We start from the raw sequence: 57,671 nt of genomic DNA on the forward strand, positions 1-57,671 counted from the left end.
GCCCAGGCCGCGCAGTTCCTCGGGGATGTCCGCGCCGGAGGTCCGGCCGAGGTAGTTGAACCCGATCTGCGGTTCCCGTTCCGCGGCCAGTGCGGCGGCGGTCCTGGGGTTGAGATGGCGCAGCAGGCCGAAGCCCAGGCCGTCGGCCGGAACCGCCCGCAACTGCTCCTTGACCGTCTTGAGCGCCCGGCCGGCGGCCGGGCCGCCGGCCAGCGCGGCGGCCACGTCGATGCCGGCCAGGTCGAGGCGCACCGGATACATCGCGGTGAACCATCCGATCGTGCGCGACAGGTCCGCGCCGGGCACCACCTGCTCCTCTCGGCCGTGCCCCTCCAGGCGGACGAGCGCCGAGGAGGCGGGCACGCCCCGCGTCTGACGCCAGCGGGCCAGTGCCAGAGCCAGAGCGGCCAGCAGTCCGTCGTCGACGCTGCCGCTGAACACCGTGGGCACCGTGTCCAGCACGGCCCTGGTGACGTCGGCGGGCACCTGGACGCGCACCGTGTCCACGGTGGCGGCGACATCCAGCGCCGGGTCCAGCTCCCGTGCTCCGAGCACCGGCTCGTCCTCGTGCAGGATCCGCTGCCACACGGGCAGTTCGGCCACCCGCCGCGCGTCGGCCGCCTCGTCGACCAGGGCATGCGCCCACCGGCGCAACGAGGTGCCCGACTCCTGCGGTTCGGGGGTGCGCCCGTCGCGGACCTGCTGCCAGGCGGCGACCAGGTCGGGTACGAGGATCCGCCAGGACACCCCGTCGACGACCAGGTGGTGCAGCACGATCAGCAGCCGGCCCGCGCCCGTGTCGGAGGTGAACCACACGAACTGCGCCATCACGCCCGCGTCCGGGTCCAGCCGGCCCGCGGCCGCGTTCAGTTCGGCGTGCACATCGGCGTCGTCGTAGGGGACCTCCCTCAGCAGGGTGTTGGCGCGCACGCTGCCGACGGGCTCGATCCGCAGGCCGGGCTCGACCCGGACCAGGCGGGAACGCAGCACGTCGTGCCGGTCCAGGACGCTCTGCAGTGTGGCGGTCAGTCCCGCACGGTCGATGCTCCGGGGAAGGGTCAGCAGTGCGGACATGCAGAACCGGCCGAAGCCGCCGCCGAGGGCGAGCACCTGCTTCGCCGTCGGCATCAGCGGGGCCCATCCGGTGCCGCCGCCCGGCAGCTCCGCCAGGGTGAGGCGTTCCTCCTTGCGTCCTGCGACCAGTTCCGCGAGCCGGGCGACCGTGGGGTTCTCGAAGATCTCCCGTGTGCTGATCTCTATGCCCCGCGTCCTGGCCCGCGCGACGATCTGGATGGAGCGGATGCTGTCCCCGCCGGTGGCGAAGAAGTCGTTGTCGATGCCGACGCCGTCCACGCCGAGCACTTCGGCGAACAGCGCGCTGAGGGTCTCCTCGACCTGATTGCGCGGTGCCCGGCCGATCGCCCCCCGCGCGTCGTCCGGCGGCGGCAGCACCCGGTGGTTCAGTTTCCCGCTCGACGTCAGCGGCAGCTCCGAAAGCGGCACGAACGCGGGAGGGACCATGTAGTCGGGCAGGCGTGCGCGCAGGTACCCGGGCAGCTCGGCGAGCAGCGGAGCGAGCGACCTGGCCAGCGCGGGGGTGTTCGCCCGGACCCGGCCGCCCGCGCTGCCGGGAACGAACGAGGCCGCGACGGGCAGCTGCCCGGTCCGCCGTCCGGGCAGCAGCACCGCTTCGAAGTACCGCTCGTCCTCACCCGACCAGGTGAGGACCGCGTCCCGGCCGTGCTCGCGTGCCCACTGGAGCAGTTCCTGCGGATCGACCGGCCTGCCGGGCAGGGGCGCCGGGTCGAGGAGGCCTGTCGCAACGGTCAGGGCGACCTCCTCGAGCAGCCGCGCGTTGGGTATCCCGGTCACCCGCACCGGGCCGCCCGTCCGGTCCGCGCAGTGCTCGAGGTCGTCCAGGGCGGACACCTCCCGGCCCCACGGCACCGACGGCACGCCGGCCAGGTCGAGCACGTCGGCCGGCTGCTTGTGCAGGACGACCTCGTAGCGGTGGCGGGTCGGCTCGTCGTGCGCCGGTCCGGGCTTCAGCCGGATGTCGACCGCGGCGAAGGCGTCCTTCGCCCACGCGGTGAACCACTCCGGGGCGATCACCAGCTCCTGCTCGGCGAGCAGCGCCTTCTCCGCCAGCGTCCGCAGTTCCTCGTGCGAGGCGTGGGGGTGCTCCGCATGCTGTGCCGCGGTCCAAAAGAGGCGGCGTGTCGCGGCGTTGCGGACGTCGGCGACGATGATCCGGCCGCCGGGCGCGAGGAGGTCCATCGCCTGGCGCAGCACCTGGTCCAGGTACTCGGCGCTCGGGAAGTGGCGCACCGCCGAGTCGAGGAGCACGGTGTCGAACCGGCCACGCGGCAGTCCGGACACATCGTGGGCCGGCTGGGCGCTCAGATGGACCCGGTCGCCGTGTCCGGCCTGTTCGGCCCGGGCCCGGAACCGGTCGGCCACCGGGACCGGGATGCCGGTACCCCAGTACTCCTCGACGTCGCCGACGAGTTCGCCGAGGAGCGGACCGGAACCTGTACCGATCTCCAGCACCCGCCGCGGCGCGAACCTCCGTACCTGTGCCACCGCGGCGGCCTGCCGCTCCAGCAGCTGCTCACGCGGGATCGGTTCGCCGGGGTTCCGGCCCGGCCCGTCGCCGGACGCGGCATGGTGGTCGTGGATCTCGTGCCCCTGGTCCGCCTGGACAGCGCCGTCGGCCACCGCGGCATAGGGCCTGGGCACCAGGTAGCCCACGAGCTGCTTGTCGCCCTGCGGGTTCTCGCGCACCACGACCGCCGCCTGCGCCACACCGGGATGCGTCGTCAGCGCGTGCTCGATCTCGCCCAGTTCGATCCGGAAGCCGCGGATCTTGACCTGGAAGTCGGTCCGTCCGATGTACTCGATCTGACCGTTCTTGTTCCACCGCACCAGGTCCCCGGTGCGGTACATCCGGGTTCCCGGCGCGCCGAAGGGGCAGGCGACGAACCGGTTCGCGGTCAGCCCCGGCTGTCCGAGATAGCCCCTGGCCAGGCCGGTGCCGGCGAGGTACAGCTCGCCGGCGACCCCGGGCGCGACCGGACGCAGCGCCGGATCCAGCACATACACCTGGGTGTTCCAGACCGGGGCGCCGATGGGCAGCCGGTCCGCGCCCGGTGTGTGCTGCCGTGCGGTGACCTCGACCGACGCCTCGGTGGGGCCGTAGAGGTTGTGCGCGGCGCATCCCGGCAGCAGGTCGACGACCTTGTCGGCCAGTTCGGCCGGGAACGCCTCGCCTCCCGCCTCGATCCAGCGCAGACCGGTGCACTCCTTAGCCGCCGGTTCGGCGACGAACACCTCCAGCAGGGAGGGGACGAAGAAGGCTCCGGTCACCCCTTCCCGCCGGATCAGGCCGGCCAGGTACGCCGGGTCCCGCTGCCCGTCCGGTCGCGCGATCACCACGGCCGCGCCGGCCTGCAGCGGTGTGAACGACTCCGGCACCGAGGCGTCGAAGCTCGTGGAGGAGCTCACCAGCACCCGGTCCTCGGCGCCGATCCCGAAGTACGCCCGCCGCCACGCCAGCATGTTCATGACGGACCGGTGCGCGACCTGCACGCCCTTGGGGGCCCCGGTCGAGCCCGAGGTGTAGATGACGTAGGCGGCGTTGTCCGGCGACAGGGTGCGTTCGGGGTTCGTCTCGGGGTATCCGGAGACGTCGGGGAGCCGGTCGTCGAGCACCAGCAGCGGCTTCGCGTCGTCCAGCAGGTACCGCACCCGGTCCTCGGGCAGCTCGGTGCCCACCGGCAGGTAGGCCGCACCCGTCTTGAGGACGGCGTAGATCGCCACCAGCAGATCCACGGAGCGGGGGATCCGCACCGCGACCAGCCGTTCGGGGCCCGCGCCCTGTTCGGCCAGCCAGTGCGCCAGCCGGTTGGCACGCCGGTTGAACTCCCCGTACGTCAGCCTCTCCTGCTCGCCGATCAGAGCGAGCCGGTGGGGGTCGCGCCCGGCCTGGGCCTCGAACGCGCCCGGCAGCGTGTCCGGTGCCACCGGATGCGCCGTGTCGTTGAGCCGGCGCACCAGCCAGTCCCGCTCGTCCCGTGCCAGCACCTCGACGGCGCCGACCGGCACCGACGGGTCTTCGAGCACCTGCTCCAGGATGCGCACGAACCGGTCGACGACGGCGACGGCCGTGCTGTGGTCGAACAGGTCGGTGGCGTACTCCAGCCGTCCGTGGGCGCCCCCGGACGCCTTGGGAACGATGTTGAAGAACAGGTCGAAGTTCGCGGTGCCGGTGACCGCCGGGACGGGGGTGACCCGCAGCCCCGGCATCTCGATCTCCGGCCACACGAACTGCCAGCCCAGCACCGTCTGGAACAGTGGCTGGTGTGCGCTGGAGCGCTGCGGGTTGAGCTGTTCCACCAGCCGCTCGAACGGTATGTCCTGGTTGTCGTAGGCGGCGAGGGCTTTGTCCCGCACCTGTTCCAGCAGGTCGCCGAACGAGGGGTTCCTCGTCAGATCGGCGCGCAGCACCCAGGTGTTGACGAAGAACCCGATCAGGTCGTCGAGCTGCTCGTCGGCACGTCCCTCGATCGGGCTGCCGATCGGCAGGTCCGCCCCCGCGCCCAGCTTGTTCAGCAGGACCGCCAGCGCGGCCTGGGCCACCATCGGTGCGGTGGCACCGTGGTCCACGGCCAGCTTCTGCATCCGGGACAGCAGCTCGGGTGCCAGCGCGAAGTGGACCTCGCCGCCGCGGTAGCTGGCCGTTGTCGGCCGGGGCCTGTCCAGCGGCAGTTGCAGCGGCTGCGGTATGTCGGCCAGCTCCGCCTTCCAGTAGGCGAGCTGCGCCGCGGTGACGCTCTGCGGGTCGTCCTCGTCGCCCAGGACCTGCTGCTGCCACAGCGTGTAGTCCTTGTACTGCACCGCGAGCGGCTCCCACTGCGGCGCGTTCCCCTGGTGGCGGGCCGCGTACGCCGACATGAGATCCCGCAGGAACGGTCCCATCGACGCCCCGTCCGCGGCGATGTGGTGGAACACGAACACCAGGACGTGCTCTTGCGGAGCGACCCGGAACACGGTCGTGCGCAGGGGAAGTTCCGTGACCACGTCGAACGTCTCGCGCACGGCCTCGTGCACCGCGGCGTCCACCGCGTCCGCGGCGACCTCGACGACCCGGAAGGGCGGGACGGCCTCCTCGGGAGGCAGGATCCGCTGCTCCCCCGTGCCGTCCGCGTTCTCGGCGACCAGGGTGCGCAGGCTCTCGTGCCGGGTCGCGACGTCCGTCACCGCCGCGGCCAGGGCCGTCGTGTCCAGGGTCCCTTCGAGGCGCAGCGCGAAGGGGACGTTGTAGGTCGCGGAGGGGCCTTCCAGCTTGTGGAGAAACCACATCCGCCTCTGGGCGAAGGACAACGGGATCATCGACGGTTCTCCTGTACGGTCATCGGTCGCAGCCGGGGGCGTTTCGACGGGGCCAGGTTCTTGATCTGCTCGGCCAGTTGGGCGACGGTCGGATTGCGGAACACCGTCGTGACCTTCACGTCGGCGTCGAGTTCGCCGCGTATGCGGCCGATCAGCCGGGTGGCCAGCAGGGAATGCCCGCCGTGGTCGAAGAAGTCGATGTCGATGCCGACCTCCTCCACGCCGAGCAGCTCGGCGAACAGCCGGCACAGGACTTCTTCCTTGGGGTTGCGCGGCCCTCGTCCGGTCGCGGCCCGGGTGTGCCCGGGTGCGGGGAGCGCGTTGCGGTCGAGCTTCCCGCTCGGTGTCGTGGGGAGGGCGGCGAGCGGCACGATCGCCGACGGGACCATGTACTCCGGCAGGTGTTCCCGGGCCAGGTCCGTCAGGGCCGTGACGTCCGGCCCGGCCGGGTCCGCGGTGCGCTCGCCCGGCACCACGTAGGCGACCAGCCGCTGGTCGCCGGGGCGGTCCTCCCGCACCACGGCCACCGCGCTGTCGACGTCCGGGTGCGCGGCCAGGACCTGTTCGATCTCGCCGAGCTCGATGCGGAAGCCGCGGACCTTGACCTGGAAGTCGGAGCGGCCGATGTACTCGACCTGGCCGTCCTCGCTCCAGCGCACGACGTCGCCGGTGCGGTACATGCGGGCGCCGGGCGGGCCGAAGGGGCAGGCCACGAAGCGGCCCGCGGTCAGCGCGCTCTGTCCGAGGTAGCCGCGGGCGAGCTGGTGGCCGGCGAGGTACAGCTCGCCGGTGACTCCGGCCGCGACGGGGCGCAGGGCCGCGTCCAGGACGTAGACCTGGGTGTTCCACACCGGTGTGCCGATCGGCAGCCGGTCGCTGCCGGGTACGTACCGGTGGGCGGTGACCTCGACGGCCGCCTCGGTGGGCCCGTAGAGGTTGTTGGCGGTGCAGTTCGGCAGCAGTTCGGTGAACCGCTGGGCCAGCGCGGGCGGGAACGCCTCGCCGGCGACCTCGATCCAGCGCAGGCCGGTGCAGTCCTTGGCGGCGGGTTCGGCGACGAACGCCTCCAGCAGGGAGGGCACGAAGTCGGCGCCGGTGACGTGTTCGCGGCGTATCAGTTCCGCCAGGTAGGCGGGGTCGCGGCGGCCGTCGGGGCGGGCGATGACGACGGCGGCGCCGGCCTGCAGGGGGGCGAACAGTTCCGGTACCGACACGTCGAAGCTTGCCGTGGTGCTCAGCAGCACCCGGTCCTCGGGCGTGACGTCGAAGTGCGCGAGCCCCCAGCGGAGCCGGTTCATGATGGCCCGGTGGGCCACGGGGACGCCCTTGGGGCCGCCGGTGGAGCCGGAGGTGAAGATGGCGTAGGCGGCGTTGTCCGGCGACAGGGTGCGTTCGGGGTTCGTGTCGGGGTGGACGGAGACGTCCGGGAGCCTGTCGTCGAGGACCAGCAGCGGCTGTGCGCTGTCCAGGACGTGCTGCACCCGGTCCTGGGGCAGTTCGGTGTCGATGGGCACGTAGGCGGCGCCGGCCTTGACGACGGCGTAGATCGCCACCAGCAGGTCCACCGAGCGGGGGATCCGGACGGCGACGAGCTGTTCGGGGCCGGCGCCCTGTTCGATCAGCCAGTGGGCGAGGCGGTTGGCGCGGGCGTTGAACTCGGCGTAGGTCAGCCGCTCGTCCTCGCCGATCAGGGCGAGGCGGTCGGGGTCGCGGGCGGCCCGGGCCTCGAACGCGTCCGGCAGGGTGGTCGCGGTGACGGGGTGCGCGGTGTCGTTGATCTGCCGCACCAGGCGGTCGTGTTCCTCCTCGCCCAGCACGTCCACGGCGCCGACCGGCACCGACGGGTCCGTGAGCACCTGCTCCAGCACGCGCACGAGCCGGGCGGCGATGGTCTCGGCCGCCTGGTGGTCGTAGAGGTTCCTCTGGTAGTCGAGGGACAGGCGCAGGTAGGGGTCGGAGGAGTTGAGGGTGAGGGGGTAGTGCGAGCCCGCGAACGGGCGGATGGCGTCGATCGTGAGACCGGCCGAGGCGTTCGCGTCGACGATGCCCTCACGGTCGATCGGGTAGTTCTCGAACACGACGATCGTGTCGAACAGGGTGGGCAGTCCGACGCCGCGCTGGATGTCGGCCAGTCCGTAGTAGTGGTGGTCGAGCAGGCTGATCTGCCGGTTCTGCAGATCGGTGATGACCTCGCCCAGGCTGCGGCCGGGCCCGCACAGCGCCCTGGTCGGCAGGGTGTTGATGAACAGGCCGACCATTTCGTCCGAGCCGATCAGGTCCGCCGGGCGGCCGTTGACGGCGGCGCCGAACACCACGTCCTGCTGCCCGGTCAGCTTCGAGAGCAGGATCGCCCACGCCCCCTGCAGGAGCGTGTTCAGGGTGACCCCGAGTTCCGCGGCGCGCCGGGCGAGTTCGCGCCCCTGGTCGATCGACAGGGGTACCTCGACCCGTCCCAGGGAGGACGCCTCCCCCCTGAGCGCGATGTCCGCGGCCACGAGGGTCGGCTGGTCGAAGCCGTCGAGCTCGGTCTTCCACCGGGCGGCCGAGGCTTCGCGGTCCTGCTGGGACAGCCAGGCCAGGTAGTCGCCGTAGCTGCGGACCGGGGAGAGCTCGCCGGTGCCCGCGTACAGCCGGACCAGATCGGTGATCACCAGGGGCGAGGACCAGCCGTCGAAGAGGGTGTGATGCGCGGTGATGATGAGCTTCGCCTGCCGCGGCCCGCAGGTGAGCAGGGCCAGGCGGAGCAACGGCGGGCGGGTGGGGTCGAGTTGGTCGGCCCGGTCGTCGGCGAGGGCCGCCTTGAGGGCCGCGTCCTGCCCGGCCTCGCCGTGACCGGTCAGGTCGATGTGCCGCCAGGGCAGGGTGACGTGCTCGGCCACGATCTGCACCGGGTCGCCGTCGGCGGTGGTGAGGAACGCGGAGCGCAGGTTCGGATACCGCTCGAGCAGGGCCTGTCCGGCGGCCCGCAGGCGCGCCGGGTCCACGGGTCCGGACAGGTGCAGGACGAACTGCATGTGGTAGACGTCGAAGGTGCCGTCGGCGAGCGCCGCCTGGAACTGGATGCCGGACTGCCCCGGGGCCTGCGGCCACACCTCGGCCAGCCGGCCGTAGCGCTCCTCCCACGCCTCGATGTCGTCCTGGCGCACCGTGACCAGCGGGGCGTCCGAGGGCGTGAGCCCGCCGGTCCCCGGACGGGCGGCGTGCGCGGCCATGCCGTGCAGCACCTCGACCCACAGCTCGGCCAGCTCCGCGGTCCGCTCGCGGGAGAGCAGCCCGGTGGGGAACAGGAAGGCGGCCCGCAGCCGGGGGCCGTCGGGGGTGTCCGTGACGACCGAGTTGACCTCCAGCGCGGACAGCGCGGGCAGGTCCGGGTCGGGTTCGGCGATCAGCTCGGCGGACCAGGACGCCGGTCCCCATCCGTGCGCGCGCAGGTGCTCGGGCACGTCCGCCTCGGAGATCCGGCCGAGGTAGTTGAACCCGATCTGCGGCACCGGGTACTCGGCGAGCTGTTCCGCGCTCTCCGGGTTCAGGTGGCGCAGCAGTGCGTACCCCATGCCCTTGTCCGGGACCGCGCGCAACTGCTCCTTGACCAGCTTGACCGCCTGCCCGGCCGCGGGGCCGCCGGCCAGCACGTCGGCCAGGTCCACCCCCCGCACGTCGACGCGGGCCGGGTACATGCTGGTGAACCATCCGACGGTCCGGGACAGGTCGGCCCCGGGGGCGATGTCCTCCTCGCGGCCGTGCCCCTCCATGCGGACCAGGGTCGAGCGGTCCGCGCCGCGCCACCGGTTCACCGCCAGGGCGAGGGCGGCGAGCAGCACGTCGGTCCCGGTGCCCTTGAACGCCGCGGGGAGCTTGGTCAGCACCGCCTCGGTGACCTCGGCGGGCAGGTCCACCCGCACGGTGTCGAGCGTGGACCACACGTCCACCGCCGGGTCGAACGCGCGCGTGCCCAGCGGGGGGTCGGTCGCCTCGAGCAGGTCCCGCCAGTACGCCAGTTCCGCTTCCCGTCGCGGCGAGAGCGCCTCGTCCGCCAGCGCCGATGCCCAGCGGCGGGCCGATGTGCCGACCGCGGGCAGTTCCGGCGTCCTGCCGGAGCGGACCTGCTGCCAGGCCTCGGCGAGGTCCGACATGAGGATGCGCCAGGAGACGCCGTCCACGACCAGGTGGTGCAGCACCACGAGCAGTCTGCCCGCGCCCGAGGGCGGGGCGAACCAGACGAAGTCCGCCATGGTCCCGGCCTCCGGGTCGAGCCGGCCGGCCGCGTCGTGCAGCTCCGCCTTCGCCGCCGCCAGCGAGGACGGCTCCTCCCAGCGGCCGTCGCAGCCGACCTCGCGGATCAGGTCCGCCGCCCGCACGGTGCCCCTCTCCCGGACGAGGAGGGACGGCTCGTCGCCGTGCACCAGCGTCGCGCGCAGGAGGTCGTGCCGGTCGAGCACCGCGTCCAGTGTCGCGGCGAGGCCGTCCGCGTCGATGCCCGCGGGCAGTTCGAGGACCATCGACATGGCGAACCGCCGGGTGCCGCCGCCGTGCTCGAACACGTGCCGCGCCACCGGCTGCAGCGGCATCGGGCCGACGCCGCCGCTCTCGTCCTCCTCCAGCGCGGGCACCCGGTCCCGGCGGGCGGAGGCCACCTCGGCGAGGCGGGCCGCCGTGCGGTGTTCGAAGATCTCCCGGGTGGAGAGTTCCAGGTCCCGGGCCCGGGCCCGGGCCACCACCTGGATCGACCGCAGGCTGTCGCCGCCGGCCGCGAAGAAGTCGTCGTCGATGCCGACCCGGTCCACCCCGAGCACGTCCGCGTACGCCGCCGTGATGATCGTCTCGGCCTCGGTGCGCGGCTCCCGGTAGACCTCGCCGAGGAACTCCGGTTCGGGCAGGGCCGAGCGGTCCAGCTTGCCGGTCGCGCCGAGCGGCAGCCGGCCAAGAGCCACGAAGGCGGAGGGCACCATGTAGTCGGGCAGCCGTGCGGCGACGAACTTGCGCAGTTCGGCGGCCGAGGCTCCGGCCAGCACGTCCACGTCGCCGATGCCGCCGGCGCCGTCGTCACCGACGCCTCCCTGGCCGGTGTGCACCACGTACGCGACGAGCCGCCGGCCGCCCGAGGGCACCTCCCGGCTGATCACCACCGCCTCGCTGATGCCGGGGTGCCGCGTGATCGCCGCTTCGACCTCGGCCGTCTCGATGCGGAAGCCGCGTACCTTCACCTGGCCGTCGCCGCGCCCGACGCACTCCAGGTGCCCCTCGGCGTTCCAGCGGGCCAGGTCGCCGGTGCGGTACATCCGCTCGCCGGCGGGGCCGAACGGGCTGGCGAGGTAGCGTTCGGCGGTCAGGCCCGGGCGGCCGTGGTAGCCGCGGCCCAGGCACGTCCCGGCCACGTACAGCTCGCCGATCACGCCCTGCGGCACCGGGGCGAGTCCCGGGCCGAGCACGTAGGCGCGCATGCCGGCCAGCGGGGTGCCGATGGGTGCGACGTCGGCGTCGGCCCACTCCTGGGCCGCCGCCAGGGAGAACGTGGTGGCGTAGAAACTCTCGCTCTGCCCGTAGGAGTTCACGATCCGCACGCCGGGCAGGGCCTCGCGCACCTGCCGCACCAGCCGGCCCGGGAGCATGTCGCCCGCGAACACGACCGTGCGCACGTTCGGCGTCTTGTCCAGGTGGCCCACCAGTTCCCCGAGCACCGAGGGGACCCCGCTGATCACGTGGCCGTCCCAGTGGTCGCGCTCGCCGAGCGCCAGCGCGTTCGCCACCACCTCGGCCGTGCCGCCGGTGGTCAGGGTGGTCAGCAGCTCGAAGACCGAGACGTCGAAGTTGACCGAGGTGCCGGCCAGCATCCGCCACCCGGGCGGCGTGTCCAGGACGCGCACCAGTTCCCGCACGCCGCCCACGACATTGCGGTGGGTGATCGCCGCGCCCTTCGGCTCGCCCGTGGAGCCGGAGGTGTACATCACGTACGCCAGGTTGTCCGGGCCCAGCGGCGAGAGGCGGGTCGTGTCGTCCGGCGCCCCCGCGGGCGTCTCCCATCGGCCGCGGTCGTCGAGGTTGACGGTCGCGAGGTCGTCGCCGGGCAGGTCCCGTGCTGTCGCGGTGTCGGTGACCGCGAACCGCGGGGCCGCCTGGGACAGCACACGGTGCGCCCGCCCGCCGAGGTACTGCGGGTCCAACGGCACGTACCCGGCACCGGACTTGAGGATCCCGAGCAGGCCGGCCACCAGGTCCTCGGTGCGCGGCAGCGCGAGGAGCACCAGGTCCTCCGGCCCGGCGCCGCGCCGGATCAGCTCCCAGGCGACACCGTTCGCCCTCTCCTCGAGCTCCCGGTAGGTCAGCGTCCGGTCGTCGCACACGATCGCCGGGGCGTCGGGCGTCCGGGCGGCCTGGCTCTCGAACAGCTCCGGGACCGTCAGCCCGGACGCCGCCGCGCCGTTGCCGTCGAACCGGGTGAGCAACAGGTCCCGCTCGGTGGCGTCGAGCACGTCGAGGGTGCCGATCGCGCGCCGCGGGTCGGCCACGAGCCGGCCCAGCACGCGGACGAACCGCTGCGCGATGCTGTCGGCCGTGTCCTGGTCGAACAGGGCGGTGGCGTACTCAAGACGGCACTGTGCCCCGCCCGAGCCGTCCGGGAGCAGGTCGAAGAACAGGTCGAACTTGGCGGTCCCGGTCTCGAGGCGCTCGGCCCGGACGTCGAGGCCGGGCAGTTCCATGGGCGGCACGGGCGGCTGCCAGGAGAGCATGACCTGGAAGAACGGGTTGTAGGCGGTGGACCGGTCCGGGTTGAGCCGCTCCACCAGCCGCTCGAACGGCAGGTCCTGGTTGTCGTACGCGGCCAGGGACTGCTCCCGCACCCGCTGGAGCAGGGTGCGGAAGGTCGGGTTGCCGGAGAGGTCGACGCGCAGCACCCAGGTGTTGACGAAGAACCCGACGAGGTCGCGCAGTTCCTCGTCGGTGCGGTCGGTGATCGGCGCGCCGATGGACACGTCGTCGCCGCACCCGAGGTGGTGCAGGAGCACCGCCAGGGCCGCGTGCATGACCATCGACACCGTGGTGTCCAGTTCCGCGGCCAGCTTCTCCACGGCCCCGAGCAGGCCCGGGTCGATCGAGAACGGGATCCGGTCGCCCTCGGGGCTGATCACCCTGGGGCGCGGGCGGTCGGTCGGGATGGCCAGCGGCTGCGGCAGATCGGCCAGCGTCTCACGCCAGTAAGCCAGTTGCCGGGCCGAGACGCTCTGCGGGTCGGACTCGTCACCGAGCACGTCCACCTGCCACAGCGCGTAGTCCGCGTACTGCACCGGGAGCGGTTCCCACGCCGGGGCGCCGCCCTGGCGGCGGGCGGCGTACGCCTCGGTGAGATCGCGGAACAGCGGCCCGAACGACTCCCCGTCCACGGCGATGTGGTGCGCCACCACGACGAGGGTGTGCTCGCGCGCGCCGCTGCGCACCAGCGTGGCGCGGATCGGCGTGTCGGCGGCCAGGTCGAAGGTCTCGGTGGCCGCCTTCGCGACCTCCGTCTCCCGCTCCTGTTCCCCCGCGGCCGTCACGACCGGCAGGACGAACGGCTGGTGACCGGACGTCAGCACCTGCTGATGCGGGATGCCGTCGTCGCCCTCGACGATCACCGTGCGGAGGATCTCGTGCCGGTCGATGACGTCGCGGAGCGCCGCCCGCAGCGCGTCCACGTCCAGCTCACCGGTCAGCCGCAGGGCGAACGCGCCGTTGTAGGTCGGCGAAGGGCCTTCGAACCGGTCCACGAACCACAGCCGGCGCTGCGCGAACGACAACGGGATCATTGTGTCTCCAAAATCGGCGGAACCAGGGAGCAGGTCGTCACTCAGTTCTGGTCGAGCAGGGTCAAGAGTTCTTCGTTGTAGAAGTCGTCGATGGAGCACGCTCCCGACAGCGTCGAGAAGTAGCGGTCGATGTGCTCCTGGTGACCGACCAGCTTCCGCAGCATCTCCGTGCGCCCCTCGGGCTTGAGCTCGGCGACGTTGAGGGCGCCCTGGTACTGGCTGAGGGCTTCGTCGCCCAGCTCGTTCTCGTAGCGCCTGAGCGCCCGCTTGAGCGCGGCGTCGTCGTGCAGTGCCTCGCCGATGCGGTCGGTGAGGGACTGGGCCTGGACGAAGGCCTCGGTGATGCCGCGGGCGGTGATGGAGTCCTTGTGGGTCACCGCGTCACCGACCAGCACCCATCCGGGTCCGTAGGCCTTGCGGAAGAAGTTCTCCTGGTGCCCGGTGCCGTACATCTGCTCCACGCGCTCGCCGGCCGACATCCGCTCGTACAGATCGGGGGCCGTCGTGCGGACGGCTTCGAGGTAGGCGGGTTCCACCGCCTTGCGGACCTCGTTGTAGTCGTCCTGCGGGAAGTAGGTCATGATCAGCTTGAGGTCGTCGTTGGTGGGGATGGCGGCGACCCAGCGTCCGGGCCGCTCGTACAGTTCGAAGCTCGAAGGGACCCCGGACCAGTAGCTGTAGTAGACGCAGGTCGCCCGCGCGTGCTCGATGACCTTCGGCGCACCGACCTTGCGGGCCACCAGCGAGCGCATGCCGTCCGCGCCGACGACAAGGCGTGCCCGGTCGGTCGCCTCGGCGCCGCCGGGCGTCGTGTACCGCACCCCGACGACCCGGTCGTCCTCGAACAGCAGATCGTTGACGGCGCAGGACTCGCGGAACTCCACGCCGGCGGCCACGGCGCCCTGCGCGAGGACCGGGTCGAGCGCGTACCGCCTCGGCGCGTACGTGGTCGTCAGGCCGTCGATCGGCAGGGAGAAGCCGTCGATGCGGACACCGGGCCCCTCGTAGCTCTCGTGGGTGATCGGCCGGCAGCCCGTGTCGCGGACCTTGTCGAGCAGCCCCCACCGGTTGAGCAGCGCCACGCCCTGCATGTGGATGTAGTGCGAGGACAGGGTGTCCTGCGGGAACCGCGCCTTCTCCAGGAGCAGCACGCGATAACCCTGCTGGGCGAACAGCATGGCCGTCGGCGAACCCGCGCAACGGGCACCTATGACAATCACGTCGTACATGGCACCTCTCTAACCAGGTAGATTTTTCGATCCAATGCGGCCGCAGCCGAAAATCTATTGCCATTGCTCGCACTGTCGGCACGGCGGACGAAAACAATCGTCATAGGGCACGAATTCGATGCTATCGATCCGGGCAGGCGGAAGAAACAGAACTCCCGAGAGAAATGCCCGTCACCGTTCCGCCGTGTCTCGCCGGCGAGACACGGCAAAGGACTGTCCGCGTCGGACGCTACGGGGTCGCGGCCTTGGCCTGGGATTCGATGTACGCGGAGATGGAGGCGACCGTCGGGTTGAGGAACATCTGGTCCATCGGGACCTCGACGCCCAGTTCCTCCATGAAGGCGCCCTGAATATTGACCATGATCACGGACTGGCCGCCCAGGGCGAAGAAATCGTCGTCGACCGCTATTTCATCGCGCTGGAGTTCCCGGCACCAAATGGCACGCACGCTGTCGGCAGTCATCGCTGTCCTTGTCTTTTCCGTCGTGGTCCGTCCATCACGCCGTCATGCCGCTGTCGGCGTACTGCTTCTTCAGCGCATCGGTCAGTGCCGCGCGGTCGACTTTCCCGTGCGGGCTGAGCGGAAGCCGCCGGATGTTCACGAATTTGGCCGGGACCATGTTCCGCGGCAGTGTTCGCGAAAGGCGGGTGCGCACGTCGTCCTCGGTGAGGTCGTCCGCCGCCGGGACGATGAACGCGGCGAGCTCGGCCTCCCCGGAATCGGTGTGCACGACCGCCACGGCGGCCTCCCGGACCCCGGCCAGCCTGCCCAGCGCGCGCTCGATGTCGGTGGGATCGATGCGCATCCCCCGCACCTTGACCTGTGCGTCCATCCGGCCGGTCACGACGAGTTCGCCGCTCTCGGTCGCATAGCCGCGGTCGCCCGTGCGGTACAGCCTGCGCGGCGTGCCGTCGACCTCGATCGTGGTGAACTTCTCGTTCTCGGGGCCTGTGCCGCCCAGGTAGCCCGCTCCGACGCCGGCGCCGGCGATGCAGATCTCGCCGTACTCCCCCGTCGCGACCCCGTGCGACCGCTCGTCGAGGAGGTGGATGTCGGTGTTGTAGGCCGGCCTGCCGACCGGTGCGATGTCCTGTTCGCCGGCCCGGTATCCGGCGAGGTCGTAGGAGGTGGCGACATCCGTGCACTCGGCGACGCCGTACTGGTGCAGGAGGGTGCAGGTGTTGCCCTCGCGCCGCGCCCAGTCGGTGAGCCGTTCGGCCTTCAGTGCCTCCCCGCCGAAGAGCACGTAGTCGAGCCGGGCCAGGGCGTCACCGCCACGTGCCGTCTCCCAGTCCACCAGCACGTACAGCGTGCTGGAGGCGCAGTGCACCACGCGTATGTCGTGCTCGGTCAGGATGCGGTAGGCCATCATGGCGTCGAAGTTGCGGCTCGCCATCAGGTACTGGGTGGCGCCGCAGAACAGCGGTGTCATCAGGGCGCGCTGGGAGAGGTCGAAGCCGAACGCGCTGACGACCAGGTTGTTCGACCCGCTGTGCAGGCCGTACTCGAGGGTCAGCCAGTTCATCAGGTTGAACCAGCCCTCGTGCCGCACCGCGGTCAGTTTCGGTGTGCCGGTCGAGCCGGAGGTGAAGACGGCGTAGCAGATGTCGTCCCCGGTGACGGTGACGGCGGGGGCGGTCGCCGGGAGGGCCGCCAGGTGTCCGGAGAGCTGCTCGAGGTCGATGACGTCGACGGCCGCGGACTCGACCGACCGGGCGGTCGCGGGCGAGGCCACGATCAGGGCGAGAGCGGGGACCTGGCCCAGCAGCAGCCGCAGCCTCGCCTCCGGGTAGGCCGGGTCGAGCGGTACGTAGGCGGCGCCCGCTTTGAGCGTGCCGAGGATGGCGACGAGCATGTCGATCGAGTAGTCGAGGCAGATGCCGACCTTCGCGCCCCGGCCGTGTCCGCGCGCGGCGAGGAAGTGCGCGAACCGGTTCGCCCGCACGTCCAGCTCCGCGTACGTCACCTGCCGGCCGGCCCGGACGACGGCGACGGCGTCGGGCGTGGTCTTCGCGTGTGTCTCGAACTGCTGGTGGACGACGGGCGCCGAGGGCAGGGCGACCCGCTTTCCCTGAAGGATCATCAACTGGCTCCGATGCGAGAGGTGTCCGGTCGGACGGGCCGCCGGCGCACCACGGGGAACGGGGCGGGCCGGCACGTCGGGCGATGTGCCTCCAGGTCGTGTCCGCAACGTCGCGTCGTCCGCCCGCCGGGCGGGCGAGACGTTGCGGACGCGGCCTAGGCGGTCGGCCGATCGGTGGTTTCGAGCATCCGGGTCACCCACTTGTCGACGGGCAGACCGTGCGCGGCGGCGGCTTTGGAGTAGCACTCCAGCTGGTCGGCGGACAGCTCGATGGTGAGCGTGGTGACCTTCCGCGGGTGCTTTTCGGCGGCCGCCGTCCCGGCCGGCCGGGGTACCTCTTGCTTCGGGGTGCCGCTGCCCGCGGGGACCTCGGTCCTGTCGCTCTGCGCGGCGAGGCCGGCGCGCACCGCCCGGCGCAGTTCGTTGCGCGACCACTTCTGCTGTTCGGCTCTGCGCAGCCAGTAGTCCTGCTCCGGGGGTGCCAGGCGGGTCACCTCGGCATGGTGGGCGAAGCTGAGGCCGTCCCGCCTGCGGTGGTGCTCGAACCGCCGGGCCACCCACGCGTAGTTGCGCAAGGTCTGGTAGTCGAGCCCCGTTCGCTCGACCGCCTCCTTGTACCGCCGCCACCCGTAGGTGGCCTCCCCGTAGATCAGCCAGTCCGCGAGCCACCACGCCGAGGAGTTCACCAGCTCGCGCAGGTTGGTCCCGATCTGCTCCCAGGACCGCTCCGGCAGGTTCTGCGGGAAGGCCATCCCCGACTTCTGCACCGTGGCCTGGCTCCCCACGAAGGGCAGGAGCACACCGCGCTGCGCAGGCTCACCCCTGTCCGGCGACGGCCTCGCCTTGTACCTGCTCGCGGTTCCCGCAGCCCCCGTCACAGCCTTCATCTCCCAACTCAGAGCGTCTTCCTGGGTGTGGACCGGGCGCCCGGGCGGCGCCCGCTGTCGTTGCGCCTCGACCGGTCTGCGCCCGTTCCCCGCGAACGGCGGCGAGCGGTGTGCGCGCGAGGGCGCCGGTCAGCCTCGGGTGCGGGCCGTACGGCCCTTTTCGAGCCGGCGCCCTCGGTCACGCGTGGTGCCGGCGGGTTTCCGCCGCACCGGCCCGGCGTGGGTCCGGGCGTCGTTCAGTCCGCCGCCGCCATGGCCGCCCGCAGGCTCGCGGGACGCAGGTCGGTCCAGTTCCGCTCGACGTACTCCAGGCACTCGGCCCTGGCCGCCTCGCCGAAGACCACCCGCCAGCCGGCGGGCACCTCCGCGAACACCGGCCACAGGGAGTGCTGCTCCTCGTCGTTGACCACGACGTAGAAGCGGCTGTCCTCGTCATCGAAGGGGTTCGTGCTCAACTGGCACCGTCCTTAGCCGTCATTGGGTGAACTCGGGATGGCACAGCGCCGGGCCGGTACGGGACAGCACCGGGCCAGAAGTCCGCCGATCGGTGTTCGTCCCGGCGGCCGGACGGCTGTCCGGTCGCCGGGACACCCGGGCGTCCGGCCGCCACCGGCACCCCGGGCGTCCCGTCGCCGGGACATCCCGGCATCGGTGGCGACCCCGGCGTTGCCCCGTCACCGTAAGGATCCGGCCGTCCGCGCTTCAAGGGAGGCCGGCCCGCCGGCCTCCCTCCCGGCCGGCCGGCCCCGCACCCGCCGCGATCCTCTGTACCTCACCGGGTTCCTGTGCCACGATGCCGCCCCGCGGCCCGGGGCATGCCAGGAACTGCCCGCCGAGGGGCCTGCCCGAGCCCGGGATCCGGCGCCCCTGCCCTTCCGCCGAGGCGGTCCAGGGCGCGCGGCCGGGATGCACACGTCGCTGCGGTGCGCGGCCGGGAGAGCCGGCGGTGCGGGCGGTGGCCGAAGGCTCGTGGATCGCTCGAGAGCCGCCGCACCGGCGGCAGAGGCCGCCCGGTGCCGGCCGGGCCGCGTCCTAGGGTCGGTCCAAGGGGTGCGCGGCCCGGACCGAGGGAGAGCGATGGACAGCACACGACCTGCCTTGCGCCTGTTCGTCCTGCATCACGCGGGGGGATCTCACCTGCTGTACCGCCACTGGCCGGCCCTGCTGCCCGGCACGTGGGACGTGCGGCTGCTCGACGCCCCGGGCCACGGCCTCCTGCTCGACCTGCCCCAGATCAGCGACGCCGGCCGCCTCGCCGACTTCCTGCTGCGCGCCATCGAGCCCGAACTGACCTGCCCCTACGCCTTCTTCGGGCACAGCATGGGCGCCCTCGTGGCGTACGAGATGACCCAGCGGGCCCTCGCCCGGGGCCTGCCGCTGCCGGTGTGGGTCGGTGTCTCCGCACGATCCGCGCCGCAGCCGGCCGGCGGCGGACGGGGCTATCACGACCTGCCCGCCGCCGAGTTGCGGACGTCGTTGAAACTGCTCGGGGGCACGCCCGACGCGGTCCTCGACGATCCCGGCCTGTGGGCCCGGTTCGCCCCGGTCATCCGGGCCGACCTGCGCCTGGTGGAGACCTGGCGTCCCGCTCCCGGCGCCGCTCCGCTGCCCGTGGCGCTGTCCGCCTACGCGGGCAGTGACGACCGCTCCGCCTCACCGCCGCGGATGGCCGGCTGGCGGGAGCACACCGAGCGCTTCCTGGGCCTGCGGGCCTTCGACGGCGGCCACTTCTACTTCCAGGACGATCCCGCACCGCTGCTGCGGCAGATCGAACGGGACGCGGCCACGGCGCTCGACGCGACACCGGCCGTCAACTCGGCAACGTCGCAGGCCACTTGACGTTCGTCCACGGACACGGTCCGGCTGCCGTCCGCCCCGGTACGCGTCGTCCGCGGCCTTGCTCCACAAGCGAGCCGCACACGAGGCGGGTTGCCTACTCTGCCGCCGACGAACCGCACAAGGACGACATCAGCCATGTGCGGGCGACTCCCAGGAACGGGGAACGACGATGACGACACGGAACAGACCAAGGGCCGCCGCGGTCGCCGTGGCGGCGGCCGTGCTGACGGCGACCGCCTTCACCGGCCCCGCCCGGGCATCGGGGCACCCGGCCGGCGCGAGCGGTCACCTGGCCACGCAGCAGGCGATCGAAGCGGCCGTCGCGGCCGGCATCCCCGGCATCACCGCCGAGGCACGGGATGCGGGCGGTGTCTGGAAGACGGCGGCGGGCGTGGGCGACCTGCGCACGGGTGCTCCGCGCGGCAGGAACGACCGGTTCCGCGTCGGCAGCATCACCGACACCTTCGTGGCGACGGTCCTCCTCCAGATGGAGGCGGAGAACAAGCTCAGCCTCGACGACCCCGTGGAGCGCTATCTGCCCGGCGTGGTGCGGGGCAACGGCAACGACGGCCGCACGATCACCGTACGCCAGCTCCTCAACCACACCAGCGGCCTGTTCGACTACCTCACCGAGGTGACGTACTACCAGACGTACGTCCTGGGCGACGGCTTCCTCCAGCACCGGTACGACACCCTGACGCCCGAGCAGCGCCTGGAGGTGGCCTTCTCCCACGAGCCGCTCTTCCCGCCGGGTGCCCGGCACTCCTTCTCCCGCACCAACGACATCCTGGCCGCGCTGATCGTCGAGAAGGTCGGCGGCACGTCGTACGAGAAGCAGGTGCGCCGGCGCATCATCGAGCCCCTGGGGCTCAGGGCGACGTCCAACCCCGGCACGAGCACCGGCCTGCCCCGGCCGAGCAGCCGCGGCTACACCAAGCTCTTCTTCGCCTCGCAGCCGGAGCGGATCGACGACGTCACCGAGCAGAACGGGTCGCAGGGCTGGGGCGACGGCGACATCATCTCCAGCGCGGGCGACCTGAACCGGTTCTACAAGGCCCTGATGGGCGGGAAGCTGCTGAAGGCGCAGCAGTTGGCGGAGCTGAAGACGACCGTCGTCAACCCCGATTTCCCCATCTCCTCCTACGGGCTCGGCGTGGAGCGGCTCACGCTGGGCTGCGGTACGACCCTCTGGTACCACGACGGAGGCATGCTGGGGTCGCTCGCGCTCGCCGCCTTCAGCGAGGACGGCCGCCACCAGTTCACGTTCGACTACAACGGCGACTGGGACGGGTCGGGGATCCTGTCCATCCTGAACGCCGAGTTCTGCGACACGGCCGGCACGGCGTCCCGCTGACGACGGCCGCCGGGCGCCCGCGCCGTGCCGGCGGGGCGCCCGGCAGGCGGCGGGCAGGCGGCGGGCACCGGCGCACGGCATCGCCCCCTCCCCCCGGCGTCGGCGGCATCGGCGGCGTCGGCCCAACAGAGCGTTCACCCTCAGATCATTGCAACGACCACAGAGGCTTCCGTTGCATTGAAATCAAATCCATTGCAACAAATTATTGACTCTGAGCAGCAGTGATACCCATATTGCGCAACGAGTGCGTTGCCAGATCCTTGAATGCAACGTAGCGTTTTCCATCAACGGAAACAACGAGTTGAGGAGCGCACGATGCAGAAGACCGAGCACACGACGCACCACTTCGACACCCCCGCCGCCATCTCGGCCGTCCTGGACATTCCGGCGGGGCGCATCCAGGTGATCGCCGCCGACCGGGCCGACACCACGGTGGAGGTGCGGCCCGCCGGCGGCTCCAAGAGCCGTGATGTGAAGGCGGCGGAGCAGACCGAGGTCTCCTACGCCGACGGTGTGCTGCGGGTGCGGGCGCCGGAGGCCAAGAGCCGGATCCTCGGCTCGACCGGGTCCGTGGAGGTGACGGTGCGGCTTCCGGCCGGCTCCCGGATCGAGGCGAGGGCGGCGGCCGCGGAGTTCCGCGGCGTGGGGCGGCTGGGCGAGGTCGTCCTCGAGGGCGGTCACCGCTCGGTCAAGCTCGACGAGGCCGACCGGGTGCGCCTGACGGGCCTGGACGCGGACATCACCGTCGGCCGTCTCAACGGCCCCGGCGAGATCAGCACGCAGAAGGGCGATCTGAACATCATCGAGGCGGTACGTGGGCAGATCACGCTGAGCACGCTGATGGGTGACATCACCATCGCCGCCGCCCCGGGGGTTTCCGCCGTCCTGGACGCCGGCACCACCCTCGGCCGGATCAGCAACACGCTCCACAACACCGACGCCGCCCCCGGCCTGACGATCCGCGCGAACACCACCCACGGCGACATCACCGCCCGCGGTCTCTGACCCACCACCTCCTCGACCCACGTCCCGGCATAAGGAGCACCCCCCATGACCGACCCGGCCATCGCGGCGCACGGGCTGCGCAAGTCCTACGGCGACAAGACCGTCCTGGACGGCATCGACCTGACGGTCCCGCAGGGCACGGTGTTCGCCCTGCTCGGCCCGAACGGTGCGGGCAAGACCACCGCCGTCAAGATCCTCTCCACGCACATCTCCCCGGACCCCGGCTCCGGCCCGGTCCTGGTCGGCGGTCACGACCTGGCCAAGGAGGCACAGGCGGTGCGGGCCGCGATCGGGGTCACCGGCCAGTTCTCGGCCGTCGACGGCCTGATCACCGGCGAGGAGAACATGCTCCTGATGGCCGACCTGCACCACCTGCCCAAGACCGAGGGACGGCGCGTCACCGCCGAACTCCTGGAGCGCTTCGACCTGGTGGAAGCGGCGAAGAAGCCCGCCTCCACCTACTCCGGCGGCATGAAGCGCCGCCTGGACATCGCCATGACCCTGGTCGGCAGTCCGCGGATCATCTTCCTCGACGAGCCGACCACCGGCCTGGACCCCCGCTCCCGGCACAACATGTGGCAGATCATCCGCGAACTCGTCACCGCCGGCACCACCGTCTTCCTCACCACCCAGTACCTGGAGGAGGCCGACGAACTCGCCGACCGCATCGCCGTCCTCAACGACGGAAAGATCGCCGCCGAGGGCACCGCGGAGGAACTCAAGCGGCTCATCCCCGGCGGACACGTCCGGCTGCGCTTCACCGACCCCACCGCCTACCAGTCGGCCGCCACCTCACTGGGCGACGCCTCCCGCGACGACGAGGCCCTCGCCCTGCAACTGCCCAGCGACGGCAGCCAGCACGACCTGCGCACCATCCTCGACCGCCTGGAGGCCGCCGGCATCCAGGCCGACGAACTGACCGTGCACACCCCCGACCTCGACGACGTCTTCTTCGCCCTCACCGGCCCCGCCACCGTCCCCAACCAGTCCAAGGAGACCGTCCGATGAGTGCCCTCTCCCTCGCCGTGCGCGACTCGTCCACCATGCTGCGCCGCAATCTCCTGCACGCCCGCCGCTACCCCTCGCTCACCTTGAACCTGCTGCTCACCCCCGTGATGCTCCTGCTGCTGTTCGTCTACATCTTCGGCGACACCATGAGCGGCGGCGCGGGCCGCTCCGCCTACATCGCCTACATCGTCCCCGGCATCCTGCTCATGACCATCGGCTCCACCGTCGTCGGCACCGCCGTCTCGGTCGCCACCGACATGAACGAAGGCATCATCGCCCGCTTCCGCACCATGGCCATCCACCGAGGATCCATCCTGTTCGGACATGTCGTCGGCAGCGTCCTGCAGGCGGTGCTCAGCGTGATCCTGGTCGGCGCCGTCGGCGTCGCCATGGGCTTCCGCTCCACCGACGCCACCGTCATCGAATGGCTCGCCGCCTTCGGACTGCTGGTCCTGTTCGCGCTGGCCTTCACCTGGATCGCGGTCGGCATGGGCATGGGCAGCCCCAACGCCGAAGCGGCCAGCAACAACGCCATGCCGCTGATCCTGCTGCCCCTCATCTCCAGCGCCTTCGTCCCCCTGCACTCCATGCCCGGCTGGTTCCAGCCCATCGCCCACTACCAGCCCTTCACCCCCGCCATCGAAACCCTGCGCGGACTCCTCCTGGGCACCGAGATCGGCAACGACGGATGGATCGCCCTCGCCTGGTGCCTGGCCCTGATCGCCCTCGGCCACCGCTGGTCCAAGGCCCAGTTCGACCGCGACCCCCAATAAAGGGCAGGACACCGCGGGCCACCGCCCGCGAACCCGCTCCACCCCAGGGCGGCGCACCCCGGCACCCCGCCGGAGCGCGCCGCCCTCGGCCGTGGCCGAAACACCTCCTTGCGGGCACCGCCGGCCGGTCCGCCGGAATTTGCGGGCACCGCCGGCCGGTCCGCCGGAATTCCGGACGTGAATTTCCCGGCGGGAGAAACAGAAAGGCTTCCCCGGATTCACGCCGGGTGCCGTTCCCGCCGACGGGACAGACTTCCCCCGCCGGAATACCGGCTGCCGCGCCATCGGGCCACGGACGCCCTTGCCCGGACAGTCCCCGAGCAACCGTTCGAGTGCCGCTCTGGTGCCGCCCCAGCCCGCGCTGCGAGGCTTCTCGCCGGTTATATGCACCCTTTCGATGGAGGCATGATGGCGCATCAGGCCGAAGAGAGCGCGGGGTCGCGTGGCGGCCCCGCGGCCACGCTCCCGCAGCCCCCGCCGCGGCAGCCGCGCGGCGCGGCGGCCGCGCCGCGCCGGAACCAGGTGCTGACGACCAGGGTGGGCCTGCAGATGCCGGCCAAGATGGCCTACGACGAGTGGGAGCGGGCCGGGCACCAGCTCGCCGACGTCCTCGACTCGTCCTCCTGGTGGCTGGGCGACTGGCTCGTCTACGGCAAGGACCACTACACCGACCGCTACCAGCGCGGGATACGCGCGGCCGGGCTGTCGTACCAGACCCTGCGCAACTACGCGTGGGTCTCACGGCGTTTCGACCTCGACCGGCGCCGGCCCTCCCTGAGCTTCCAGCACCACGCCGAGCTGGCCTCCATGCCGGTCGCGGACCAGGAGCTGTGGCTCGACCGCGCCGAGCAGCGGCGGTGGACCACCAAGCAGCTGCGGGCCGCCCTGCGCGCCGCGCGCCAGGGCGAGCGGCAGCCGGCCGCTCCCGCCGAGCCGAGCCGCCGTCTGGAGGTTCCGGGCAGCCGGCTGGAGTGGTGGCACCAGGCCGCGCAGCAGCTGGGCGTGGACTTCGAGCAGTGGGTGATGGCCACGCTGGACAGCGCGGCCGCGACCGCCCTGGAGGCGCCCGGCACACCGGCGGAGCGCCCCGGGGCGGCCGCGCTCAAGGGCGTGCAGGACATGCAGGGGATCGCCGGGCAGCGGACCCACCCGGTGGCCATCAGCGCCTGAGACTCCGGCACCGGGGCCGCCGGCGTCTCACGGCAGCCGGTTCATCAGCCCGGCGACCTCGTGCTTGTACGTGCACCCGCTCTGCCCGAACGCGGCCTGGACCCGCTCGCGGACCTCGCCCGGCTGCTCCTGGCTGAGCTTGAACATGCCCTCGGCGCCCGTGACCGTGAAGCGGAACGCCCCGACGGCGGGCACGATCTTGCGGAAGTAGCCGAGCGAGTCGGTCATGTCCCAGCCGTCGCCGAACGCCTTCTCGAAGGCGCGCACGGTGGCCTGCACCACCTCCAGCGTCTCCTCGGTCGACTCGATCCTCTCCACCACTCCCCGGACATGCACCGCGGTGAAGTTCCACGTGGGGGCGGCCGGGGTCTTCTCGTACACCGTGGGTGACACGTAGGCGTGCGGGCCGGTGAACGTCAGCAGCAGCACGCCGCCCGACCGCAGCGCCGCCCAGTGGGGGTTGGCCCGGTTCATGTGCCCGAGCAGCGTGACCCCCCTCAGCCCGTCGCCGGCGGCCCCGGAGGCCTCCGGAGCGCAGGGGGCGTCGGGGGCGTCGGGGTCGAAGATGACCGGCAGGTGCGTGGCGAAGGGACCGTTCTCGGGGCTGCCGTTCGTCACCGCGAGAGCCAATGGGTTGTCACGGATCAGATCCGCCGTCCAGGAATTATTCGGCTCGCGATAAAAGCTGGGCACGAACATTCGCATTCTCCTTTTCGGGAATTCGCTTGTTTCGAGAATCCCAGCCGACCATACGGCCGTCCCGCCGCCAGGACAATGCTTCCACATTCCGGGGGCCTGGAGAAGGCCTGAAGAAGTCCTCAAGCGGTCTTCGACCATTATTCGAGAAATGCTCCGCCCCCCCCTTTTCACCCCGCTGCCGCTTTTCCGCGGGCCGGTGCGTGCCGGTGCCGGTGCGCCCGCTGCCGGCCCGGGCCCGGCGCCGGTGCGCGCCGGCCGCGACCGGGAGGGCGGCGGAAGGGCGACGGGAGCGCGGCGGGCAGCGTGCGGCGGGGTCCGGGCAAGGTTTCTCCGCCCCCCGCGGGCCGAAGTCACCTCTCTCACCAGCGACTCCGCCACCACTCCAGCGTCACAGGACCGGATCTCAGGATCGAGTTGCCAACATCATGGCAAGGTTTTGCCAAGCCGGAAGGCGCGTTGTGAGCCACCGGTCGATTTCCAGACGCATCGGGAGCATTCACATGGAGACAACGGGCAGGCGGAGCGAAGAGGTCTACGACGTGGTCGGTATCGGGTTCGGCCCGTCCAACCTGTCGCTCGCCATCGCTCTGGAAGAGCACGGGGCGAGCACTCCGCAGCATCCGGTCACCGCCCACTTCTTCGAGCGGCAGCCCGCCTTCGGCTGGCACCGGAACATGCTGCTGCCGTCGACGACCATGCAGATCTCGTTCCTCAAGGACCTGGCCACGTACCGGAACCCGCTGTCCCGCTACAGCTTCGTCTCGTACCTGCACGCCTCAAACCGGCTGGTGCAGTTCGTGAACAACCAGGACTTCTTCCCCACCCGCCAGGAGTTCCACCAGTATCTGGAGTGGGCGGCCGCCGCTCTGGGCGACCGCGTCACCTACGGCGCCGAGGTCACCTCGATCCGGCCCGTCGCCGAGGCCGGAGCCGCGAAGTCCGAGCTCCTCGAGATCGAGGTCCGCGCCGGCGACGGCAGCACCCGCGTGGTCGCCGCGCGCAACGTGGTCATCTCCACCGGTCTGGTGCCGCGCATGCCGGACGGCGTGAGGTCCGACGAACGGGTGTGGCACAGCTCGGAGTTCCTCGGCAAGTTCAACGCGCAGGACCCGAAGGACCTCAAGAGCGTGGCGGTGGTCGGCGCCGGCCAGAGCGCGGCCGAGATCGTCCGGTTCTTCCACGACGCGCTGCCGCACGCCCAGGTCTCCGCGGTCGTGCCGTCCTACGGCTACGCCATCGCCGACGACACGCCCTTCGCCAACCAGGTGTTCGACCCCGGCGCGGTCGACGACCACTACTTCGGCACCGAGCAGGCACGGGACGCGTTCTGGCGCTACCACCGCAACACCAACTACTCGGTGGTCGACTCCGACGTCATCCGGGACCTGTACCGGCGCACGTACGACGAGCGGGTGCGCGGCGGCGAGCGGCTGCACTTCCGCAGCCTCACCCGGGTCACCGACGTCAAGCGCGCCGGCAGCGAGACGCGGGTGAGCCTGCGCTCGCTGCTCGACGACCGGACGGAGGAACTCGCCGTCGACGCCCTGGTGTTCGCCACCGGCTACGACAACCTGGACCCCGCCCGCCTGCTCGGCGACTTCGATGGGCACTTCCTGCGCGACGCGGCGGGCCGGCACCAGGTGGAGCGCGACTACCGCCTGCTGAGCGCATCCGGGCTGGACAGCGGGGTCTACCTCCAGGGCGGCACCGAGCACACCCACGGCCTGTCCTCGGCCCTGCTGTCGAACATCGCGGTCCGCAGCGGCGAGATCGCCGATTCGATCGTCCTGCGGCGCACCGAGCGGGAGCTGAACCGTGCCTGCCCCGTGCCCAGCGCACGCTCGGCCGTCTGAGGGCAGGCCGGACCACCGTCCCGTTGACAGGACATGACCCCGCGGCAGGACACTCGAGGACCCGTGCGCGAGGACCGCGGCGGGCGCCCCCCTCGGGCCGACCGGTGTTCACCGTCCCAAGAACCCGCAGCACAGCCAAGTTCTCTCGTGCAGCTCTCCAGCACATGTCCACCGGTCATGGGCCCAGCCCGTGGCCGGGGTCACCCACAGAAGGAGTCGTGACCCACATGAGCGCCAACTTCCCGGTCGGCGGCCTCGTTCGGCGGGCGAGGATGTCATGACCGTCAGCGTGCACCAGGCCCAGGTCAAGGCCCGGTCCCTCGGCGACGCCCTGCCGTGGCTGGCCCGCCACCAGGGCCGTACGGTCGTCGTCAAACTGGGCGGACACGCCATGGTCGACGCGGACCTCACGGCGGCCTTCGCCCGCGACATCGTCTTCCTGCGCTACGCCGGGCTGCGGCCCGTGGTGGTCCACGGAGGCGGCCCCCAGATCGACGCCGAGCTCGAACGCCGCGGCATGAAACGCGAGTTCGCGGCAGGCCTGCGCGTCACCCCGCCGGAGGCGATGGACGTGGTGCGCATGGTCCTCGCCGGCCAGGTGCAGCGCGAGCTGGTCGGGCTGATCAACCGGCACGGGCCGCTCGCCGTCGGCATGACCGGCGAGGACGCCGGCACCCTGACCGCGGTACGGCACGTGCCGTGGATCGACGGGGAACCCGTCGACGTCGGCAGGGTCGGCGACATCACCGGCGTGGACACCACCACCCTGGACGGCCTGCTGGCGAGCGGCCGGATCCCGGTGGTCTCGCCGCTCGCCCGCAACGCCGAGGACGGCCTGGTCTGCAACGTCAACGCCGACACCGTGGCGGCGGCGCTGGCGACCGCTCTGGGGGCCCACACGCTCGTCATGCTCACCGACGTGGCGGGGCTGTACGCGGGCTGGCCGCACAGTACCGAGGTCATCCCGCGGCTGACGGCCGACGAGCTGGAAAAGCTCCTGCCGGAACTGAGCGAGGGCATGGTGCCCAAGATGACCGGCTGTCTGAAGGCCGTACGGGGCGGGGTGGGCGCGGCCCGGGTGATCGACGGGCGGGTCCCGCACGCGGTCCTCCTGGAGATGTTCACCGACGACGGGATCGGGACGGTGATCGTGCCGGACCCGGACGAGGAGGAGGTCCTGCCGTGAACGGACAGTGGCAACAGCGACCGCGGGCCGCCGGACCGGCGGGCGGCACCCGGCGGCCGCCGGACTCCGGGCCCGCCCCGCGGCCGGCCGCCCTCGTCCACGAGCTGGTCACCGCGGCCGCGGCGGACGGGGCGGAGGCCGGGGAGTGCGCGCGCCGCCTCGCCGCCTCGCTGCCGCCCCGGGCCCGGTCCGTCCTGCTGGACGCCCTGGCCGAGACGGGCCCCTGGCCCGACGCCGAGGGCCCGGACGGGTACGAGAGCGGTGGCCGGCTCTTCTTCGACGAGCCCGGGCACCCGCTGCCCGCGGCCCGCTCCCATCTGAGCCTGCTGCCCGCCCACCGGACATCCGGGCCGCACCGGCAGGCCGCCGCCCCCGGCGACGGCGACCACCACCCCGGCGACGGTGGCGGGGTGTGGGCCGAGCCCTGTACCGGGCCGCCCGCCGCCGTCGTCCGCCTGCGGTTCGCCGACGCGATCGCGCTGGAGCGGGCCGGCGCCTGCTTCGACGGCGCGTGCGGCGACCCTGCCACCGGCACCCTCCAGATCCCCGCGGACGCCGGTGTCGAGACGCTGCGGGCCGTGCTCGCGGTCCTCGACGCGGCGGCGCTCGCACCCGAGTCGCTCACCGTGCACTCGAACGAACTCGACGACGTCTTCGCCGCGTTCACCGGCCTGCTCTGAACTCTTTGGCGCCCTCGCCGCCGCCCGGTGCGCCGGGCGGCGGCGGTGTCAGCCGCCCGCGCCCTGTTCCCGGATGCCGCGCAGCAAGTGGGCCTGGTCCTGGACCAGTTGGTCGATCCGGCTCTGCAGGCGCGCCAGCTCGGCCGCCAGGTCCGCACGGCGCGGAGTCGCGGGGGCCAGGGTGGGGCAGTGGTTGAGGATCGCCTCCAGGCGGCACCGCAGCGCCGGGCCGGGTTCCACGCCGAGCGCGGCCAGAAGACGGCGGCGCGCGCGTTCGTAGACGCCGAGGGCCTCCGACTGCCGGCCGCACCGGTACAGGGCGACCATCAGCAGGTCGTAGAGGCGTTCGCGCAGCGGATGGGCGGCGGTGAGCCGTTCCAGGTCGCCGATGATCTCGGCGTGGCGGCCGCAGTTCACGCTCGCCTCGTACAGGGCTTCCAGGGTGGTCAGGCGCTGTTCCTCCAGGCGGTCCGCCTCGGCCGTGCACAGCGGGCCGTGGCAGGAGTCCTGCAGGGCGCTGCCCTGCCACAGCGCGAGTGCCTGGCCCAGGAGCCGGGTCGCGTCGCGGGGGTCGCTGGGGGCGGTGGCCCGGCCCTGGCCGGACAGCCGGGTGAAGCGGGCCGCGTCGGTCGAGGCGCTGCCGAGGCTGAGGACGTATCCGGTGGGCAGGGTGCTGATCCACTCGTGGCCGGGGGCGGGCAGCAGCCGGCGCAGCCGGGCGACGTGGGTGTGCAGGGCGCTGGGCGCGTTGGCGGGGGGCCGGCCGCCCCACAGTTCCTCCACCAGGCGGTCCACGGAGAGCTGCTGGCCCGCGTGGACGACGAGGGTGGCGAGCAGGGCCCGCTGTTTGGGTCCGCAGGGGGTGATGCCGGTCCCGGTCCGCCGGTTGTGGACGGCCACCGGACCCAGCAGCCGGAACTCGGTCGCCTCGATCGTCTCGGCGACCTCGGTGACCTCGGTGCGGGTGGGGGCGGGTGCGGCGAGGACGGGGGCGCTCATCGCGCCGCCGCGGACGGGGCGCGGGTGGTCAGCAGGGCGCGGCGCACGTCGTCCTGGATCCGCGCGGCGACCGCGGGGAGGTGGTCCTGGAAGTAGAAGTGGCCGCCGTCGAAGAGGTGCCGTCCCAGGAAGTGCTCGGTGGCATCGGCCCAGCCGTCCAGGCGGTGGGGCGGGGCCACCTGGTCCAGGGTGCCGCCGAACACGGACAGGGGAACGGGCAGCGGAGCGGTCAGGGGCCGGGTGCGCCAGGTCTCGCTCATGCGCAGGTCGGCGCGGATGGTCGGCGCGAACAGCTCCCACAGTTCGTCGTGGTCCATGACCTGGGCGGGGGTGCCGCCCATCGTGGTCAGCTCGTGGCGCAGCGCGGCGTCGCTCAGCAGGTGCCGGCGCACCGGGTCCCCGTCGGGGTGCAGGGTGCCGCGGGCGGACACGCCGAGCCAGAGGGGGGGTGTGCGGCCGGCGTCGAGGAGGCGGCGGGTCAGTTCGTAGGCGACGAGTCCGCCCATGCTGTGCCCGAAGAACGCGTAGGGGCCCACGAGCCGGGTGTCCAGTTCGTGCAGGAAGTGGTCGAGCAGTGCGCCGGCGTCGTCCAGGGCGGGGCGCTTGTCGCGGGGGCCGCGGCCCGGCGCGTCGGGGATCCGCACGTCCCAGTGGGCGGGGAAGCTGGACGGCCAGTCGCGGTAGGCCAGATGCGAACCGCCGGAGTGGTGGAACACGAACAGGCGCAGCTTCGGCTCTTCCGCCTTGTGCATGAAAAACTCCATCGGGAAGACTCTCCGGCGTCCGGCCCGCCGGCGAACGGGCCCCGGACCAGGGGCAAGAGGGGACGGTAGCGGCGTCCGGGCCGCAGGGTCCGCCGTCCCGAGCGGGTCTCGAACCGCTCTCGAGTGCGTGCGGACCCGCTTCCTCCCGCGTCGACGCGCCCGCCCTCGTCGAGGACGGCAGGCGGGCGCGGACGGGGAGGAGGATGGTGCACGAACGACCCTAGGCGAGAGCGGTCCTCACCTCCCGTGCGCTGTACGGAACGTCGAGTTCACCTGCGGCGGTTCGGGGCCCGGGTTCAGGCGAGGTCGTCGCGGGTGACCCGGCGGTGCGTGATGCGCCACTCGCCGCCCGAGCGGACCAGGACGTCTTCCATGACGTACGCGTGCAGCGCCTTGGGGCCGCCCTGGCCGGGGGTGATGTGGACCAGCGCGGAGCAGCGGGTGTGCAGGGAGCCGTCGGTCTGCGGCCGTACGTCGAGGATGCCGACCCAGTGCTCCAGGCGGCCGCCGGTGTGCCGCCGGTGTGCCGCGCCGGCCCGCACGTAGCCGGCCAGGGCGACACGCGCCTTGGCGGGCGCGGGCAGGGACGGCAGGTGCAGGACGGCGTCCTCGGCGAAGGTCTCGGCCCAGCGCTTGGTGTCGTGCGCGTCCAGCAGCCGCATCTGGTGCGCGTAGAAGCGCTGCGCCTGTGCGTACAGGGCGGCGAACTCACCTCCGGGCAGGGCGGGTTGGGCGGTGCTCACCAGCTCGACGGTCATGTTTCGGCCCTCCGCTTTCGTCCGCGTCCTCAAAGGGGTGGGGGGACGCCAGGGGGATCCCGGGGATCCACGTTCGGTGCGGACAGTCTTCGAGGCCTGGATCGAGCATCTTTCAAAACCGCCTCAAGCGATCCCTGACACCGGTTCGCTCGTGCGGGAAAACAGTGCGGCGGCGAGGGTGCGCACCGCGACGGCGTTCAGCCCGTTGCCGAGAGCGAGGCCGGCCCGCTGCCGGGTCATGCGGGCTCCTGGTCCCACAGAGGTGTGTCGGTGCGCAGGACCGAGTAGAGGACCTGGTCGTGCCAGCGGCCCGAGCGCCACTGGGCGGAGCGCAGGATGCCCTCGCGGGTGAAGCCGGCCTTTTCCAGGGCGCGTTGCTCGGCGAGGTTGGCGTGGTCGGTGAAGGCCTGGACACGTTCGGCGCGGGTGTGGGCGAAGAGGTGCTCGACGACCTGGCGCTGGGCGGCGGTTCCGGTGCCGCGGCCGCGGGCGGCGGGGAACAGGGCGACGGCGATGGTCCAGCAGGCGGAGGTGTCGGGGCGCCCCCAGGCGGAGGCGAACCATTCGACGCGGCCCACCGCCTCGCCGGCGGCGGTGACGGTGAGCATGCCGCCCTCGCGGCCCAGGAGGCGGTCCTCGGCGTAGCGCTCGCGCAGCCGGTGGGTGGAGGTGAACCCGAACCACTGGAAGGGGCCGGTGCCGTCCTGGGTGGTGAACTCGCGCTCGAAGAGGTCGAGATCGCCGGGGACGACGGGGCGCAGGGACACGTCACTGCTCATTTCGGATGGGCTCCTTGGCCGCCGGGTCGGTGTGTGCCGCGCCGCGTTCTCCGGCGGGCACCGGGGGTGTTCAGCATCCACCACGTCCGGCCGTCCGGGCGGGGAAAGGGCGCGGTACCCGGCCTCGCCGGACAGCGGGACGCGGCGGTTCAGGCGCCGGGCCGGCGCCGGCCGGAATCCGGGGGGCGGTCCGGCACCAGGGTCAGATGGCGCCGGCCGGCGGACCGTACGCGCGGGGTGCCGGGCCCTGCCGGCCGGGACGGCACGGCGTGCGCCACCGGTACGGGTGCCTGTACGGGTGCCGGTGCCGGTACGAGTGCCGGTGCCGGTACGGGTGCCGGTACGGGTGCCGGTGCGGGTGGTCTCGGGTGCTGGGCGGGCACGGGGCGGGTCTCGGTCACGGCGTCCTTGAGGGCGTGGGCGAACACCTCGATGTCCTCGGCCGAGTTGTCGTGGTGGACGGATGCGCGTACGGCCGTGACGACGCCGCGCTCGGGCAGGTACAGCGGGACCTCGTGGGCGACCGTCTTGCCCACCACGACGCCGCGGTCCGCGAGCCGGCGGCGCACCAGTGCGGCCGGCACGTCCGGGTGCCGGAAGGTGACGATGCCGCTCTGGAGGCGGCCGGGGGCGATCAGTTCGGTGCCGGCGGTGTCCTCGACGGCGGCGCGCAGGCCCAGGGCGAGGTCCCTGCCCGGGGGCGGGGCCGTGTGCAGGGCCAGGGCCCGGTTCAGCGCGGCGGCCGCGGCGCCGTGCGGCGGCACCAGGGGCGGGCCGCCGTGCGGGGCCAGCATCGTGCGCAGCCGCGGTGCGACGCCGGCGAATCCGGCCGCGTAGGGGCCTCGCAGGAACCTCCAGCCGTCCCCGGTCACCAGGTGGCAGCCGATGCGGGCGGCGTCCAGGGGCAGTTGGCCCACCGCGTACGAGGCGTCGACGGCGTACAGGCAGCGGTGGGGGGCGAGGAGGCGGCCGATGTCCTCGACGGGATGGACGATGCCGCAGCCGGAGGGCACGTACGGGACGCAGACCAGGGCGACGTCGCCGCCGATGTGCCGTGCCATCCACTCCAGGTCGAGGTCGCCGTCGGGGCGCAGCGGTACGACCTCCAGCCGGCAGCCGGTGCGCGCGCGCAGCGCGAGGACGGTGCTGAGGTTGGCGGCCGACTCGTAGGGCGTGGCCCAGACGCGGTCGCGCGGGCCGAGCGGCAGCCGGGACAGCACGGCGGCGAACGCGTCGGCGGCGCCCGTGCACAGGAAGGTGTCCCCGGGCGGGGTGCCCAGCAGGGCGGCCAGCCGCTCGTGGATCTCCCGGTGCAGGACGTCCTCGAGGCGTTCGTCCAGCTCGTAGGGGCCGTAGCGGTCCTCGAAACGCGTCCACTCGGTGAGGACCTCCCGTACGGCCGCGGGCATGCGGCCCGTGCCGGCCGGGTCGAGGTGGATCCTGCGGTCACCGTGGGATTTCTCGTTCACTTCAGGGGCCTCCCCCCACAGGTGAGGCAAATGATTGCCTAGTTCTTGGCAACACCTTGCCGTCAGTGTCGGAGGTTTGGCAACCTCGGGCATCACCGGCTCCGGCGCGGCTCTAGCGGCCGGGCCGGCGTCAGGGTCCTCGACCGCGTCCGGCCCGGTTCCCCAGGAATTGCCAAGCGTTGCCAGAGCGTTTCCGGCTTTGCCAAAAATCCTTGTCTTCGCAGTTCAGGGCTGCTTTTTCTAGGCAACTCGGCGACGGCGAACCGCCTCCTGGAGCGTTCGTGGCGTGCACCTTGAGTCCGAATCGACCCATTCCCGACCGATTTGCGAGCTTTGGTTGCCAATCTTCTTGGCAGAAGGTTGCCAAGCAACGAAAACGAAATTGACACCGAGGAGCCCGCCATGAACCGCATCGCCCGCATCGCCGTCGCCGCCGCCGCCCTCACCGCCTTCTCCGCCGCGGGCGTCACCGCCGCCGACGCGATCGGCCGGACGGCGACGGCGAAGACGGTCTCCACGTTCCAGGCCGGCGACATCAACTGGCCGGTCGCCCCGGCCGCCATCCAGGCCGACACCCACTGGCCGGTCGCCCCCGCCGCCATCCAGGCCGACACCCACTGGCCGGTCGCCCCCGCCGCCATCCAGGCCGACACCCACTGGCCCACCGCCCCGGCCGCCGTCCAGGCGGGCGACATCAACTGGCCGGTCGCCCCGGCCGTCGCCGACGTCTGATCCGTGCCCCGGGCATCCGTGCCCGCCCCGTGACGCCCCCGCAGGCAGCCACTGCCCAGCGGGGGCTTCGGCGTTTTCGGGGCGGCAACGCACGCGCGACGCCGTCGCGGGTGATCGTCGGCCACTCCCCCGCTCCGGGTGCCCGGCAACCCCGCACCCTTCGCCCCGGCGGCGACGCCCCCTCGCCACCAGCGACTCCAGTGCCGCTCGACCGCCTCAGGACGCCACCTCAGGCCACCCTTGCCACCATTCAGGCAACATTTTGCCAAGCCGGAAGGCTGTCATAAGGAGCGGGTAGCGATGTCCATCTCCGGCCTCATCGAGCAGCAGGTCCAGGAGCGTCCCGACGCGGTCGCGGTGCACCATCCCGAGCAGCCGGGCGGCCGTGGCGGCCGGCTCACCTACCGGGAGCTGGGCCGCGCGGCCAACCGTCTCGCCGCCCATCTGCGGGCGCGCGGCATCGGCCGCGGCGACCGGGTGGTGACCTCGCTGCGGCCGGGCCCGGAGACGGTGACGGCGTTCCTCGGGATCGTGCGGGCCGGAGCGGCCTATGTCCCCCTGGACCCCGCGGACCGCGTGGAGCGGCGGCGGCTGATCGTGCGGGACAGTGCGGCCGCGGCGGTGCTGACCGGGAGTGCGGGCGTCGCGGACTACGCGGGTCTGGACACGGTGGTCCTCGCGCTGGACGCCGAGGCACCCGAGATCGCCCGGCGCTGCGAGGCCCTGCCCGAGCAGAGCGCCGGCCCGGACGACGCCTTGTGTGTCTGGTACGCCTCCGGCGGCGTCGAGGGGGTCGTCGTGCCGCATCGCGCCGTGCTGGACCTCGTGCGCTCCGCCGCCCCCGCGCGGCCGGAGCCCGCCGGTGTGGCGGGCCGGACCGGTGCCGGGCAGGCCTTCGACGCGGTCGCGTTCGCGGTGTGGGGCGCTCTGGCGTCGGGTGGCCGGCCCGCCGGCCACCCGGGCGGGGACGACGGGCGGGAGGCGGCCGGACGGGCTGGGGAGCGGGGCGAGGAGTGGGCCGAGTTGTGCGGGCGGCGTTTTCGGCTCGGTGAGGTCGAGTCGGTGCTGGGCGCGCACCCGGCGGTGTCCGCCGCCGCGGTGTCCGTGCACGAGAGCGCGGACGGCGGCAGGCACCTGGTGGCGCATGTGGTGCCGGCCGGGCCGGCCGCGGCGGCCGCCGACCAGGACGCGCAGACCGCGCAGTGGAAGGAGATCCACGAGGCGCTCCACGCCGGCGCCGCGGCCCGTGAGCTGGGGGACGACTTCACCGGCTGGAACAGCAGTTACGACGCCCTGCCGATCCCGCTCGAGGAGCTGCGGGAGTGGCAGTACGCCACCCTGGACCGGATCAGGGAGCTGCCGCGCCGCCGGGTGCTGGAGATCGGGGTGGGCAGCGGGCTGCTGCTGGCCCACCTCGCGCGGGAGGAGGAGGTCCAGGAGTACTGGGCCACCGACTTCTCCCCCGCCGCCGTCGCCGCGCTCGGCGCGCGGGTGGAGGCGGACGCGCTGCTGAAGGACAAGGTGCGGCTGGACTGCCGTGGCGCCGAGGACACCGGCGGACTGCCCGTCGCGTATTTCGACGCGGTCGTCGTCAACTCGGTCGTGCAGTACCTGCCGGGGCTGGCCCGTCTGCGCACGGTCATCGAGCGGGTGCTGCCGCTGCTCGCCCCGGGCGGCTCGCTCTTCCTCGGCGATGTGCGCAGCCTGGATCTGGCCCGCTGTCTGCAGACCGGGATCGCGCTGGCCCGGCCGGGCGGCGCGGGGGGTGACAGGGAGGCGCTGCGCCGCGGTATCGGGCACCGGGTGGCCACGGAGACCGAACTGCTGCTCTCCCCCGCCCTGTTCGGTGCGCTGGCCCGGGAGCTGCCCCGGGTGCGTGCGGTGGACGTGCGCCTCAAGCGGGGGGTGCACCACAACGAGCTGTCCCGCTACCGCTACGACGTGGTGCTCTCCACCGCCGAGCCGGTCGCCGACCTCTCCGATGTGCCCGTCGTGCGCTGGGGTGCGGACGTGGCGGGAGGGCTGGAGGCGGTGGACCGGGTGGTGGCGGCGCGTCCGGCCGTGCTGCGTCTGGCCGGGGTGCCCAACCGGCGGGTGCACGACGAGTACGCGGCGATGCGGTCCCTCTTCGATCCCCGCGAGAGCATCGACCTGGCGCCGCAGGACGCCGTGGCGCCCGATGTGGAGGCGCTGTGCGCGCGGGCCGAGCATCTGGGCTACCGGGCGCTGCCGACCTGGGGTGAGAGCCCCGAGCTCCTCGACATCGTCCTGCTCGATCCCGTACGGGTGCCCGCGGGCGCGGTGACGGGCGTGTACGCGGCGACGGCCACCGGAGCGGGGTCCGGGAGCGGGGCGGGTCCCGGCACCGGAACCGGGTCAGGCACCGGGACGGGCTCCGGGAGCGGCAACGGCAGCGGGACAGGTTCCGGGAGCGGGGCGGGGTCCGGGAGCGGGGCGGGATGCGGCGGGGCGGGGGTGGAGGGGTGGGCCGGTACTCCGGCGGCTTTCGAGCACCGTGTCGATCTGGAGGTCGTGCTGCGTGCCCATCTGCGAGAGCGGCTGGCGGAGCACATGGTGCCGTCGGTGCTGATGACGGTGGAGGCGCTGCCGCTGGACGGCGCCGGCGGGGTGGACCGCGCGGCGCTGCCGGTGCCCGCCAACGCCGCCGGCCGTCCGCTCACCCAGCCCGGCACGCCGATCCAGGAGATCGTCCGTGACCTGTTCGCCGAGGTGGTGGGTCTGCCCCGGCACCGGGTGCGGGCGGAGTCGGACTTCTTCCGCATCGGCGGCCACTCACTGGCGGCGGCGAGACTGCTGTCCCGGGTCCGGGAGACGCTGGGCGTCGATCCGGGCAGCCGGGCCCTGTACGAGGCGCCGACTCCGGCCGCGTTCGCCGCGCTGGTCGGTGACGTGCCCGCCGCGGTGATCGGGCCGGACGACACGGCCGGCGACAGCCGCGCGTTCTCGCTGCGGCTGCGCGGCGTACTGGACAGGCGGGCGCTGGAGGTGGCGCTGGAGGATCTGGGGCGGCGTCATGTGGCGCTGCGCAACTTCCGGCTGGGCGCGGCGGGGACGCGGCTGCGGACGCTGGCGGCGGACGACCATCTGCTGGAGGTGGCCCTGCCGGCCGACGCGGTGGACCTGTGGTCGCATGTGCCGCTGGCCGCCGATCTGGCCCGGGCTTATGGGGCGCGGGCCTGCGGGGGCACCCCGCACCGCTCGCCGGCCGGGCTGGACGCGGCGCCCCGCGCGGTCTTCGGCGACCGGATGCCCGCGGCGCTGCCGGGCAGCGGGCCGCGGTCCGCCCACGCCTCCTGGGGCACCCTGGAGAGCGCCCTGGAGGCGGACCTGCACGCGGACCTGACGCGGTGGGCGGCCGGGCAGGGCGCCACCGTGTTCATGGTGGTGCACGCCGCGCTCGTGGCGCTGCTGGGCCGGCTGGGCGCGCAGGATCCGCTCACCGTGGCCGCGCCCGTCCCGGCGCGGGACAGTGCCGCGCTGCGTGAGGCGGTGGGTCCCTACGGCCGGGTGCTGGCGCTGACGGTGGACTCCTCGGGCGATCCGTCCTTCACCGAGCTGCTGCGCCGGGTCCGCGAGCGGGACCTGGCCGCCTACCGGGACGGTGAGGCGCCGCTGGCGGCGCTGCCCGGCGGGGTGGCGCTGGCGGTGGTGCAGGAGTGTGTGGGCCGCTTCGAGGCGGGTGGGCTGTCGGTGCAGGCCGAGCACTGCACGCCCGCGGTGCCGGCCGCGGACCTGGGGCTGACGCTGACCGAGCGGCAGGGCCCGGCGGGTGAGGCGGCCGGTGTCGCGGTCACCGTGACCTTCCGTCACGAGACGGTCGGTGAGCGGGCCGCGGCCCGTCTGGCCGGCCAGCTCACCGCCGTCCTGCGCTCGGCCCTGAAGGCGCCCGCCGCGCCGCTGAGCCGGCTGCGGCTGGGACCGGGGACAGCGGCCGAGGGCGGGGGCGGGGTGTGGGCGGGTGAGGAGGTGGCGCCGGTCCGGCAGGACGTGGCGTCGCTGTTCGCGGCGCAGGTGGCGCGCGCCCCGGGGGCGCTCGCGCTGGAGGACCTGGACTACGCCGGGCTCGATGCCCGCTCGGACCTGTTGGCGCATGCCCTGATCGAGCACCGGGCCGGTCCGGGCAGCTGTGTGCTGACCGCGCTGTCCTCACCGGCCGGGTTCGCGGTGGCCGCGCTGGCGGTGGCGAAGACGGGGGCCGCGCTGGTGCCGGTGGACCCGTCGCTGGATGTCGCCGAGTCGCTGCGTCCGGTGGTGCTGCTGCTGGACGAGACCGCGGACCTGCTGCTGCCGGCCGTGCCGGGTGCGGCGCGGCTGGTGCGTGAGGAGGGGGCCGAGCGGTGGCCGCCCGCCGGGTCCTGGCCGGTGGGACGGGCCGACCGGATCCGTCCGCTGGGCGCGGGCGATCCGCTGTTGCTGCTGCCCGGTGAGGGCGGCACCGTCGCGGTGGGCGGTGGGACGGTCACCGCGGCAAGTCCGGCCGACGCGGCCTGGCTGGTGCGCGGCTACCCGGACGGGGACGCGGCGATCGGGCTGCTGAGTGCTCTGGCCGGCGGGGCGCGGGTGCACGTCCCGGACCGCTCGCTCACCCGGGAGGTGCCGCACGAGGTGCTGGGGTGGCTGCGCCGGCAGGGGGCGCGGGTGGTGCTGGGCGGTGCCGACGACGTGCTGAGCGCGCTGGTGGCGCTCGCCCGCAGCGAGGGCGTCGAGCTGACCGTGAGCGGCGGCTGGGCGGAGGCCCGGCTCGTCGTGGAGCACACGCCGGGCGCGGCGGCCCGTCCCGCTCCCGGTCACCGCGCCTATCTCCTCGACGCACGGCTGCGGCCGGTGGGCCCGGGCCGCACCGGCTCGCTGTACATCGCGGGCGTCGGTGTGGCCTCGGGGTACACCGGTGTCCGCGCGGCGGCCGGCTGCGGGCGGTTTCTGCCCGATCCGTTCGGCGGCCCGGCCGGCGGCACGGCCCGTATGTGGCGCACCGGGCGGGCCGCCCGCCTCGACGAGTACGGCAATCTGCGGGTGCTGGACGCCCCGGCGCACGACGACCCGTTCGACGACGCGTCCGCCGCGTTCGTGGTGCTGGCGGACGCGGCCGGCCACCGGGCGCTGTGGCCGGCCGGGGCGGGCGTGCCGCCCGGCTGGTCCAGGACACCCGAGAACCACTGAGAGCGGTCCCGCTCCCACTCCCCTGCGCCCTGTGCCGGGGCGGCACAGGGGGGCCGGGCGGGACGGGGCTGAGGCCGGAACGGAGGCGGGGACACGTGGGCCGGGGCGGAGGCGGGAACGCGGGACGGACCCGGGGCGCAAGCGCAACGGGGGCCGCGGGACAGGGATGAAGGCCGGGACACGGCCCGGGACAGGGACGGAACGCGACCGGGGCGGGGCGGGGCGGGGTCAGGCGCCGGGCTGGGGGGCGGCGCCGGGCTGGGGGGCGGGGCCGGCCAGGGATTCGGCGAGGATGCGCCAGATGTCGGCGGCCAGGTCGATGTTGGCGCCGGCCTGGGCCTGTTCGGCCAGATCCCGCAGTCCCTGGATGCCGCTGGAATCACCGGAGCGGATGCGGAGCTGGTTGCGCAGGATGTCCAGGCGGACCCGGTCGCGGTAGCTCATCCTCAGCTCCATCCCGGCGAGTTCGCCGAGCAGGGCGTGGGCCTCGTCGTAGCGGGCCAGGAAGAAGGCGACGTCGGCCTTGAGCGCGAGCAGGTCCTGGCGCAGGCCGGGGGTGCCCACGAAGGCGAGTGCGGGTTCGGCGGCGGTCAGGCACCGCTCGGCGGCCTGGGGGTCCGGCGGCTGCTTTTGCAGGTACAGGCGGCTGGCGGTGAACCGCAGGCGCAGCCACAGCACGAGGTCCTCGCGGCTGCTGAACTTCTCCAGTGCCTCTTCCAGGTAGCCCTGGGCGGCGGTGTGGTCGCCCTGGCGCAGCCGCACCGCCGCGCAGGTCCACATGGCTTCGGCCCACAGGGCGTCGCTGCGGCCCGCGACGAGTTCGGCCAGTTCGTCGGCGTGCGCCCGGGCGTCCGGCATCCGGCCGGCCTCGGCCTCGGCCGAGACCAGGGCCAGCAGCACGGTGGCGCGGTCCTCCGTGTCGAGGCCGTCCTCGCGGGCGAGGTGGTGGGCCGCCGTCGCGGCGTCGAGGGCGGCGCCGATCTCGCCCAGGGTGCGCAGGCAGCGGGCCAGACGGGTCAGGCCGCGGACCCGCAGGGCGGCCAGTCCGACCGATTCGCCGAGCTGGACCAGTTCCTCCAGGTACTCCCGTTCCCCGGCGTGGTCGCCCTGCAGGCGCCGCTGTCCGGCGAGTTGCCACAGGGCCTGCCAGCGCAGCACCGGCGCCTCGTGTCCCTCGGCGGCCAGGGCCTCGCGCAGGGTCTCCATCGCCGCCTCGGAGCCGGTGGAGGAGACCAGCGACAGGGCGTGGGCCAGGGAGCCGCCGGCGGGTTCCTCGAAGTCGGCCGCCTGAAGGCCCAGGCGTTCGGCGAGGTAGGCGACGGCCCGCTCGGTGGGCTGGCGTGCGCCGGACTCCAGACGGGAGAGGTATCCGGTGGACATGCCGTCCCCGGCCAGGGCGGTCTGGGACAGGTCGCGGGCCTGTCGCAGTTTGCGAAGACGACGGCCGAACGCGGGCTGACGCAGCATGTGACCATTCCCTGGGACGGACGGGTGGGGGGTGGCCGGTGGGGCGGAGGAGGCGTGCCACCGCCCGGGTGCCGCAACCGAGCGTAGGGGCCGGGCAAGGGCCGGGCAATGTTTTGCCAGGTGCCGTGCCTCCGAGTTCGTGCGAACCTCACGGATTCCTGTGGCGTTCCTCGAGCGGTTCTTGAGCGGTCGCGGGCACAGTCTCAAGCGCCCGGGTCCGGTACCTGCGCACCGGCCCGTCCTCGCTCACGGGAGCTGTCCTCGTCCGCGTCCACGGGAGTCCTGATGAAACACGCGGTTCCTGCCCGCCGCGCCGCCCGCAAGGACCGGGCCGGCCGGCCGGCGCCGGTGCGTGACACCGCGTCGGACGACGACATCAACTGGCCGTTACTGAGTCCGTAGTCAGGTCTCAGCGTTCCGGGCATTTCTGCCCGAAAGGTCCGTCACGTCACCAGAGCGTCAGGGGCTCGGTTTGAGGACGGTCTCCCGTTTCTGTCTGCTGCTGGTGCGGCAGGGTTGTGCCACCTGCCCGCCCCGTCCCCGTCTTGCGGCGGGGGCGGGTAGTGCGGGTCTTATGGTCGGCTCCACGGGGCTTCGACACCGCCAGGGCGGTGTCCTGGTCTCCGGCCACTCCGGTACCAGTCGTGCAGGCTGCCGCTGCGAGGGCAGCGAGGTTTCGGGCCGCGTTCGTGTCCCGGTCGATGACCAGGCCGCAGGCGTCGCATTCGTAGGTCCGGATGTGCAGCGGCAGCTTGGCTTTCACTGTGCCGCACCCGGAGCAGGTCTTGGAGGAGGGGAACCAGCGGTCGGCCGCGATGATGCGGGTGGCGTGGCGCTGGCGGGTTTTGTAGGTGAGCTGAGGCGGATCTCACCGAACCCGGCGTCGGCGATGTGCCGGGCCAGGCGCCGGTTCTTCACCATGCCGGCGACGTTGAGGTCTTCGACCACGACGGTGCCGTACTCGGCGGTCACGGCGGTGGTGAGCTTGTGCAGGGCGTCCGCGCGGAGGTCCGCGACGCGGTGATGGACCTTGTTCCGCCGGGCGTTGGCCTTCTCCCACCTGCGGGAGGGCTTCCGCCCAGTGTGCCGGTCCGGGCCTCGACGCCGGGAGACGATGCGAGAGGCGCGGCGCAGTTGCTGCAGCGCGGTGCTCAGGTGCCGCGGGTTGGAAACCTCGCGGACCTCGCCCGCACTGTCGGCCATGACGGCCAGGGTCTTGATACCGAGGTCGATGCCTACCGCGACATCAGGCCGGGTGACCCGGACGAGGTCCCGCTTCACCTCGATCTGGAACGAGGCGAACCATCGTCCTCGCTCGTGGCGGACGGTCGCCGACAAGATGCGCGCGGTCCCGGCCTGGACGCGGCTCAGGAGTTTGCCGGTGGGCTCGTGGACGCGGATCGTTCCGAGGTGGGGCAGGGTGACGTGACGTCCGTCGACCTCGACACGGATCGTGCCGGTGGTGAACCGGCAGGACAGGGGTGCTTTCCGCTTCGACTTGAACCGGGGCATCCCGACCCGCTTGCCCATACGGCGGCCTTGCTTGGACTTGGCGTAATTGTCGAACGCGGCCGACGCGTTGGCCAGGCCGGTGTTGTACGCCTCCTTGGAGTTCTCGTTCCACCAGGCAGCGAAGCGCGGGTCAGTCTTCTTTGTCTGGTTGAACTCCTTGCGCAGCGCTGGCAGCGACCACGGCCGCCACTCGGTGAGCCGGTCGGCAGGGATACCGTAGGACTCCTCCGCCCGGCGCTGCCACCACGACGCCGACACCCACCCCACCGCCCAGTTGTACGCCGCGCGGGCGGCACCGCAGTGCGAGCGCAGCGCGTGCTCCTGGGTGGCGTTCGGGTCCAGCGCGAAGCGGTACGCCTGCACCACGAACCCGGGCTGCGGCTGGAACTTCTTCACTCGGTGGCCTCGCCGGTCGCCACAGCCACCGCGCGGGCGGCCCGGTTCTTCGCCGCGCGCTGCCCGTACAGGCGGGCACACATGGAGGTGAGCACCTCGGTGATGTCCCGCACCAGATCGTCTGGGCTCTCGATCGGGTCGAGGACGACCAGGCGCCGGCCGGACGCCGACAGCGCGGCCTCCAGGTGCTCGACGCCGAACCGGGCCAGCCGGTCACGGTGCTCGACCACGATCACAGCCGTACCCGGGTCGGCGAGGAGTCGGTGCAGCTTCCGGCGGCGCCCGTTCAGCCCCGACCCGACCTCGGTCACAACTTCCGCGACGGCCAGGCCCAGTCCATTCGCGCCGGACACCACCCGCGCGACCTGCCGATCCAGGCCGGCCCTCTGGTCGGCTGAAGATACGCGGCAGTACGCCACCACGCGTCCGGACGGCTGGACCGCCACCTCATCGACCAGCCATGTCCCGGACGGCGCCTGGCGGACCGGCACGGGCATCTTCCCGTCCTTCACCCACCGCCAGGCGGTCTGGTAACTCACGCCCTGCTGACGCGCCCACTCCGAAAGCTTCACAAGACCAAGGTACGTGACACATCCGACTAGATATGTCTATGAATAACTATAAAATTCGTAGCAGCTGTCCACCTCTCACCCGCCACCGCCACCGTGCAGACGTACAGGCGTGCCGGGTTGCGGGGGTGCGGGGAGGCAGGTGTGCCGGGTGCCGTCCGCGGAGGCGGGAGCGGCCGGGTCAGGGGCGGGCGGCCGACGCGCTCGCCCGCTGCAGGGCGGCCGCCAGGCCGCGGGGCGCGTGCGGATCGCCGTCGGGGCCGCCGACCACGACCAGCGGCGGGCGCACCCCGGCCAGGGTGACCTGGTGGGCCAGTTCGCAGGCGAGGGCGCCGGTGCCGGAGTAGCCGCCCAGGACCAGCCGGCCGCCGGCGCGGGCGAGGCGGACCAGCGCGTCGGCCCGGGCGGCCGGCGGGCCGGCGGTGGCGCGCAGCGCGGTCAGGGCCTCCGGTCCCCGGTAGTGCCGCAGCAGTTCGCGGTGCCCGGTGTGCGGCGCGCCCGGGGTGTCGAGCAGGCACACGGTGGCCGTGGCGGGTGCCCGGGTGCCGCGCAGCAGGAGGAGGGGGGCGGTGTCCCGGGCGGCGGGGCCGTCGGGGACCGGGGGTGTGGGCGTCCTGGGCATCCAGGCCAGTACGTCCGCGACGGTGGTGGCCGCGGTCGCCGCCACGGGCAGCAGGCGCAGCATCCGTACGGTGTGGACCAGCAGGGTGCGGGCGGTGCTGTCGTCGATGAGGTCGCGGTCGTAGGCGCAGGTCAGGACGAGAGCGCGGCGGACGTCGTGGCCGGCGCGCAGGCGCAGGGCGTATCCGGCGGGTGCTCCGGCGGCTTCCTGTTCCTCCAGGCGGATGCCGTGCGCGGCGAGTTCGTGGCCGTAGGCGGTTTCGGGGCTCGGGCCGCAGTCGAAGGCGAGCAGGCCGCCGGCCCGCGGCCCCGGGGTGCGGGCGGGGGCGGGGGTGGTCCATTCGTAGGCGGACAGGTCCATCACCGCATCGCGCAGGGTGCGCAGCAGGTGGGGCAGGGTGAGCGCCGGGTCGACGGTGAGGTTCAGCGGCAGGGTGTTCTCGAAGGGGCCGGGGATGCCCTCGATGCCGTCCAGGAGCAGGCCGCGGCCGGGGAAGTCCAGGCCGAAGCCCACGATGGCGGGCGCGGGGGCGATGTCGCGGGCGCGGTAGAGGAGCAGCGCCCACACCGTCTGGAGCACGCTGCTCTCCGCCACCCCCCAGCGGGCCGCCCAGTGGGTCAGACGGGTACTGCGGGCCGGGGACAGGACGCCACGCAGCACACCGGTGGCGGTGGCCATACCGATGCCGGCGGTGGTGGCGGTGGCCATACCGGGGCCGGTGGCGGGGCCGGCGGTCATGCCGGGGCCGGTGGCGGGGCCGGCGGTCATGCCGGGGCCGGTGGCGGGGCCGGCGGTCATGCCGGTGCCGGTGGTGGTGCGGCCTGGGGGCCGGACCGGGGGCGGGGGTTCGGTGGGCCGGTGGGCGGGCCCTTGCCGGGCGTCGGGGGCCGGGCCGGGCGGGGGCGCGGTGGGCCGGTGGGCGGGTGCGTGCCTGCCGCTGTCCGCGGGGCGGACCGGGCCGGACGGGGGCAGGGCGGGCCGGTGGGCGGGCTCCTGCCGGGCGCCGGGGGCCGGGCCGGGGTCCTGGGCGGCGAGCCGGCGGGCGCAGTCGCCGAGGTCGGGGCGGCGCTCGCCGCCGGGCAGTGTCCCGCCGGCGAGGTAGGCGCGGCAGCACTCGCGCATCAGCAGCCGCACGCTCCAACTGTCCAGCAGGGCACGGTGATAGGTGAGCAGGACGTCGGTGAAGGGTGCCGCCGCGTCCCCGGGGCCGCTGTCCAGCAGCGCCAGGCGCACCGCTGCGGGGCGGCGCAGGTCGAAGGCGCGGGCCCGCTCGCGGGCCGGCAGCACGGCACGCCGGGTCACGGTGCGGTGCGGGTGGCGGACGACGTCGCTCAGGGCGCGGTCGAAGACGACGGCACGCGGGCGCGGGTCCCAGACGAAGGCGGTGCGCAGCACGCTCTCGTGCTCGCCGACGGCGTGCCAGGCCGCCTCGAAGCGGGCCGGGTCCAGGGGGCCGTGCCAGCGCCAGAGGATCTGCTCGACCTGATGGCCGGGCCAGGCCACGGCGTCGGCGAGCCGCTGTTGTTGCAGGGGGGTGACCGGCCCGGTGCGCGGCAGGGTCCGGCAGGGCTGCCCGGCCGCCGCGGCGGCGGGCCCGGTGCCGGGGCGGGGCTCGGGGGCGGCGGTCAGCAGGTCGGCGAGCAGACCCACGGCCGCGGGCGCGGGTGCCGCCCGGCCGCCGGGGAGTTCGACGGTGTGCAGGTCCTCCCCGTGCGCCACCAGCCGGCATCCCGGATGCCGGGCACCGCGGCCGCTCTCCGCGACGCGGTGCAGGGCGCGGTGGAAAAAGGCGGTGTCCCAGATCCCGTGCAGTTCCATCGTGCCGTGATCCCCCTGTTCGGGGTCGATCACCGCGCACACACCGGCAGGCCCCTCACCGTTCATCGCCTCCCCCTTCCGGACACCCCCGGCCAGACGAGCAACTGCCCTTGCGGCTCAGGGAGCCGGCGTGCGGGCCTTCGGCGGCCGGCATGCGCCGGCACAGCCGGAACCCAGCCTCTGCACGCTAGCTCCGCCGCGTCCCCGTCGTCCGTTTTCTCCAGCGGCCCCCGAACGGTCCTCGATTCCGGGCGGCACACCGGGAGGGGGCGACAACGGCTCGGCGGCGGACGGCTCCCGGCCGAGGCCGTGCCGGCCCGCCGCCGCATCAGCCTGCCGCCGTGTCAGTCCGGGGCCGTGTCAGCCTGCCGCCGTCTGGGGCACGAGCAGGTCATGGCACTGCTCGATACGGCCCGCGGCATCGAAGCGGAGTTCGGCGATCAGGGACCAGGTGGCTCCTTCGGCCCGGGCGGTCGCGCGCAGGGCGACGACGTCGTGGTCGGCGATGACGCTCTCGGCCCTCAGTCCCAGCCCGTCGGGCAGAGTCCGTCCGCCCCCGTTCCCGGCGCCCGCCCAGTGGCGGGTGAGGTGATTGACCTCGCCCCGGTTGGCCGCCGCGACCAGCGCGAGGACGAGTTCCCTGTTGCGCTCGCGCAGGCTGCGCGCGGTGAGGAGTTCGTACAGCGTCCCGCTGAGGGGCTCGGTCAGCGCCGGCGTCATGACGAGGCCCTTCCTCGTGGTCCCTCCTCCGTACGGCTGTACGGGGGCCCGGAAATCATGGCCGTACGCGCTAGAGCGGGAATGGAGAACGGTTGACGTGCTCCCTGGACTGAAGTCCAGGGGTTCCGGGTCTGGGTCGTCCGACCCTTCCGGTGGCTTCCTGCTTCAACGCGCTGTGCGGCACGTGTGCCCGTCCTACCGGCACTCCACAGGCGTTTGGCGTCTCCACCCGTCCGGCGGTGACGATGCGGCGTCCTTCGAACAGGACGTCGCGTGCTGCGTTGTGGTCGCGGTCGTGGACGGCGTGGCACTCGCCGCACGTCCGCTCCCGGACGTGCAGGGGCTTGGGGCCGTCCCGGAATCCGCGGGCCGAGCAGACCTGAGAGGACGGGAAGGCCCGGTGCACCTTGGCGAAGGTGCGGCCGTGCAGAGCCGCCTTGTACTCCAGCATGTTGACGAACGCGGACCATCCCGCGTCGGTGCACGGACTTGGCGAGCGGGGTGCGTCCCAGGCCGGACACCGCGAGGTCTTCCACGTACACCGTTTGTGTGACTGAGCGCTGTGGTCGGCCAGTCTGGCCGACCACAGCGCTCAGGACATGAAGCACCTTTCGGCTGCCTGGATCGTCCGCGTCCGGCCGAACCGGAGGCTGGAGGGCGCGAGCGGTTCAGGAGAGCCAGTCGGCGTAGCGGGTGGGGGCGAGGTGGGCGTCCTTGTCGGTGAGGACGTCACCCTTGACGACGGCAAACATGCCGGCGGTGGGGTCGGTGACAACGGTGCGGCCGTCGCCCTTGTGGGTGAGGGTGATCCGGCCCAGCTCGTCCAGGGAGAAGACCTCGGGCCCGGCGATGTTGCGAATGCCCCCCAGCGGGGCGCCCGCGGCGACTTCCGCCACCGCGTCGGCCACGTCCTTGGAGGCGATCGGCTGGATCGGCGTGGCGGGCAGCCGGACGGTGTCGCCGTCGGCGGTCCAGGACAGGACAGCGTCCATGAACTCCATGAACTGCGTCGCGCGGACGATCGAGTAGGGGACCGGCCCTGCCGCGAGGATGTCCTCCTGGAGCACCTTGGCCCGGTAGTAGTCCAGCTCCGGCACCTGGTCCGCGCCGACGATCGAGAGAACAACGAAGTGGCCGACGCCGCCCTTCTGGGCCGCGGTCAGAAGGTTGTCCATCGAGGTCTGGAAGAAGGCCGGAGAGGCTTCGTCGAAGGTCGGGGAGTTCGTCAGGTTGACGATGACGTCGGCCCCCGCCACCGCCTCACCCAGTCCCTGGCCGCTGATGACGTCGATTCCGGTGGACTGCGCGTGCGGCACCGCCTCGTGCCCGACGGCGTTCAGATTCTTGACGACCTGCGACCCGATCAGCCCGGTACCGCCGATGACCGCGAACTTCATGACATGCCTTTCGACAGGAGATGTGTCCGAAATATGGCACAAAGTCTCTATGCGGACGTTTGATATGAGGTCAGGGTCGTACATCCGGCCAACGGGTTACTCAACTGGCCAACTCTCGCACTCGGTGACCACCGGAACGCCCGGTCACAGCGGCTGTGACCGGGCCGAGCACGGCAGGTGGCCCGGACAGACGGGCGCGGGGTGTTCGACGACGAGATGCTGACGCGCTGCGAAGCAATCATGCGGCAGAAGTTCACCGGCCTGATCGACCGCGCCATCATGCACGGGCACCTGCGGTCGCCCTCGTATTTCTTCGCATCGTGCGGCGGAGCACCTTTGGCGATCGTCTACCGGTACATCGAGCAGCAAAAGCGCCCGCTCCAAAGCGCATGTCAGGGCAGTTTTGCATTCATCCCCGGCGTGAACGCCGGGGCTTTCAGATTTCCCCTTCTCCTCGTGCCTCGTCTCCTCCTTGTCCTTTCTCTCTTTCCGCAGTCATCCTCGGCCGTGGTGGCGGCCCCGCGGGTTCCGCCGTGGCTCGACCGCCGCTGTAGGCGGCGTGGCGAGGCCGGCCCGGTGGGGTGGAGCGACCCGACAGGACGGCCATGACGTCGGCCGTCAGGACCGCGGCGATCAGAACCTTGACGGACGCTTTCACCGTCTGCGCCGAGGGGTGCTCGCGCACCGTCCTGGTGGAGGGGCCCAGGGGCTGCGGCAAGTGCGTCTGCTGATCGAACGGGCCGCCGCCGCGGGAGCGGTGGTGCTGTGCGCGGCCGGCTTCCCGGCCTGGCACCGAAGCGTGCGGGACACGCTCCGCCGGCTGCCGGCCCCTCCCGGCTCTCCCGCCCGGCGGGAGAGCACCGCGCGGCGGGCCCCCGGCGGCGCGGGCCTCGCGGCGCCGGGCCGGGTGAGGCGGGCGGGGGCGGGCCGCTGGTCGTGTGTGTGGACGACGTCCACCACGCCGACGCCGGGCCCTGGACCTCGTACGCCGTCTCGCCCGTCGCGGGCACGGCGGGCGCCTGCTGCCGATCGTCGCCCGGACGGTCCCCCACGACAGCGGCGATCCGGCGTTCGCGGCCGAGCTGGCCCACGTCCCGGCGCATCCGCCTGGAACGGTTCTCCCCGGCCGAGGTGACCGCGCTCGCCGAGCAGGCCGGGCGCCGCGAGCAGGCCGCGTTCCTCTGCAACCCCCTGCTGCTGCTGCACGCCCTGCCGACCCCCGCCCGGCCCGGCACCTCCCGGACACCGGCGGCCCCTTCGCCCGGGCGGTGCAGGCCTGCCTGCACCGTGCGGGCGCCCGGGCCGCGGCCATCGCCCGGGCCGCCGCCCCGCTGGACGACACCGCCACGGCGGGCCGCATCGCGCAGCTCACCGGCATCGCGCCGGCCGCCGTCGGGCAGGGCTTGGCCGGCCTGCACGCCGTCGGCCTGCTGCTGAACGACACCGGTGTCCCCCGCCCCGCCGTACGGGCCGTGGTCCTCGGCGCCCTGTCCGCCACCCCGGCCGCCCCCGTGCCGGCCCTGGCCGCTGGCGGCAGACACACGACCGGGCGGCGAGACGGCCGGTGAGATCGACGACACGCGAAGGGTGAGGTCAGTAATGGCTTGGGACAAGAAGTTCGGGGAACTGCTGCGTGAGTACCTGCCGTTCCATGACGCCGGCGAACCGCTGGGGCCGACACGGACCTGCGGCCGGCGGGGCTGGACTCGCTGGGCGCGATGGAGCTGCTGGGCTCGCGGGAGGGCGTCCACCACGTGCACTTCGTGGACGACGTCCTCTCCCCGGACACCTTCGCCCACCCCGGGGTCCTGTGGTCGACGCTGACCCGGCTGCAGGCCCTGGCCTGAAGCCGGGCACGGCGGACGCCGGGCGGGGCCGGACCGGACGAGGGTCCGTCCGGCCGTCCGCGGGCGGGCCGGTGACGGCGCGACGGGTGGAGCGGGCCAGGTGGAGTGGTGGGGAGGGGTGGGGAGGCCACGCCGGCCATGGCCGGGCGGTCTCCGTGCCTCATGCCGCGAACAGGTCGAAGGTCGAGCCGTGGCGCGGTCCCGCCAGCAGTTCGAGCTGCGGGTCCACGGCCAGCATGGCCTGGTGCATGCGCTGGAGCTGCGGGGAGGGCTCCACGCCCAGCTCGTCGATGAGCCGCAGGCGCAGCCTGCGGTAGACCTCCAGTGCCGTGGCCTGCCGGCCCGAGCGGTACATCGCCACCATGACCTGGGAGTGCAGGCCCTCGTGGTGCGGGTGGCGGGCGGTCAGCTCGGTCAGTTCGGCGATGAGCTGCGCGTGGCGGCCCAGCCGCAGGTCGGCGTCGATGCGCCGCTCGACGGTGACCAGCCTGCTCTCCTGCAGCCGCATCACCTCGATCTCCAGGACGGGACCGAGTCTCACGTCGACCAGCGGCGGCCCGGTCCACAGGTCCAGTGCCGTGCGGAACCGTTCCGCGGACACCTCGTCGTCGCCTTCCACGAACGCGGCCTGGCCCTGGCGGGCCAGTTCCTCGTAGGTGTGCACATCGACACAGCTCCTGTCGATCTGCAGCAGGTATCCGCCGTGCCGGGTGGCGAGAATGTCCTTCGCGCCGGCCGGTGCGCCCGGGCCCATGGCCGTGCCGAGCCGTCTGCGCAGTTGCAGTATGTACGTCTGAAGGGTCGTCAGTGCGCTGGCCGGAGGCTCGGTTCCCCAGAGTTCCTCCATGAGCGTGGGAACAGGCATGACACGTCCCGGGTAGAGCGCCAGCAGCGACAGGATCTGTCGCGGCTTGCCCGCCGTCGGAACGATGGATCCCCCGTTGACCTCGGCACTCAACGGACCCAGAACCTGAATCTCCATGGTGGCCTCCCCACCTCGTCGAGTTCCTTGTCCAGTTCCTTTTGTGGCCGGAAATCTCCGCCGCTAGGCACGCTAGCCGGGTCCGTGCCCCCCGAGCGTTTTCCTGTAGCGGTCCTCCAGTGGTGCTCCACGTGGGGTGTTGCGTCAAATACGCGGCGTACTCGAGAACACCTGAATCCGTCACCGGAATTGAACTCCGCATTCCGGTACGGATTCCGGGCGGCGGGTAATTGCGCACCGTCGTACACCCTTTTTCCTTTTCCGTCCGCCGGCGCCGGCGCGTGACGGTGACACGCCGCCCCGCCGTCCCGCCGTCCCGCCCACGGTGGGCCGGCGGGGCGGCGGGGCGGCAACCCGGTGGGGCGGGTCAGAGCGGTGGGGTGGCCGCCTGACGGAGGGGGGTGTGCGGTGCGCCCAGGGGTGCGGGCAGGGTGATGGTGCGGGGTGCGGCCCGGTCCCAGGGGAATCCCTGGTGCAGTTCCAGGTGGGGGGCGGGGTCCTCGTCGTCGGCGGGGACGGCCACGGCGGCCAGCACGTCGGGCACCGGTTCCAGTTCCAGGAACCGCCAGCGTCCGGCCGCGTCGTCGGCGGGCGGCCGGAAGGCGAGGACTCCGCGGTCCTCGTCCAGGGTGAAGGCGAACTCGTCGAAGGGCAGCCCCAGTCCCAGTCCGCGGGCCTTGGAGTAGGCCTCCTTCAGGGTCCACAGGCGCAGCACCCGGCGGTCCCGCTGCCGTCCGGGGGGCGCCTGCCGTGCCCAGTGCTGCTCGTGGGGGGTGAAGGTGGTCAGGATGGTCTCCAGGGCGCCCGCCTCCCGGTCCAGGCACTCCACGTCGACGCCGACGCGCTGCCTGCGCACGATGCCGAGCAGGCTGTAGCCGCCCGCGTGGGAGAGGTTGAAGTCGAGGTGGCCGCCGCCCCGGGGCAGGCCGCCGGGCAGCGGCTGCAGGAAGGGCCGTCCGCGGGAGGAGCGCCAGATGACCAGCTCGGCCTCGCCGAGGCCGGCCTCCAGGGCCAGTGCGCGGCGGACCAGGGTGTGGGCGACGAGGTATTGCCGGCGGTCGCGTTCGAAGAGGAACCGGGCGGCGGTCGCGCTCTCGTGTTCGTCGAGCCAGTGCGCGGCCAGGATGCCGGTGACGGCGGGCGGGAGGGCGTCGTTGGGGCACAGCCACAGCGTCACCGGGGGCACCGTGCGGGTGTGCGGGGCGGGCCCGGCGGCGGGCGGCTGCGGTGCGGTGAGGGTCATGGTGTCGTTTCAGTCCGTCTCGGTTCGCCGTCCCGCTGCGCACGACAGCGAGGTGGCGGCGCGGGGCCGCCGGGGCCGAAGCAGTCGATGAGCCGATGATGCTGCACCGGGGGTGGTCAGGCCGGGCGGTCGGCCAGGAGTGCGGCGGCCTCCTCGACGCCGATCCGGTCGCCGCGTACCGCGTCCAGGAGCGCGCGGACCTCCTCCTGGGACAGCGCGGGCCGCTTCGCCGCCGCACCGACGGCGGACGGCTGCTGGGACTGCGGCTGCGGCTGCTGGGACTGCGGCGGGCCGGCGGGCGCCGGGGCGGGGCCGGGGGTGTCGGGTGCGGCGGGGGCCGGGGCGCCCCGGGTGCGCGAGGCGATGTAGGCGGCCATCGCGGCGAGGCCGGGATGCTCGTGGACGGTGACGGGGCGTTCGCTCAGGCCGTAGGCGCGGTTGACGCCGGCGGTGAAGTCGGCGGCCAGGATGGAGTCGATGCCCAGTTCCGCGAAGGCGGCGCCGCCGTCGATCTCCCACGGGTCGCAGTGCAGGATCCGCGCCAGCTGGTGGCGCAGCACCTGCAGCACCGCCGCCGCGGCACCGGCGTCCTGGGCCGCGGGGACATCGTCCGCGCCGCGGCCCAGCGCGCTCAGATGGCGGGCCAGGAGGGCGGGGGTGGCGTACGTGTAGAGGTCCGCGCCGGCGATGCGGACACCGAAGTGCTGGTCGATGGCCGCGACGAACTCGATGGTGAGCAGGGAGTCCAGCCCCAGGACCGGGAAGGGCTGTTCGGGGTCGACCCGGTCGGGGTCGGCGTGCACGACACCGGCCAGCACGGCGGTGAGCTCGGCAAGAACGTCTCCGTGGCCGTCGGAGGATGCCCTCGGCTCGCTGGTCATCGTGTCTCCTTCGTGGATACCCCTGCCTTCAGGCAGGGGAGGAAGTGAAGCTCCTGCGGAGCAGGGAAAGCTGGTTCGCCGCCAGGGCGGACCGGCGTTCACCCCCAACCGCCCGCGCTCCGTTACAAACTGATGGAGTAGCGTGTGAGAGGTGAAGGCCACCCATGTGAAGCGGGCGTTCAAGTACCGCTTCCATCCGACCGATGCGCAGGCAGCGGAGCTGTCCCGCACGTTCGGCTGCGTGCGGAAGGTCTACAATCTCGCCCTCGCGGCGCGCACAGAAGCGTGGACGCGGTAGGAGCGGGTGAACTACAACCAGACGTCGGCCATGCTGACGGTCTGGAAGAAGACCGAGGAACTCGCGTACCTCAACGACGTCTCGTCCGTCCCGCTCCAACAGGCCCTGCGGCACCTCCAGACGGCGTTCACGAACTTCTTCGGCAAGCGCGCGATGTACCCGCGTTTCAAGTCGAGGAAGAAGTCGCGGAAGTCGGCGGAGTACACCACCAGCGCGTTCCGGTTCCGGGACGGGAAACTGACCCTGGCGAAAATGGCGGATCCGCTCGACATCGTGTGGTCGCGTCCACTCCCCGAGGGCGCGTCCCCGTCCACGGTGACCGTGTCCCAGGACGCGGCCGGACGCTGGTACGCGTCCCTGCTGTGCGAGGACCCGTCCGTGCAGCCGCTCCCCGCCACCGACGCGGCCATCGGCATCGATGTCGGGCTGGACCACCTGCTGACCCTCTCGACCGGCGAGAAGGTCGCCAACCCCCGGCACGAGCGGCGTGACCGCGCACGTCTCGCCAAGGCCCAGCGGGAGCTTGCCCGCAAGGCCGAGGGGGACGGAGCGAACCAGGCCAAGGCACGCCGGAAGGTCGCCAAGGTCTACGCCCGTATCACCGACCGCAGGCGTGACCACCTGCACAAGCTCACCACTCGGCTCGTTCGTGAGAATCAAACGATCGTGATCGAGGACCTCGCCGTTCGAAACATGATGAAGAACGGCAGCCTGGCCCGCGCTGTCAGCGATGCGGCCTGGTCGGAGTTCCGGAGCATGCTGGAGTACAAGGCTCAGTGGTACGGGCGCGAAGTGATCGCGATCGACCGCTGGTTCCCCTCTTCCAAGCTGTGCTCCGCCTGCGGCGCCTTGCAGGACAAGATGCCGCTGAACGTCCGCGTGTGGACGTGCGATTGCGGGGCGACCCATGACCGGGACATGAACGCGGCGAAGAACATCCTGGCCGTCGGGCTGACGGCGTCTGTCTGTGGAGCTGGTGTAAGACCTCAACGGAGTACTCCGGGCGGGCAGTCGGCGATGAAGCAGAAACACCCACGGCGCGAGCCGTAGGAATCCCCCTCCTTCAGGAGGGGGAGGAAGTCAACGACTCGTCCCTTCGTGGATACCCCGGCCCTCGGACCGGGACGGGCATGCCCCCGCACACGGGGGGGAGCGAAACTCCCGCGCGGCGGCGGGAGGTCCGCGCCGCCGGCGGCGGCGAAGCGGCCGGGCGGCTGCCGGCTGGCGGGCGGACGGCCGGTGTTACCGGCCGGGCGGCTGGTAACCGGACGGACGGCGGTTGCCGGGGTGATTACCGGCTGCCGGCGGTCTGGGGGCCGGCTGCCGGGTGGTGCGCGGCGCGGGCCGGGGCGGGCGGGTCCGGCGGGCTCTCGGGGGCGGCCATCAGGATCGAGTGCTGGAGCCGGCGCAGCCGCGGGGAGGGTTCCAGGCCCAGGTCGCGGCTGAGGGTGGTGCGCAGGTGGGTGTAGGCGTTGAGGGCCTCGCCGCGCCGCCCCGAGCGGTGCAGGGCGATCATGAACTGGGCGTGCAGGTTCTCGTGGTTGCGGTAACGGCTGGTCAGGACCGTGAGTTCGGCGAGGACTTCGCGGTGCCGGCCGAGCCGCAGGTCCGCCTCGATGCGCTGGTCCAGTGCGCACAGCCGGCCCTCCTCCAGGCGCCTGGCCTCCATGGTGAGCTGGGCGCCGGTCTGCACGTCCGCGAAGGCGGAGCCCGACCACAGGTCCAGGGCGGCGCCGAGGCTGCGGGAGGCGCCCTGGAAGTCGCCGGCGTCCATGGCCCGGTAGCCCAGTCCCGCCAGACGGTCGAACTCGCGGACGTCGCTGGTGCCGCCGCCGGCGGCGAGCAGATACCCGCCCGGCAGGGTGACCAGGACGTCCTTGGCGGTACGGCCCCCGGACCCGGATCCGGCACCGGGCCCGGGGGCGGTGCCGCGGGCCAGCGCCGCGCCGATGAGTTCGCGCAGCTGCAGCACGTAGGTCTGCAGGGTGGTGCGCGCGCTGCGCGGGGGCCGGGCCGACCACAGTTCCTCGATGAGCGAGGCGACCGGCACCACCCGGTCCGCGTGGACCGCCAGCAGCGCCAGCACCTGGCGGGGCTTGGGTGCCGTCGGGGCGACGGACACCCCGTTCTCCCGCACGTCCAGTGCACCTAATACGTCGATGTCCACGCCGTCTCCCCTGTCCCCGTGCGCTGCTGACACTCCAACATTAAAAAACAGCACAGACGGTATGTCAATACGAGACCGATCGTCCTGTTTTTAACAACTCTCCAGCAGAGGTGCAGCAACCTTCGAAGGCAGCCGTTCGCGGGACAACTCCCCCGCGATATCAGGCCTGTTCGTGTTCCGGCGGGCCGTCGTCCGGGCGGTGCGCGCCCGTGGGGGCGGGGACGCATACCCGGCAGAACCGGATCGATCTCCTTGCCGGCCATAGTCTCAAACAGACCGTCAGGTCTTCTCCTTGTGGTGGCCGGGGGGTCACCTCACCGCCGGCCGTGCGGCCCCTGGCGGTCATCGCCGCGCAGCCACCAGCGCGGGCCGCAGGCCGGCCGTGCCTGCGGCCGGCCGGGTGCCGGGCGGGCGCGCAGGGCCAGCAGGACGACGGCCAGCGCGGCCAGTTCCTCCTCGGTCGCGGTGCCGCGCTCCACGCGCAGGGCCGGCTCTCCGCGGTCCACGTCGCCCATGGCGCCTCCTCACGCAGGTGCCGCCACCCTCGGCCACACCGCTCAAGAAACGCTTTCGGACCACTGGACGGCACCCGCCCGGCACCCCGGGCCCACCGCACCGGCATCCCAGGTGCCCGGAGGATCCCGGCACCCCGGGCGTTCGGGCGACCCGGCGTACCGGTGCCCGGGCGGGACCCGGCGTACCGGTGCCCGGGCGTCCGGCAACCAGGCACCCCGGCGGCCCCGGCACCCCGGCACGGTCGGCCTGGCACGTCCGCATGCCCGGCACGGCCTGGCACGCCCGGTGACCCGTGCCCTGGCGCTCCTCGGCGCCCCCGGCGGCCGGGTGTTCGGGCGCCGGATGTCGGGCGCCGGATGTCGGGCGCCGGGCGTCGGACGTCGGGTGTCGGACGTCGGGTGTTCGGTTCAGGCGGTGCGTGCCCGTACCGCCTGCAGGGCGCGGGACAGGGCCAGCGCGGTCTCGGCGGCGCTGCCGAGACCGGTCATGACCACGGCCGGGACCCGGCCCGTGTGCCGGGCGGTGCGGCGGGCGAGGCCGTGGGCGGCGGGGCCGGCCGGTCCGGCCCCGCACACGGTCAGCCGCCCGGCGTCACCGGGCAGGTCCGCCAGGACGCCGGGCGGCGCCTGTCCGCCGGCCAGGGTGAGCGACACGATGCGCTCCGGCCCCCGGTGGGCGCGCAGGAACAGGTCGTAGGCGCCGGGGGTGACGCCGGGGACCGTGACCAGGCACACGAGATCCGCCCCGGCCCGCCCGGCCCGCAGCACCCTCAGCGCCGGGGACGGGCGCCCGGGCGGCGGCACGGTCATGACGGGCACCTGCGACGTGCCCAGCAGGGCCAGGGCGTCGGCGACGGTGGACCTCTCGTGCACCCGCTCGGGCAGGCTGCGCAGCAGGTGCAGACACTGCGCGAGGGTTTCGGCGGCGTCGGTGTCGGTGAACCTGGCCCGGTCGTAGAGGGCGTCCAGCACCAGGGCGTCCTGCGTGTCGTGGTGCGCGACGAGGGTGATGGGCACGGTCGTGACGCCGCCCGCGCTGTGCGGCGCGCCCGCCGTGACGGCCTGCGCCGCGAGTTCGGCCCGCAGGTTCGCCGGCAGTTCGGGATGGGTCTCGAAGCGGACGGTCGTCCCGGTCAGGGGGGAACGGGGGGCGCGTCCGCTCCACCGGCGGACCTGGCCGGCGCACACCCATGCGTAGGCGGTCAGGTCGAGCGCGGCGTCGCGGACCTGCACCAGCAGGTCCGCCAGCGGCGTGGCCCCGTCCACGGTGACCGTCATCGGCAGCGGGCCGCCCAGCAGTCCGGGGATGCCGGCCCCGCCCCGCAGCGCCATGTCGCGTCCCGACAGATGCACACCGAAGGCCACCGGCAGCGGCCCCGTCGCCCCGGCCGCCCGGTACAGCAGCAGGGCCCACGCCAGGTGCAGAGCGCTGCTCTCCCCCACACCCCGCCCCCCGGCCCAGGAACGCAGCCGGGCACTCTGCACCGGCCTGAGGACGCGCCGGATCCGGCCCGTCCCCCCGCCCGGACTGCCCGTCCCCCCGGCCTGGCTTCCTGTCTCCCCGGCCGGGCGGGGCGGTTCGCCCGGGCGGGCCGGGGTGAGGGCGGCGCCGGCCG

General features: G+C 73.0%; 40 protein-coding genes and 2 pseudogenes (2 of these 42 cut by a window edge). 15 read left to right on the forward strand and 27 right to left on the reverse strand.

Annotated features, from left to right (window positions below):
- The 7 genes from ACIQ7M_RS33470 to ACIQ7M_RS33500 all read right to left on the reverse strand — a co-directional run.
- A protein-coding gene (locus ACIQ7M_RS33470) for an amino acid adenylation domain-containing protein (protein ID WP_403651284.1) crosses the window boundary here: on the reverse strand, positions 1–5,391 show its 5' portion. It extends 3,423 nt beyond the left edge of the window; 5,391 of the gene's 8,814 nt are visible here — the first part of the coding sequence; the start codon lies at positions 5,389–5,391; the stop codon falls past the left edge of the window.
- Positions 5,388–13,172: an amino acid adenylation domain-containing protein gene (locus ACIQ7M_RS33475; protein WP_403651286.1), complete on the reverse strand. Its 7,785-nt coding sequence runs from the start codon at positions 13,170–13,172 to the stop codon at positions 5,388–5,390. The genes ACIQ7M_RS33470 and ACIQ7M_RS33475 overlap by 4 nt, the downstream gene beginning before the upstream one ends.
- A 41-nt stretch (positions 13,173–13,213) precedes the next feature.
- Entirely contained in the window at positions 13,214–14,401 is a 1,188-nt protein-coding gene (locus tag ACIQ7M_RS33480) for an NAD(P)/FAD-dependent oxidoreductase (protein WP_389841296.1), read from the reverse strand.
- Between the two features lie 229 nt (positions 14,402–14,630).
- A complete protein-coding gene (locus tag ACIQ7M_RS33485) occupies positions 14,631–14,864 on the reverse strand; it encodes a phosphopantetheine-binding protein (protein ID WP_355775847.1) in 234 nt (77 codons plus the stop codon).
- 34 nt (positions 14,865–14,898) lie between these two features.
- Complete coding sequence (locus ACIQ7M_RS33490) at positions 14,899–16,485, reverse strand: amino acid adenylation domain-containing protein (RefSeq protein WP_403651289.1); 1,587 nt, start codon at positions 16,483–16,485, stop codon at positions 14,899–14,901.
- 155 nt (positions 16,486–16,640) lie between these two features.
- Complete coding sequence (locus ACIQ7M_RS33495; RefSeq protein WP_403651291.1) at positions 16,641–17,237, reverse strand: LmbU family transcriptional regulator; 597 nt, start codon at positions 17,235–17,237, stop codon at positions 16,641–16,643.
- Between the two features lie 371 nt (positions 17,238–17,608).
- On the reverse strand, positions 17,609–17,827 hold the full coding sequence (locus ACIQ7M_RS33500) for an MbtH family protein (protein WP_389841304.1): 219 nt from the start codon (positions 17,825–17,827) through the stop codon (positions 17,609–17,611).
- Between the two features lie 622 nt (positions 17,828–18,449).
- On the opposite strand from ACIQ7M_RS33500, the gene ACIQ7M_RS33505 reads away from it, so the two are divergent.
- From ACIQ7M_RS33505 to ACIQ7M_RS33530, 6 genes are all read left to right on the forward strand, one after another.
- Positions 18,450–19,211 carry a thioesterase II family protein gene (locus ACIQ7M_RS33505; protein ID WP_403651293.1) on the forward strand — a complete coding sequence of 254 codons (762 nt, stop codon included), beginning with the start codon at positions 18,450–18,452 and terminating at the stop codon, positions 19,209–19,211.
- A gap of 169 nt (positions 19,212–19,380) precedes the next feature.
- Complete coding sequence (locus tag ACIQ7M_RS33510) at positions 19,381–20,565, forward strand: serine hydrolase domain-containing protein (RefSeq protein ID WP_403651295.1); 1,185 nt, start codon at positions 19,381–19,383, stop codon at positions 20,563–20,565.
- 315 nt (positions 20,566–20,880) lie between these two features.
- Positions 20,881–21,570 (forward strand): hypothetical protein, encoded by a 690-nt coding sequence (locus tag ACIQ7M_RS33515; protein WP_403651297.1) that lies wholly within the window; start codon positions 20,881–20,883, stop codon positions 21,568–21,570.
- 45 nt (positions 21,571–21,615) lie between these two features.
- Positions 21,616–22,578 carry an ATP-binding cassette domain-containing protein gene (locus ACIQ7M_RS33520; RefSeq protein WP_403651299.1) on the forward strand — a complete coding sequence of 321 codons (963 nt, stop codon included), beginning with the start codon at positions 21,616–21,618 and terminating at the stop codon, positions 22,576–22,578.
- Complete coding sequence (locus tag ACIQ7M_RS33525) at positions 22,575–23,351, forward strand: ABC transporter permease (RefSeq protein ID WP_403651301.1); 777 nt, start codon at positions 22,575–22,577, stop codon at positions 23,349–23,351. Before ACIQ7M_RS33520 ends, ACIQ7M_RS33525 begins: the two co-directional genes overlap by 4 nt.
- A gap of 405 nt (positions 23,352–23,756) precedes the next feature.
- Positions 23,757–24,521, forward strand: coding sequence for an LmbU family transcriptional regulator (locus ACIQ7M_RS33530; protein ID WP_403651303.1), 765 nt, complete (start codon positions 23,757–23,759; stop codon positions 24,519–24,521).
- A 27-nt stretch (positions 24,522–24,548) separates the two neighbouring features.
- On the opposite strand, the gene ACIQ7M_RS33535 is transcribed toward ACIQ7M_RS33530, so the two are convergent.
- Positions 24,549–25,220 (reverse strand): FMN-binding negative transcriptional regulator, encoded by a 672-nt coding sequence (locus ACIQ7M_RS33535; protein WP_403651305.1) that lies wholly within the window; start codon positions 25,218–25,220, stop codon positions 24,549–24,551.
- Positions 25,221–25,720: 500 nt separating this feature from the next.
- On the opposite strand from ACIQ7M_RS33535, the gene ACIQ7M_RS33540 reads away from it, so the two are divergent.
- From ACIQ7M_RS33540 to ACIQ7M_RS33550, 3 genes are all read left to right on the forward strand, one after another.
- Positions 25,721–27,073 carry a lysine N(6)-hydroxylase/L-ornithine N(5)-oxygenase family protein gene (locus ACIQ7M_RS33540; protein ID WP_403651307.1) on the forward strand — a complete coding sequence of 451 codons (1,353 nt, stop codon included), beginning with the start codon at positions 25,721–25,723 and terminating at the stop codon, positions 27,071–27,073.
- Positions 27,074–27,350: 277 nt separating this feature from the next.
- Complete coding sequence (argB, locus tag ACIQ7M_RS33545; protein ID WP_386980366.1) at positions 27,351–28,259, forward strand: acetylglutamate kinase; 909 nt, start codon at positions 27,351–27,353, stop codon at positions 28,257–28,259.
- Positions 28,256–28,939 (forward strand): hypothetical protein, encoded by a 684-nt coding sequence (locus ACIQ7M_RS33550; protein ID WP_403651310.1) that lies wholly within the window; start codon positions 28,256–28,258, stop codon positions 28,937–28,939. Before argB ends, ACIQ7M_RS33550 begins: the two co-directional genes overlap by 4 nt.
- Positions 28,940–28,987: 48 nt before the next feature.
- Here ACIQ7M_RS33550 and ACIQ7M_RS33555 read toward each other — a convergent pair whose 3' ends face one another.
- The 5 genes from ACIQ7M_RS33555 to ACIQ7M_RS33575 all read right to left on the reverse strand — a co-directional run bounded on the left by ACIQ7M_RS33555 (position 28,988) and on the right by ACIQ7M_RS33575 (position 33,708).
- Positions 28,988–29,938 (reverse strand): BTAD domain-containing putative transcriptional regulator, encoded by a 951-nt coding sequence (locus ACIQ7M_RS33555; RefSeq protein ID WP_403651312.1) that lies wholly within the window; start codon positions 29,936–29,938, stop codon positions 28,988–28,990.
- On the reverse strand, positions 29,935–30,690 hold the full coding sequence (locus ACIQ7M_RS33560) for a thioesterase II family protein (RefSeq protein ID WP_403651314.1): 756 nt from the start codon (positions 30,688–30,690) through the stop codon (positions 29,935–29,937). The genes ACIQ7M_RS33555 and ACIQ7M_RS33560 overlap by 4 nt, the downstream gene beginning before the upstream one ends.
- Positions 30,691–30,998: 308 nt before the next feature.
- Complete coding sequence (locus ACIQ7M_RS33565) at positions 30,999–31,460, reverse strand: nuclear transport factor 2 family protein (protein ID WP_403651316.1); 462 nt, start codon at positions 31,458–31,460, stop codon at positions 30,999–31,001.
- A 236-nt stretch (positions 31,461–31,696) separates the two neighbouring features.
- Complete coding sequence (locus tag ACIQ7M_RS33570) at positions 31,697–32,239, reverse strand: GNAT family N-acetyltransferase (protein ID WP_403651318.1); 543 nt, start codon at positions 32,237–32,239, stop codon at positions 31,697–31,699.
- A 149-nt stretch (positions 32,240–32,388) separates the two neighbouring features.
- The gene (locus tag ACIQ7M_RS33575) at positions 32,389–33,708 is read right to left on the reverse strand and encodes an aminotransferase class V-fold PLP-dependent enzyme (protein ID WP_403651320.1); all 1,320 of its coding nucleotides are present in this window, start codon (positions 33,706–33,708) and stop codon (positions 32,389–32,391) included.
- Between the two features lie 402 nt (positions 33,709–34,110).
- Between ACIQ7M_RS33575 and ACIQ7M_RS33580 the strand changes: the two genes are divergently transcribed.
- The gene (locus ACIQ7M_RS33580; protein WP_403651322.1) at positions 34,111–34,440 is read left to right on the forward strand and encodes a hypothetical protein; all 330 of its coding nucleotides are present in this window, start codon (positions 34,111–34,113) and stop codon (positions 34,438–34,440) included.
- Between the two features lie 300 nt (positions 34,441–34,740).
- Positions 34,741–39,621, forward strand: coding sequence for an AMP-binding protein (locus ACIQ7M_RS33585; protein WP_403651324.1), 4,881 nt, complete (start codon positions 34,741–34,743; stop codon positions 39,619–39,621).
- Positions 39,622–39,849: 228 nt separating this feature from the next.
- On the opposite strand, the gene ACIQ7M_RS33590 is transcribed toward ACIQ7M_RS33585, so the two are convergent.
- The 8 genes from ACIQ7M_RS33590 to ACIQ7M_RS33625 form a co-directional block, all read right to left on the reverse strand.
- Entirely contained in the window at positions 39,850–41,088 is a 1,239-nt protein-coding gene (locus ACIQ7M_RS33590) for a helix-turn-helix domain-containing protein (protein WP_403651326.1), read from the reverse strand.
- 448 nt (positions 41,089–41,536) lie between these two features.
- Positions 41,537–41,908 (reverse strand): zinc ribbon domain-containing protein, encoded by a 372-nt coding sequence (locus ACIQ7M_RS33595; RefSeq protein WP_403651405.1) that lies wholly within the window; start codon positions 41,906–41,908, stop codon positions 41,537–41,539.
- Positions 41,848–42,996, reverse strand: a complete 1,149-nt coding sequence (tnpB, locus tag ACIQ7M_RS33600; protein WP_403651328.1) for an IS607 family element RNA-guided endonuclease TnpB — start codon at positions 42,994–42,996, stop codon at positions 41,848–41,850. The genes ACIQ7M_RS33595 and tnpB overlap by 61 nt, the downstream gene beginning before the upstream one ends.
- Positions 42,993–43,568 (reverse strand): IS607 family transposase, encoded by a 576-nt coding sequence (locus tag ACIQ7M_RS33605; protein WP_403651330.1) that lies wholly within the window; start codon positions 43,566–43,568, stop codon positions 42,993–42,995. Before ACIQ7M_RS33605 ends, tnpB begins: the two co-directional genes overlap by 4 nt.
- Before the next feature lie 178 nt (positions 43,569–43,746).
- Positions 43,747–46,071 carry a hypothetical protein gene (locus ACIQ7M_RS33610; protein ID WP_403651332.1) on the reverse strand — a complete coding sequence of 775 codons (2,325 nt, stop codon included), beginning with the start codon at positions 46,069–46,071 and terminating at the stop codon, positions 43,747–43,749.
- Positions 46,072–46,365: 294 nt separating this feature from the next.
- Complete coding sequence (locus tag ACIQ7M_RS33615; protein WP_403651334.1) at positions 46,366–46,725, reverse strand: hypothetical protein; 360 nt, start codon at positions 46,723–46,725, stop codon at positions 46,366–46,368.
- 70 nt (positions 46,726–46,795) lie between these two features.
- Positions 46,796–47,176, reverse strand: coding sequence for a zinc ribbon domain-containing protein (locus ACIQ7M_RS33620; RefSeq protein ID WP_403651336.1), 381 nt, complete (start codon positions 47,174–47,176; stop codon positions 46,796–46,798).
- A gap of 217 nt (positions 47,177–47,393) precedes the next feature.
- Entirely contained in the window at positions 47,394–48,122 is a 729-nt protein-coding gene (locus tag ACIQ7M_RS33625) for an SDR family oxidoreductase (protein WP_403651338.1), read from the reverse strand.
- Positions 48,123–48,407: 285 nt separating this feature from the next.
- Between ACIQ7M_RS33625 and ACIQ7M_RS33630 the strand changes: the two are divergent.
- The 3 genes and pseudogenes from ACIQ7M_RS33630 to ACIQ7M_RS33640 form a co-directional block, all read left to right on the forward strand.
- Positions 48,408–48,500, forward strand: a pseudogene (locus tag ACIQ7M_RS33630) (IS200/IS605 family transposase); the annotation flags it as partial.
- A gap of 890 nt (positions 48,501–49,390) precedes the next feature.
- Positions 49,391–49,690, forward strand: coding sequence for a hypothetical protein (locus ACIQ7M_RS33635; protein WP_403651340.1), 300 nt, complete (start codon positions 49,391–49,393; stop codon positions 49,688–49,690).
- Between the two features lie 150 nt (positions 49,691–49,840).
- Positions 49,841–49,969 carry a hypothetical protein gene (locus ACIQ7M_RS33640; protein WP_403651342.1) on the forward strand — a complete coding sequence of 43 codons (129 nt, stop codon included), beginning with the start codon at positions 49,841–49,843 and terminating at the stop codon, positions 49,967–49,969.
- A gap of 160 nt (positions 49,970–50,129) precedes the next feature.
- On the opposite strand, the gene ACIQ7M_RS33645 is transcribed toward ACIQ7M_RS33640, so the two are convergent.
- The 3 genes from ACIQ7M_RS33645 to ACIQ7M_RS33655 form a co-directional block, all read right to left on the reverse strand.
- Positions 50,130–50,951, reverse strand: coding sequence for an AfsR/SARP family transcriptional regulator (locus tag ACIQ7M_RS33645; RefSeq protein WP_355772464.1), 822 nt, complete (start codon positions 50,949–50,951; stop codon positions 50,130–50,132).
- 367 nt (positions 50,952–51,318) lie between these two features.
- The gene (locus ACIQ7M_RS33650) at positions 51,319–52,194 is read right to left on the reverse strand and encodes a 4'-phosphopantetheinyl transferase family protein (RefSeq protein WP_403651345.1); all 876 of its coding nucleotides are present in this window, start codon (positions 52,192–52,194) and stop codon (positions 51,319–51,321) included.
- A 116-nt stretch (positions 52,195–52,310) separates the two neighbouring features.
- Positions 52,311–53,075 (reverse strand): phosphopantetheine-binding protein, encoded by a 765-nt coding sequence (locus ACIQ7M_RS33655; protein ID WP_403651347.1) that lies wholly within the window; start codon positions 53,073–53,075, stop codon positions 52,311–52,313.
- Between the two features lie 151 nt (positions 53,076–53,226).
- Here ACIQ7M_RS33655 and ACIQ7M_RS33660 point away from each other — a divergent pair.
- Positions 53,227–54,423: pseudogene (locus ACIQ7M_RS33660) on the forward strand (RNA-guided endonuclease InsQ/TnpB family protein).
- A 241-nt stretch (positions 54,424–54,664) separates the two neighbouring features.
- Here ACIQ7M_RS33660 and ACIQ7M_RS33665 read toward each other — a convergent pair.
- From ACIQ7M_RS33665 to ACIQ7M_RS33675, 3 genes are all read right to left on the reverse strand, one after another.
- Positions 54,665–55,540 (reverse strand): BTAD domain-containing putative transcriptional regulator, encoded by an 876-nt coding sequence (locus ACIQ7M_RS33665; RefSeq protein ID WP_403651407.1) that lies wholly within the window; start codon positions 55,538–55,540, stop codon positions 54,665–54,667.
- Between the two features lie 314 nt (positions 55,541–55,854).
- Positions 55,855–56,055 carry an acyl-CoA carboxylase epsilon subunit gene (locus ACIQ7M_RS33670; protein WP_403651349.1) on the reverse strand — a complete coding sequence of 67 codons (201 nt, stop codon included), beginning with the start codon at positions 56,053–56,055 and terminating at the stop codon, positions 55,855–55,857.
- A 408-nt stretch (positions 56,056–56,463) separates the two neighbouring features.
- On the reverse strand, positions 56,464–57,671 hold the 3' portion of the coding sequence (locus ACIQ7M_RS33675) for a condensation domain-containing protein (protein WP_403651351.1). Its footprint extends 1,144 nt past the window's final position; the window shows 1,208 of its 2,352 coding nt (coding positions 1,145–2,352); the start codon falls outside the window, past its right edge; its stop codon occupies positions 56,464–56,466.

This window comes from Streptomyces sp. NPDC096324 (assembly GCF_044763015.1).
In the GTDB taxonomy this organism is placed as follows: domain Bacteria; phylum Actinomycetota; class Actinomycetes; order Streptomycetales; family Streptomycetaceae; genus Streptomyces.

What these genes read in the sequence shown, in the direction of transcription:
- ACIQ7M_RS33585 (WP_403651324.1), top strand. Translation starts at nt 34,741, where the DNA reads ATGTCCATCTCCGGCCTCATCGAGCAGCAGGTCCAGGAGCGTCCCGAC.
- ACIQ7M_RS33670 (WP_403651349.1), bottom strand. Translation starts at nt 56,055, where the DNA reads ATGGGCGACGTGGACCGCGGAGAGCCGGCCCTGCGCGTGGAGCGCGGC.
- ACIQ7M_RS33580 (WP_403651322.1), top strand. Translation starts at nt 34,111, where the DNA reads ATGAACCGCATCGCCCGCATCGCCGTCGCCGCCGCCGCCCTCACCGCC.
- ACIQ7M_RS33515 (WP_403651297.1), top strand. Translation starts at nt 20,881, where the DNA reads ATGCAGAAGACCGAGCACACGACGCACCACTTCGACACCCCCGCCGCC.
- ACIQ7M_RS33530 (WP_403651303.1), top strand. Translation starts at nt 23,757, where the DNA reads ATGATGGCGCATCAGGCCGAAGAGAGCGCGGGGTCGCGTGGCGGCCCC.
- ACIQ7M_RS33620 (WP_403651336.1), bottom strand. Translation starts at nt 47,176, where the DNA reads ATGCTGGAGTACAAGGCGGCTCTGCACGGCCGCACCTTCGCCAAGGTG.
- ACIQ7M_RS33495 (WP_403651291.1), bottom strand. Translation starts at nt 17,237, where the DNA reads ATGGCCTTCCCGCAGAACCTGCCGGAGCGGTCCTGGGAGCAGATCGGG.
- ACIQ7M_RS33555 (WP_403651312.1), bottom strand. Translation starts at nt 29,938, where the DNA reads ATGAGCGCCCCCGTCCTCGCCGCACCCGCCCCCACCCGCACCGAGGTC.
- ACIQ7M_RS33655 (WP_403651347.1), bottom strand. Translation starts at nt 53,075, where the DNA reads ATGACCAGCGAGCCGAGGGCATCCTCCGACGGCCACGGAGACGTTCTT.
- ACIQ7M_RS33650 (WP_403651345.1), bottom strand. Translation starts at nt 52,194, where the DNA reads ATGACCCTCACCGCACCGCAGCCGCCCGCCGCCGGGCCCGCCCCGCAC.
- ACIQ7M_RS33505 (WP_403651293.1), top strand. Translation starts at nt 18,450, where the DNA reads ATGGACAGCACACGACCTGCCTTGCGCCTGTTCGTCCTGCATCACGCG.
- ACIQ7M_RS33615 (WP_403651334.1), bottom strand. Translation starts at nt 46,725, where the DNA reads ATGACGCCGGCGCTGACCGAGCCCCTCAGCGGGACGCTGTACGAACTC.
- ACIQ7M_RS33490 (WP_403651289.1), bottom strand. Translation starts at nt 16,485, where the DNA reads ATGATCCTTCAGGGAAAGCGGGTCGCCCTGCCCTCGGCGCCCGTCGTC.
- ACIQ7M_RS33510 (WP_403651295.1), top strand. Translation starts at nt 19,381, where the DNA reads ATGACGACACGGAACAGACCAAGGGCCGCCGCGGTCGCCGTGGCGGCG.
- ACIQ7M_RS33480 (WP_389841296.1), bottom strand. Translation starts at nt 14,401, where the DNA reads ATGTACGACGTGATTGTCATAGGTGCCCGTTGCGCGGGTTCGCCGACG.
- ACIQ7M_RS33540 (WP_403651307.1), top strand. Translation starts at nt 25,721, where the DNA reads ATGGAGACAACGGGCAGGCGGAGCGAAGAGGTCTACGACGTGGTCGGT.
- ACIQ7M_RS33625 (WP_403651338.1), bottom strand. Translation starts at nt 48,122, where the DNA reads ATGAAGTTCGCGGTCATCGGCGGTACCGGGCTGATCGGGTCGCAGGTC.
- ACIQ7M_RS33565 (WP_403651316.1), bottom strand. Translation starts at nt 31,460, where the DNA reads ATGACCGTCGAGCTGGTGAGCACCGCCCAACCCGCCCTGCCCGGAGGT.
- ACIQ7M_RS33570 (WP_403651318.1), bottom strand. Translation starts at nt 32,239, where the DNA reads ATGAGCAGTGACGTGTCCCTGCGCCCCGTCGTCCCCGGCGATCTCGAC.
- ACIQ7M_RS33520 (WP_403651299.1), top strand. Translation starts at nt 21,616, where the DNA reads ATGACCGACCCGGCCATCGCGGCGCACGGGCTGCGCAAGTCCTACGGC.
- ACIQ7M_RS33610 (WP_403651332.1), bottom strand. Translation starts at nt 46,071, where the DNA reads ATGAACGGTGAGGGGCCTGCCGGTGTGTGCGCGGTGATCGACCCCGAA.
- ACIQ7M_RS33560 (WP_403651314.1), bottom strand. Translation starts at nt 30,690, where the DNA reads ATGCACAAGGCGGAAGAGCCGAAGCTGCGCCTGTTCGTGTTCCACCAC.
- ACIQ7M_RS33535 (WP_403651305.1), bottom strand. Translation starts at nt 25,220, where the DNA reads ATGTTCGTGCCCAGCTTTTATCGCGAGCCGAATAATTCCTGGACGGCG.
- ACIQ7M_RS33645 (WP_355772464.1), bottom strand. Translation starts at nt 50,951, where the DNA reads ATGGAGATTCAGGTTCTGGGTCCGTTGAGTGCCGAGGTCAACGGGGGA.
- ACIQ7M_RS33640 (WP_403651342.1), top strand. Translation starts at nt 49,841, where the DNA reads ATGGAGCTGCTGGGCTCGCGGGAGGGCGTCCACCACGTGCACTTCGTG.
- ACIQ7M_RS33525 (WP_403651301.1), top strand. Translation starts at nt 22,575, where the DNA reads ATGAGTGCCCTCTCCCTCGCCGTGCGCGACTCGTCCACCATGCTGCGC.
- ACIQ7M_RS33475 (WP_403651286.1), bottom strand. Translation starts at nt 13,172, where the DNA reads ATGATCCCGTTGTCGTTCGCGCAGCGCCGGCTGTGGTTCGTGGACCGG.
- argB (WP_386980366.1), top strand. Translation starts at nt 27,351, where the DNA reads ATGACCGTCAGCGTGCACCAGGCCCAGGTCAAGGCCCGGTCCCTCGGC.
- ACIQ7M_RS33485 (WP_355775847.1), bottom strand. Translation starts at nt 14,864, where the DNA reads ATGACTGCCGACAGCGTGCGTGCCATTTGGTGCCGGGAACTCCAGCGC.
- ACIQ7M_RS33590 (WP_403651326.1), bottom strand. Translation starts at nt 41,088, where the DNA reads ATGCTGCGTCAGCCCGCGTTCGGCCGTCGTCTTCGCAAACTGCGACAG.